The sequence below is a fragment of the Rahnella sp. RFA10(1/100) genome, from assembly GCF_004195115.1.
GTDB lineage: Bacteria > Pseudomonadota > Gammaproteobacteria > Enterobacterales > Enterobacteriaceae > Rahnella > Rahnella perminowiae.
Genome location: NZ_SEWR01000006.1, coordinates 288,357 through 332,462, shown reverse-complemented (window position 1 = coordinate 332,462; position 44,106 = coordinate 288,357). Strand labels below are relative to the sequence as shown.

The following is a 44,106-nucleotide window of genomic DNA, read 5'->3' as shown; positions in this document are numbered from 1 at the left end:
TTCGTAATAATTCAACTAAATGAATTACTGCTTGGTCACTCTAAGACTTGATATTTTTTGCCACCGAAGTGGCTGATATCGTCTTGTGAGTGCCCACACAGATTGTCTGATAAATTGTTAAAGAGCAGTGAGTTACGCGCTTTCGCTTGCTAACTCGAGGTGGCGTATATTACGCTTTCCTCATTCAGTGTCAACCGTTTATTTCATCCGGTTGCCGCTGTTTTTAATCTTTCCGACCCGGTTACTTCGTGATGTTGTTCACGTTGTTCCCTGTCGATGGAGCGGCATTATAGGGAGTTCTCAGCAGGCCGCAAGGGCTAATTTCACTTTTTTTATCAAATGTTCATAAATCCATCAAACGAATTAATAACGAACAAGAAATGTATAAAAAAGGGGCCCCGGATTGCTCCGGAGCCCGTTTAAGACCGCGACTTATCTATTTACTGTCTTGCGATGATGTGATCATTTTCCACATCGACAGTAATTGGCTTACCTGGGATCAGCTTGCCGGACAAGATTTGCTGAGCCAGCGGGTTCTCAATCTCTTGCTGGATAGCACGCTTCAATGGACGCGCACCATAAACCGGGTCAAATCCGGTATTACCCAGCAATTCAAGCGCCGCATCGGTCAGCGTTGCCGAGTAGCCATGTTCTTCCAGACGTTTATACAAACGCTCCAACTGAATCTTCGCGATATTTTTAATATGCGCATGGCCCAGCGGATGGAACACAACGACTTCATCTATACGGTTGATGAATTCCGGACGGAAGCTGTGTGTAACCACTTCCATGACCGATTCTTTCATCTGCGCATAGCTCGCCTCGCCAAAGTGCTGCTGAATAATGTCAGAGCCCAGGTTAGAGGTCATAATGACTACCGTATTACGGAAATCGACCGTTCTGCCCTGCCCGTCCGTTAAGCGACCGTCATCTAACACCTGTAATAAGATGTTGAACACATCCGGGTGCGCCTTCTCTACTTCATCTAATAAAATGACAGAGTAAGGACGGCGACGAACCGCTTCTGTCAGATAGCCACCTTCCTCATAACCGACATAACCCGGAGGCGCACCGACCAGACGTGAAACTGAGTGTTTCTCCATAAACTCCGACATATCGATGCGAACCATCGCGTCATCACTGTTAAACAGGAATGTTGCCAGCGCCTTACACAGCTCGGTTTTACCTACACCCGTCGGCCCCAGGAACAAGAATGACCCGATCGGGCGGTTTGGATCTGACAGCCCTGCGCGACTACGACGAATCGCATTTGATACCGCTTCCACCGCTTCATTCTGGCCAATCACGCGGTTATGCAGCTCTTCTTCCATACGCAACAGTTTTTCACGTTCACTTTCAAGCATCCGCGCCACCGGAATACCGGTCCAGCGCGCCAGCACATCGGCAATTTCCACATCTGTCACGCGGTTGCGCAGCAGTTTCATGGTCTTACCTTCCGCCTGGGTCGCTGCAGCCAGTTGTTTTTCAAGCTCAGGAATTTTCCCGTACTGCAATTCTGACATACGTCCCAGGTCGCCAACACGCCGGGCCTGCTCAAGCGTAATCTTCGCCTGCTCCAGCTCGGCTTTAATATTCTGGGTGCCGGTCAGTGACGCTTTCTCAGCTTTCCACTCTTCTTCCAGCTCAGAATATTCACGCTCTTTCTGGCTCAGTTCGGCTTCCAGCATTTCCAGACGTTTCACACTGGCATCATCAGACTCTTTTTTCAGCGCCTGCTGTTCCAGTTTGAGCTGGATAATACGGCGATCCAGACGGTCCAGAGATTCAGGTTTGGAATCCATTTGCATACGAATGCTGGATGCCGCTTCATCTATAAGGTCAATCGCTTTATCCGGTAACTGACGGTCGGAAATGTAACGGTGCGACAATGTCGCCGCCGCAACGATGGCCGGGTCAGTAATCTGCACATGGTGGTGCAGCTCATAGCGTTCTTTCAGACCACGCAAAATAGCAATGGTATCTTCGACAGAAGGCTCAGCAACAAACACTTTCTGGAACCGACGCTCTAACGCCGCATCTTTTTCGATAAACTGACGATACTCATTTAATGTCGTCGCGCCCACACAGTGAAGTTCACCCCGCGCCAACGCCGGTTTAAGCATATTCCCGGCATCCATTGCGCCATCGGCTTTACCGGCACCAACCATGGTGTGCAACTCATCGATAAACAGAATGACATTACCTTCCTGTTTAGCGAGATCGCTCAGAACACCTTTCAGTCGTTCTTCAAATTCCCCGCGATATTTAGCACCGGCCACCAGCGCGCCCATATCTAATGAAAGCACACGTTTATTTTTCAGACCTTCCGGCACTTCACCATTAATGATGCGTTGTGCCAGCCCTTCTGCAATCGCGGTTTTACCGACACCAGGCTCACCAATCAGTACCGGGTTATTTTTGGTACGACGTTGCAGAACCTGAATGGTCCGGCGAATTTCTTCATCACGACCAATGACCGGATCCAGTTTGCCCTGCTCGGCACGTTCGGTCAGATCGATAGTGAATTTTTTCAATGCCTGACGTTGATCTTCGGCATTCTGATCATCCACTTTCTCACCCCCACGCATTTGATCGATGGCAGCTGTCATTTTATCGGCCGTTGCACCGCAGGCTTTTAACATATCCGTTAAAGAGCCACGGTCTTTCATCACGGCCAGAACAAACAGTTCTGAAGAGATAAAGGTATCGGCACGTTGTTGTGCCAATTTGTCACAAAGATTTAAAACACGTACCAGCTCATGGGATGGTTGAACATCGCCGCCGGTACCTTCAACTTGCGGCAAACGCCCCAAAGCCTGATCAACGTCCGTGCGCAGTTTCTGGGTATCTACCCCGGCCGCCGTTAATAAAGGACGCACGGTTCCGCCCTCCTGAGTGAGTAATGCGCTCATCAGGTGAACAGGTTCGATAAATTGATTGTCGCGCCCGAGCGCGAGTGACTGGGCATCCGCGAGGGCAAGCTGGAATTTGCTGGTAAGACGATCCAGACGCATAACACCTCCAATACTGAACAAAATTGCTACTGGAGATTAAATGAGGTCAACCCTCACGTTTTCAAGGTTATCTTGGCAGTATATTCAGAGGACTGCTGTTATGCGCGATGGATCGTCTTGATTCGATAGGTTATATCAGCCAAATTAAACTTGCCAGCCGTCCGGTTACGCCGTCGCGCCGGTAAGAGTAAAATTTACGGCTGTCAGTGACTGTGCAATGTTCGCCGCCGTAGATAGCTGTGATGCCAGCCGACTGTAAGCGCAGCCGTGCGAGCAGGTAAATGTCAGCCATAAATTTCGCGCCAACGGGTCTAAAAGCCGCAGATGTCGCACCGTTCACAGCCATAAAGGCTTCGCGTACTTCTCCACCGACCTCAAAATGCGAAGGGCCGATTGCCGGTCCCATCCATGCCATGATGTCTTTGGAAGCGGCGTCAAAACAGGCTACCGTATTTTCTAATATCCCCGCACACAAACCACGCCAACCGGCATGGGCTGCTGCAACTTCATCACCGTTCATGCTGCAGAACAGCACCGGCAAGCAGTCAGCTGTCATTGCTGCGCAAACAACACCTGGTTCGCGGGTATAAGCCGCATCAGCAATTAAAGAAGGACTGCGGGGAATATGCGCCGTTAAACGAACAACGTCGGTACCATGAACCTGCTCCAGCCAATGTGGTGAAGCTGGCAGCCCGCCGAGTTCGACTATACGCTGACGGTTCAAAGCGACATGTTCAGGGCAGTCTCCGACATGATCGCCAAGATTAAGCGCCCCGTAAGGAGGCAAACTGACACCGCCCTCCCGGGTCGTCGCACATGACCGCACCGTTGCCGGTTGCGGCCACTGAGGCTTGATAAGTGCGCACATTACCAGTTCATCTGATCCTTGAACTCTTCGGTATCTGCTTTAAGCGCACTGATCAGGTCAACCATATCCTGGGGAAGTGGCGCATGCCATTCCATCTGAATACCGGTGACCGGATGATAAAGGCGCAGCATGGTAGCGTGAAGAGCCTGACGATCGAATCCGCGCAACATATTAATAAACGATTCCGAGGCACCTTTAGGCAGTCTCGGGCGGCCGCCATAAAGCTGATCGCCTAACAGAGGATGGTTAATGTGCGCCATATGCACACGGATCTGGTGGGTACGTCCGGACTCCAGACGCAAGCGCAGACGCGTATGAGCACGGAAATGCTCCATAATGCGATAGTGCGTCGTCGCCGGTTTACCTGTCGGATGGACCGCCATATGTGTACGTTTGGTGGAATGGCGCGCAATCGGCTCATTCACTGTGCCGCCTGCCGTCATTGTACCAATCGCCACGGCTTCATATTCGCGGGTAATTTCGCGAGCCTGAAGTGCAGTCACCAGATGCGTTTGTGCGGGCACAGACTTCGCGACCACCATCAGGCCGGTAGTATCTTTATCCAGGCGATGCACAATGCCGCAGCGCGGCACATCAATAATTGCCGGGTAATAATGCAGCAACGCATTCAGTACTGTGCCATCAGGATTTCCTGCGCCCGGATGAACAACCAGATCGCGAGGTTTATTGATGACTAAAATATCAGTATCTTCATACACGATATCTAAAGCGATATCTTGTGGCAGCCAACGCGCTTCTTCTTCAATTTGCGCATCGATTGCGATAGCCTCGCCACCCAACACTTTTTCTTTTGGTTTGGTCACTTTTTTGCCATTGACCGTGACCCTGTCTTCAAGGATCCAATCTTTTATACGAGATCTTGAATAATCAGGGAACAATTCGGCCAAAGCCTGATCTAACCGTTGACCGAGTTGAGATTCGGCCACCGTTGCGGTGAGTTGTACTTGTTGTGCCATATGCAGCTTCTTGGTTAACGTTGGGTTTTCACGGCGATGCCGTTTAAAATAATGTGCTATTGTAGCTGGTCTTTGTCGGGAGCTTAACGGACAGTCTCCCAGAATAACACCTGAGGATAATCAAAACGTCATGACGCGTGTGAAATATCTGGTGGCAGCAGCCACGTTGAGCCTGGCGCTGGTCGGTTGCTCCAGTTCCAAAGAAACGGTTCCCGATAACCCGCCTAACGTCCTTTATGCTACTGCCCAGCAAAAGCTGCAGGACGGTAACTTTAAAGGCGCTATTGCGCAATTAGAAGCGCTCGATAACCGCTATCCGTTTGGGCCTTACTCGCAGCAAGTTCAGTTAGATCTGATTTATGCCTATTACAAGTCTGCTGACTTGCCTATGGCTCAGGCTTCTATTGATCGCTTTATGCGTCTGAACCCAACACATCCGAATATTGACTACGTCATGTATATGCGTGGTTTAACGGATATGGCGTTGGATGACAGTGCACTGCAAGGATTTTTCGGTGTTGATCGTTCAGACCGTGATCCACAGCATGCACGTGCAGCATTCCGTGATTTCAGCCAGCTGATCCACACGTATCCAAACAGCCAGTACGCCACTGACGCGACTAAACGTTTGGTATTCCTGAAAGATCGTTTGGCGAAGTACGAGCTGTCAGTGGTGCAATACTACACTAAACGCGGTGCTTACGTCGCTGTCGTTAACCGTGTAGAGCAAATGCTGAAAGATTATCCGGATACTAAAGCAACGCATGATGCGCTGCCGTTGATGGAAAACGCCTACCGCGAACTGCAGCTGAACACTCAGGCTGATAAAGTCGCGAAAATTATTGCGGCTAACAGTGCAGCGTAATTTTACATGTCCGTAGACAAACGGTAGCTGAGGCTGCCGTTTTTTTTTGGCTTTTTTCTAGGAGGAAACGCAGAAAAACAGGAAAGAATAACGCACTGATCCTATCAATCATGCCTGCTCCTGAATGAAGTCTCAAGGTCTTTCCGGCCATTAATTACCCTGTATCACATAAACGCCAAAGTTGACAAAAAGTGACAAAAAACCGTGAGTTTGGGGACGCATTTCGTAAAAAAGGCTGGTATGTTGGATTCATCGGAGACGGAAAGAAGAGAGGTAAGTTATATGACAGTCAACATTACCAGTAAACAAATGGACATCACCACCGCGATTCGTGAACACATCGAAGGCCGTCTGAAAAAACTGGATAAATGGCAAACTCAGCTCATTAACCCGCACATAATCCTGTCTAAAGAACCTCAGGGATTTGTCGCCGATGCGACCATCAGTACCCCAAACGGGAAACTGGTTGCCAGCGCCACGCACGATGATATGTACGCTGCGATTAACGAAATGACGACCAAACTTGAGCGACAACTCAACAAAGCGCAGCATAAGGGTGAGGCTCGCCGTGCAGAATCCGGCGTCAAAGAACTCAATCTGGAACCGGTGCAGGAAGAAGAGGAATAACCGGGTTATCCGACATGTCAGTAACAACGCGCTCCGAGGAGCGCGTTTTTTGTGTCTGAAGGAAATGTTATTGACACAAGGAAAAGCCTGCGGTTACTTTAAGACTCTGCTCAAACTCATGGAAACAAGGCATACATGAATACCCGTCTGTTTTTCTTCGCATTCTTTTTTACCTTCCCCTGATTGGGAGGCGTTTCGTCGCGAAAGAATGAATGCGAAGACGAACAATAAAGCCTCCTGAAAAGGGGGCTTTTTTTATGCCTGCGTTTTACACATTTTGCTGAAAGAAAGAACATTTAAAAGGGTAACAACATGACCGAGAACTCATTACTGGCACTGCGTGAACGTATCAGCGCATTAGACCTGAAACTGCTGGCTCTGCTGGCGGAACGACGTACGATGGCAATTGAAGTCGCGCAATCCAAAATGCACTCTCACCGCCCTATCCGCGATAAAGAACGTGAAGCAGACCTGATTAACACACTGATTCAGGAAGGAAAAAAGCAGGGACTTGACGGGCATTACATCACCCGTGTTTATCAGCTGATCATTGAAGATTCCGTTCTCACGCAGCAGGCGCTCCTGCAGCAACATTTGAACAAAACCCCTTCTGACTCAGCACGCATCGCTTTCCTCGGTCCGAAAGGTTCATATTCTCATCTTGCCGCGCGTCAGTTTGCCGCCCGTCATTTCGACCAGTTCATCGAATGTGGTTGCCAGAAATTTCAGGACATCTTCTCTCAGGTAGAAACCGGTCAGGCCGATTACGCAGTATTACCGATTGAAAATACCAGTTCAGGCTCAATCAATGACGTTTACGATCTGCTGCAACACACCAGCTTGTCAATTGTAGGTGAACTGACTAATCCTATTAACCATTGTGTACTGGTCGCGACTGACACTGATTTGTCGCAGATTCAGACGGTCTATAGCCATCCGCAACCCTTCCAGCAATGCAGCCAGTTCATTAACCGCTTCCCTCACTGGAAAATTGAATACTGTGAAAGTACTGCAGCAGCGATGGAAAAAGTGGCGGCAGCCAGTTCTCCCCACGTGGCCGCACTGGGCAGCGAAGCCGGTGGTGCGTTGTATAAGTTGCAGGTACTGGAACATAATCTGGCGAATCAGCAGGAAAATATCACCCGCTTCATTATCCTGGCGCGCAAAGCCATTGAAGTGACGGATCAGGTTCCGGCTAAAACCACACTGATTATGGCAACCGGCCAGCAAGCGGGGGCGCTGGTGAACGCACTTCTGGTGTTGCGCGACCAGGGCATTATCATGACCAAACTGGAATCACGCCCGATTAACGGCAATCCGTGGGAAGAGATGTTTTATATCGATGTGCAGGCGAACCTGCGTTCAGAAGAGATGAAAAAGGCGCTGAAAGATCTGGCACCTATCACCCGCTCGCTGAAAGTTCTCGGCTGTTATCCAAGCGAAAACGTCGTCTCCGTCGATCTGTAATGGCGCAAACAAAAAGGGCGCTGCACCAAGCAACGCCCTTTTGTTCACCTGCTTATGAAATTACTTGCGATTGTCGTTTGCCTGGCGCAGTAACGCACCACTTTCTTTCAGGAAACGCGGCGCATAATCGCCAAACCAGTGCTCAACCTGTCTGAATTTATCGATAAATGCTTGTTTATCGCCGCTTTCCAGCAGAGCAAGGGCATCACCAAAACGCTGATAGTAACGTTTGATCAGCGCCAGATTGCTTTCTGACGACATAATGATGTCAGCGTAAAGCTGAGGATCCTGCGCAAATAGCCGTCCGACCATCGCCAGTTCGAGACGATAAATCGGTGAAGACAATGCCAGTAATTGTTCGATTTGCACATTCTCTTCTGATAAATGCATGCCGTACGCAAAGGTCGCGAAGTGGCGCAGCGCCTGAATAAAGGCCATGTTCTGGTCATGTTCGACGGCGCTGATTTTATGCAACCGCGCGCCCCAGACCTGCAACTGCTCCAGCAACCACTGATAGGCCTGAGGTTCGCGGCCGTCACAGTACACCACCACCTGTTTTGCCAGGCTGCTGACGTCCGGACCAAACATCGGATGCAAACCAAGAACCGGCCCTTCATGCACCGCCAGCATCGCCTGCAACGGACGGTTTTTCACCGACGCCAGATCCACCAAAATGCAATCTTCAGGTAGTTTAGGCAGTCGGGCAATGACCTCTTCGGTCAGGTGGATGGGTACACTGACAATCACCATACCGGCATCAGCCAGCAGCGTCTCTGCCTGCGGCCAGTCTTCCTGTTCCAGCACCTTTACCTGATAGCCGGAAAGCTCCAGAAGACGGGTGAATAAACGCCCCATCTGCCCGTTTCCGCCGATAATCACCACCGGGCGCAGTGCCGGATGCAGCGTTTTGAAGCCTTTGTCGTTTTCGCTTGAGTAGGACTCACGCATCACGCGGCGCAATACATCTTCAATCAGATCGGGCGGAACACCGAGGTTCTGCGCTTCCTGACGGCGTGAAGCCAGCATTGCCGCTTCCCGTTCAGGCACATAAATCGGCAAACCATAACGGCTTTTGACTTCCCCGACTTCTGCCACCAGCGCCAGACGCCGTGATAAGAGATCTAACAACGCTTTATCTACGTCATCGATCTGATCGCGCAACGCGTTAAGTTCTGCCACCATAAAAACTTACTCTCCTGCGATTCGTGTCGCCAGCGCGTCGCCCAGTTCCTGATGCATCCTGCGCAGCAGGCTTTCCGTCGTTTCCCAGTTAATGCAGGCATCCGTGACAGACACACCGTATTTCATTTCTGAACGCGGTTGTTCAGAAGACTGGCTGCCTTCATTCAGATGACTTTCCAGCATCAGCCCCGTGATAGAACGGTTGCCGGCTTTAATCTGGTCGATGACGGACTGAGCCACAACAGGCTGGCGACGATAGTCTTTGTTTGAGTTACCGTGACTGCAATCTATCATCAAGGAAGGACGGAGTCCCGCATCGGCCATCTGTTTTTCACAAGCCTGCACATCAAGTTCGCTGTAGTTTGGCGTTTTGCCGCCGCGTAAAATAACATGTCCGTCCGGGTTGCCCTGAGTCTGCAGCAAACAAACCTGACCAGCCTGATTGATCCCCACAAAGCGGTGCGCCATTTCTGCCGCACGCATCGCATTGATCGCTGTGCCCAGGCTGCCGTCAGTCCCATTCTTGAAGCCCACCGGCATTGACAAACCAGACGCCATTTCCCGGTGTGTTTGCGATTCTGTGGTACGCGCACCGATCGCTGACCAGCTGAACAGATCGCCTAAGTATTGCGGGCTGTTGGGATCCAGCGCTTCTGTCGCCAGCGGCAACCCCATGCCGACCAGTTGCAGCAGTAAATCACGGGCAATGTGCAGACCCGCTTCCACATCAAACGTCCCATCCATGTGCGGATCGTTAATCAACCCTTTCCAGCCAACAGTCGTGCGCGGTTTTTCAAAGTACACGCGCATGACGATGTACAAACGATCACTCAGTTCCGCCGCCAGGGTTTTCAGGTGACGTGCGTAATCCAGCGCTGCATCAACATCATGAATCGAACACGGGCCACATACCACCAGAAGACGAGGATCACGACCATGGACGATATCCGCGATGGTTTTACGAGCTTCGGAAATACTGTTTTCATCACTGACACTCAAAGGAAAACGGTTTTTCAGCTCTTCAGGAGTGATAAGGATTTGTTCAGCAGTGATGTGAACATTATTCAGGGCATCTTTTTGCATGATCGTGTTCCGTTATAAGGAAAAGGGGGTTGCCACGGCGGCATCTGCGGACAACATTAACACAGCGCGTAAACTTAGCAAGCCTTACTTGTAAACATAAAATTACCAATTGACGGCAATAAGACATTTTATGGAAAGTTTTATTTACATAAAGGGCGTCAGGATCGAAATGACTGTACCGTAATTGTTACATACGATTTATCCGCGGAGGCCGTAATCATTAAGAGAGGAGGAGTGAGGACGAGATTGGGAATAGCCTCAGCAACGCAGATGTTGCTGAGGAAGAGAAATCTACAGGTTACGATCCAGAGTAATAAACACCTGCCCTAAAGCAGTCACTTCATCAACACCGCATTCGAAATGACTTTCCTGACGGCTCACCTTCAGGCGGTTACCTGGAATGCGGGCCACATCGTAAACATCCAGGTCACCATCGATATCCAGCAGCCAGCGGCCATTGCCGGGATGCGTACTGCCCAGATCGATAATCCACGAATGGTTGCCCTTCACTATATACGCAGGCTGTGCCAGCGAATCGTCCAGCAGTGACGGGTCAACAGCCCAGAGGCCTTCTTCCTCAAGCGTGCCGCCACGCAATCTTAATTTTTTAAGCTGGTGGATTTCACCTGATACCCCGGCAGCTGAAGCATTGGCATCTTGCATCGTACCTTTGCCCGTTGCCAGCCAGCGCAACGAGACACCGGTATCCAGCGCACAGGCGACGACAACATCACCGGGGAAATAATCCCTTCTTACCCAAGTACTTATTGTGCCAGATGACAATCCATACAGATCCCCCAGTTCCTTCTGCATGCTAAAGCCGTAAGCCTGAAGCATACGCGTCAGAACAGCTTTTCCACCTTCAAGTTCATCTAATTGCATCTGGCGAAAACTCCTGAATCTGTAAATATCATCTTGACAACTCGCAAATGCAAGCTTAGATTGATTATGTAATGTACCGACAGACGACCATGATACCAAATTTACGGCGTCGTGGAGAAATAAGGAGATGCGATGTTTTTAGGAACGGAGCAGCAGCGCCAGGCCGGCCTGCGCCATATCGCTCATCTGAAAGAAACCTATTTCCCCCGGAATAAAAGTCGGGTTGAAGTTATTTTTGATCAGGCCCCTGAAAAATGGAAAATCACATTATGTTTTCATGCTGGCTTTAAACGACATCATACTTTTCTGACCTATTCACGATTAAGTGACGAAGAGCAATTGAAAATTACTCAGGCTTTATTATCCCTTCGCCATTTCATGACGATATTTACAGGAGAACTTTATTCATGACCGACTGGATAGATGAATCACAGGAATACCAACTGAGAGTACTTGAAGCGCAAATATCAAAGGCAACCCGCACACAGCCTGAACCGTCGGCCTTGTTCTGTGTGGATTGCGAAGCTTCCATCCCGGAACAACGCAGGAACATCATCTCAGGTGTACAGCGATGTATTGAATGTCAGGAAATTGAAGAACTCAAAAGAAAGAATTACCGGCCAGTATAAACAGCTGAATTAACACCATTCAAATTAATCAACTCACTGGGAATAATATTATTTCCGGAAGGCTTCCCATATTTCATTTTTGGAAAAGCCAGTATGACAGATAATATCACAGGCAGAACAATTGCTTTACCGCCGCCCGCGCTTAACCGGAGAGCCGGGCAAGGTTTCCCGGGCGGCTGGTGGTGGAATGCCCCCCCGCGCGGCGCTCAGCAGTCCGCTGGAAAAGCCCCTGACTCGTGATTTTTGTCAGCGCCAGCAAACAGCGCTTTCTCAGCTGGCAACGCTGCCCCGTTGCCTGCGAACACTTTTATATCAGCGATATACCTTTTTGCTGGAAACAAAAGGGGTCGCGCTGCGTTTCATTTCCTGATGACAGTTTTCACACAACGCTTGTGGCCGCGTATTAAACAGGTCAACGCGAGAAACAATCTGAATCGTCAAATCTCGCAAAAGCTACTCATGGAAGAAGAAACGTTTAACCGCCTCCCGACCTAATGATGACGGTCTGAATTGATACAAAAACCACGCCAATAAAAATTCATGCATAAATTCAATGAATTATAAAGTTTGAAATACCCTGACTGTTGACGTATTACATCAATTAAAGAATACTGTATATAAACACAGTATCTGGCGAGGGGAGAAAATGGAAAACCTGACTAAACAACAGCTAACGTTGTCCAGGATACAATTGATCGCAGACATTTCGCAGACGGCGCAATGCAATCCAAAAGAATTTCTGGTCGTGATGTCACTGATCTCAGAGCTGGCCAGCCAGGCGCTGACTGACGAAAATCAGGACGTTGTGTATTGCAACGGGAGCGCTGACGATACCCACTGATTGCCAGATCCTGCGGCGGTAGTCATCAACATTGCTGGCGCTTGCCCGACCGGTTTCCCTCCGGAGTAAGCGCCCCGCCCTCTCCCTGTCTTCACTGCCTGCTTATCTGTTGTGCCAGCCGTTTCACACCCCTCTCAGATTGTCTCCCGGCGTGCTATTACGCAGACTGAACTCACCCCCTGACGATTTCATTCACTTGCGGAGAAAACCCATGAAAATCTATGCACAACAGGGCGATACCCTCGATTCCCTATGCTGGCGCTATTACAACCGCACGGCGTCCGTCGTCGAAAAAGTGTATGCCGCCAATACTGGCATCGCGGATTTAGGCCCGTTATTACCCCCTGGCACAGCCGTCGATATGCCAGACATAGCAGAACAACCCGTACAGGAGGTTCTCAAATTATGGGACTGAATACAGAACGCATCAGTTCAGGCTGTGCCTATTTTATAGCCACCTCGCTGACCTGGCTTGCCAGTCTGACCTCGCAAGATGTTGCCTTTCTGATCGGCTCAGCAGTGGGTGTCGGCACGTTTTTGATCAACTGGTACTACCGGCGCAAAAGCTACCAGTTGCTGGCACGTAAAAGCCTGAGCAAAGACGACTATGAAAACCTCAACTCTTAAACGCTGCAGCGTTGCCGTCGTGTTAGGGCTGATGGCGGCATTGCCGGGCTACCTGTCATTGCAGGTGTCGGAAGAAGGATTGCGGCTGATCACCGACTTTGAAGGCTGTCAGCTGCAACCCTATCAGTGCAGCGCCGGGGTATGGACCAGCGGTATTGGCCATACGGCAGGCGTTAAACCGGCACGGGAAATAACTGAACATCAGGCCGCTGAAAACCTGCTGGCCGATATTCAGCAAACCGAGCGTGCCATCAAAAAATGCATGCCGGTCACGATGCCTCAACCGGTTTTTGATGCTGTGGTGTCCTTCAGTTTTAACGTCAGTACCGGTGCCGCGTGTAGATCAACACTGGCGTTTTTCATCAACAAATGGCAATGGCGACAAGCCTGTGATCAGCTGCCACGGTGGGTTTTCGTCAATGGCGAACGCAACCGGGGTCTGGAACGCAGGCGAAACGCCGAACGTGCCCTCTGCCTGAAAGGGATATGAATGCGCATATTTCTGGCCGTTCTGGCCGCAATGACTTTGCTGGTTGCCATGTTGATACTTTCCAACCGCTCATTACAGCACGACCTCGATAAGAGCCGTCAGCAACGTGACGCCCTGAGCACACAGTTACATCAACGGGAGCAGTTGATCATCCTGTTAAACCAACAAATGCGTCAGCGTGAACAGGCTGAACTGTCATTACGCAAAAACCTGAGCGCCGCTCAACAGGTGATGCAAGCCCGTGAACAACAAAGGCTGAGGAGCCTCTATGAAAATTCGCAAACCAGTCAGTGGGCTGACAACGGGTTGCCTGCTGATATTAGCCGGCTGCACCAGCGCCCCGCCTTCAGCTCCGCCAGCGATTATTTACGTTGGCTGTCCGGCAGTGAGTTCCTGCCCGATACCGGCCAGTCATCCCGCCACTAACCAGGACCTGAGTGCCGATATTCTTCAGCTGGAATCTGCGCTGATGGATTGCGGCTTACAAATTGAAGCCATCAAAACGTGTCAGGAGGCACAACATGCAAAAACCGATTCAGTTGCAACAACGGCTCATTGATTCAGCTCTGCACGAAATCAATGAGAAAGGTTTTGCTACCATGTTGACTCTGAAGCTTTATGTTGCAGATATGACTTGTTAATCTTCAATTTCATAATATTGACTTGCTTTTGCAAGTTATGAGTTTCATAATGACCTCATCACTTACCTGTCATGCCGGAGGTTTTTATGATGCATTGTCCGCTTTGTGGAAAGGTCGCCCATACACGCTCAAGCCGTTATCTGAGTGAATCAACAAAAGAACGCTATCATCAGTGCCAGAATATTGAATGCAGTTGCACGTTTGCTACGCATGAATCGGTCGCCAGGGTTATCTCAAAGCCGGGTAGCCAGCCTTCTGCTGCGTAGTCAATATGTGGTCATTGATGCAAAAAAAGGGGTTAGCCGATGGCTAACCCCTTGTTCTATATTAACTAGTAGATGTCGCGTTAGCGATACCTTAGTTAAGACGCTCTTTAATACGAGCAGACTTACCAGTACGCTCACGCAGGTAGTACAGTTTAGCTTTACGAACGGCGCCACGGCGTTTAACAGTAATGCTGTCGATTACCGGGGAGTGAGTCTGGAATACACGCTCAACACCTTCGCCGTTAGAAATTTTGCGAACAGTGAATGCAGAGTGCAGACCGCGGTTACGAATAGCGATAACCACGCCCTCGAATGCCTGCAGACGCTTTTTAGAACCTTCAACGACCCATACCTTAATCTCCAGAGAATCACCTGGACGGAATGCAGGTACGTCTTGCTTCATCTGCTCTTGTTCGATTTGTTTAATGATATTGCTCATAATATGTCTCTTACCCTAGGTAAACTGATATATCGGGACGGCCTCGCGTTATGCTTTGGCGTTCCCTTCATAGTTTTGTTGACTAAGCCGATGTTCCTTTTGGAACTCTCTTAGCAACACCTCTTGCTCGTCAGTCAGAGCTAGGTTTTCCAGAAGTTCAGGTCTTCTAAGCCAGGTTCGACCCAGCGACTGTTTCAGGCGCCAGCGACGTATATCAGCATGATTTCCCGACAGTAAAACTGGCGGTACCTCCATGCCTTCCAACACTTCAGGGCGGGTATAATGGGGACAATCCAACAATCCGTCAGCGAAAGAATCTTCTTCTGCTGAAGCCTGACGACCCAGAACACCCGGTATAAAACGGGAAACTGAATCAATCAGAGTCATTGCCGGCAACTCTCCACCGCTAAGAACATAATCGCCAATTGACCATTCTTCATCAATTTCGGTTTTGATTATGCGCTCATCGATCCCTTCATAACGGCCACAAACCAGAATAATTTTCTGATGAGCCGCCAGTTCGCAAACACCGGTTTGATCCAGCTTGCGCCCCTGAGGTGAAAGATAAATCACTTTCACACCTTCGCCTGCCGCTGCTTTTGCTGCATGAATGGCTTCCCGTAAGGGTTGCACCATCATCAGCATTCCGGGACCACCGCCGTAAGGGCGCTCATCCACGGTACGATGTCGATCGTATGCGAAATCACGTGGACTCCAGCAATTTACGCTCAACAGGCCATTCTTAACTGCCCGGCCAGTTACCCCGTAATCCGTAATTGCGCGGAACATTTCAGGAAACAGGCTAATTATACCGATCCACATAGCCTACCCCTTCCAAATGTTTGACCGCTCAACCAGACCTTGTTTACATGAGTAAACACTACGGAGGTCAAAAACCAGGATCCCAATCTACTTCAACAGTGCGAGTAGTGAGATCGACTTTCTTGATAACCTGCCCATCGAGGAACGGAATCAACCGCTCCTTGAGTCCGAAGGCATCTTTCAGGTTGGCTTTAACTACCATCACATCGTTAGAACCGGTTTCCATCATATCGATGATTTTGCCCAGTTCGTAACCGGAAGTTGTCACTACCTGGCAACCAAAAAGGTCTTTCCAGTAGTAGTCACCGTCTTCCAGTGGAGGCAGTTGCTTTGAATCGACAACAATTTCGCAATTGGTCAGAAGATTCGCCGCATCCCGATCATCAACGCCTTTGACTTTGATAATCAGGTCCTGAGTATGGCGTTTCCAGCCTTCCAGCTCGACAACTTGCCATTTACCGGCACGCTGGATAAACCAGGGCTGGTAGTCAAAGATGCTTTCAGCGTCTTCGGTGGATGAAAACACTCTGAGCCAACCACGAATGCCGTATGTTGAACCCATTTTGCCAAGGACTAACGGCTCAGCGGGTACCACTGGATTGGATTGCTTGCTCATTGCCACCACCGCGACAGATTAAGCTGCTTTCTTAGCGTCTTTGATCAGCGCAGAAACGCGATCAGAAACGGTAGCACCCAGACCAACCCAATGGGCAACACGGTCCAGATCCATACGCAGTGCTTCAGCCTGGCCAGAAGCCAATGGGTTGAAGAAACCTACGCGTTCGATGAAACGACCGTCACGAGCGTTGCGGCTGTCGGTCACTACTACTTGATAAAACGGACGCTTTTTTGCGCCGCCACGTGCTAAACGAATTGTTACCATAACATCCTCTTTAGTTAATAAAACAACCAGACCCCATCGGGGAACGGGGTCTGGTTGCAATATAAAAAGCCCGAAAATTTTACTCATTTTGGCGCAAAAAGCAATCTAAAGCGTAGAAACCTTAGCCACCATTTTGCATGAGCCGCCTATATGGCTGATATATAGGCAGTGACGTCGATTAACGGCCAGGGAAACCCGGTGGCATCATACCTTTCATGCCACGCATCATTTTCGCCATGCCGCCACTCTTCATTTTCTTCATCATGCGCTGCATATCGTCGAACTGCTTAAGTAAGCGGTTGACGTCCTGCACCTGCATGCCGGAACCCATCGCGATACGACGCTTACGGGAACCTTTAATAATCTCTGGCTTAGCGCGCTCTTTCAGCGTCATCGAATTGATGATCGCTTCCATCCGCACCAGCACTTTGTCATCCATCTGGGATTTGACGTTATCCGGCAACTGACCGACACCCGGCAGTTTGCTCATCATACTCGCCATGCCACCCATATTACGCATTTGCTTGAGCTGCTCGAGGAAATCGGTCAGGTCAAAGCCGTCGCCTTTTTTGAGTTTGCTGGCCAGTTTTTCTGCCTGCGCGCGGTCAACTTTACTCTCAATGTCTTCGATAAGAGAGAGAACGTCGCCCATGCCCAGAATACGGGAGGCAATACGATCCGGATGGAACGGCTCCAGTGCATCGGTTTTTTCACCCATACCCAGGAATTTGATCGGTTTGCCGGTGATATGACGAATCGACAGCGCAGCACCGCCACGGGCATCACCATCCACTTTCGTCAGGATCACACCGGTCAGCGGCAGCGCTTCGTTAAACGCTTTTGCGGTATTCGCAGCATCCTGACCGGTCATGGCATCGACAACAAACAAGGTTTCCACCGGATTAATCGCGGCATGTACCTGTTTGATTTCGTCCATCATCGCTTCGTCGACGTGTAAACGGCCGGCAGTATCGACAATCAACACGTCGTAGAATTTCAGTTTCGCCTGCTGCAGGGCACGGTTAACGATATCAACCGGTTTTTCCTGCGCGTCAGACGCGAAGAAATCCACTTCAACTTGTTGCGCCAGGGTTTCCAGCTGCTTGATCGCCGCAGGGCGATAAACGTCGGCGGACACGACCAGTACTTTTTTCTTTTTCTTTTCTTTCAGGAACTTCGCCAGTTTACCGACGCTGGTTGTTTTACCGGCACCTTGTAAACCTGCCATCAGCACCACAGCCGGAGGCTGTGCCGCTAAGTTGAGTTCGGTGTTAGCCTCACCCATCGCGGTTTCCAGTTCTTTCTGGACAATTTTGACGAATTCCTGACCCGGCGTCAGACTCTTATTGACCTCATGGCCAACAGCGCTTTCCTTCACCCGGTTGATGAAGTCACGTACGACCGGCAGCGCAACGTCCGCTTCCAGTAACGCCATGCGCACTTCACGTAATGTCTCTTTGATATTCTCTTCGGTCAGCCGCCCGCGGCCGCTGATATTGCGCAGTGTGCGCGACAATCGATCGCTTAAATTCTCAAACATCGTCTCTTGCTCAACGTAATGACAGGCCGCTTTTGCGACGTAATTGCGGGATTATAACACGAAGTTCGGACGATCTCTGCTTTGGCATCTCAGATAGGTTGGAGCGTGACGCGGGTAACGTTATACTGCGGTTCTCATTCACTTTTCGATGCAACCGAAACGCTATGTCAGTTTTTGCTCTCGTCGCCATGTTGGCCTATCTGTTCAGCCTTGCACTGATTATTCCGAGCATCATCCGGAAGAACAGCGCATACCGGCGCTTAGCACTGATGTCTGTTGTGGTGGCACTGGTTTGCCACGCCGTGGCGTTGCAGCAGCGTATTTTTGATGTCAGCACCGGCCAGAACCTCAGCCTGGTCAATATCGGCTCGGTAGTCAGTTTAATCATCGGAACGGTAATGACCATCGTCGCCTCGCGCAATCGCGGCTGGTTCGTTTTGCCTATTGTTTACAGTTTTTCGCTGATCAATCTGGCGTTCGTGACGTTTCTTCCGGGTGAGTTCATCACGCACCTTGAGGAAAGCAAAGGCTTACTGGTACATATCGGCCTGGCATTGTTCTCTTATGCTACGCTGATGATTGCCGCTCTTTATGCGTTGCAGCTGGCATGGCTGGATTATCAGCTGAAGAATAAACGCCTGACGTTTACGGCTGATATGCCGCCGCTGATGAGTATTGAACGCAAACTTTTTCACATCACCCAGATTGGCGTGATTTTACTGACACTGACGCTGTGCACCGGATTACTGTATCTGAACAACCTGTTCAGCCCGGAGAATATCGACAAGGCCGTCTTATCGATACTGGCATGGTTCGTTTATATCGTCCTGCTGTGGGGCCATTATCACGAAGGCTGGCGTGGCCGTCGCGTGGTATGGTTCAGCATGGCGGGCGCCATCCTATTGACCCTTGCCTATTTTGGCAGTCGCCTGATCCAGCAAATCATGGTTCATTAATTAAAAGGAATACCCGTTGGAGCACGTCTCAACAACAACCCTGATCATCACATTGATCATCATGGTGGTGGTTTCGGCTTATTTTTCAGCCTCCGAAACCGGTATGATGACACTCAACCGTTACCGGTTACGTCACCTGGCTAAACAAGGTAACCGCGCGGCGCGGCGCGTCGAAAAGCTGTTAAAACGCCCGGATCAGCTGATAAGCCTGGTACTTATCGGCAACAATCTGGTCAACATCCTTGCTTCCGCTCTGGCAACCATTGTGGGTATCCGTCTGTACGGCGATGCCGGTGTGGCAATTGCCACGGGCGTCCTGACATTTGTCGTTCTGCTGTTTGCAGAAGTGCTGCCTAAAACATTTGCCGCACTGAATCCTGAACGCATCGCCTTCCCGAGCAGCATTTTGTTGCGTCCGCTGCAGACCATTATGATGCCGCTAGTGTGGATCCTTAACAGTCTCTCGCGTTTGCTGATGAGAATGTTCGGCATCAAAACCACCACCAGCCTCAGTGATGCCGTCAGTAAAGAAGAACTGCGTACCATCGTGAACGAGTCTCGCTCCAATATCTCGCGCCGAAATCAGGACATGCTGCTTTCCGTGCTTGATCTGGAGAAAGTCTCTGTTGATGACATCATGGTGCCGCGCAATGAAATCGTTGGTATTGATATCAACGACGACTGGAAGTCGATTATTCGTCAGCTTACTCACTCGCCTCATGGCCGTATTGTGCTTTATCGGGACTCACTCGACGACGCAATTGGGATGTTGCGTTTGCGCGAAGCTTATCGCCTGATGACCGAGAAAAAAGAGTTTACCAAAGAAAATCTGCTGCGCGCCGCTGATGAGATTTACTACATTCCGGAAGGCACCCCGCTGAACATTCAGTTGGTAAAATTCCAGCGGAATAAAAAGAAAGTGGGCATCGTGGTTGATGAATACGGTGATATTCAGGGGCTGGTCACGGTTGAGGATATCCTCGAAGAAATCGTCGGCGATTTCACAACCTCAATGTCACCGACGCTGGCTGAAGAAGTCACGCCACAAAGCGATGGCTCAGTGCTGATTGAAGGCAGTGCGAACGTGCGGGAACTGAATAAAGCTTTTAACTGGCATCTTCCCGCCGAAGAAGCAAGAACGATCAACGGCATGCTGCTGGAAGTACTGGAAGAGATCCCGACAATCGGAACCAGCCTGCGCATTGAAGATTATGAAGTTGAGATCCTGGATGTACAGGACAACATGATTAAACAGGTGCAGGTCCGGCCGTTACAACCGTTGCAAAGCACTGTAAACCAGCACTAACTTTCTGAATTTCAGACATAAAAAAGACGCGAACTTCGCGTCTTTTTTGTCATCAACACGAACTAAAAACTAGATGTGCAGTTCAGACAATTTCTCTTTTGGCAGAGCCAGATCATCGTTACGGTTCACGCCAACATCATGATCGATAATGTGTTGTGCGATTTCCTGGGCTTCCTGCAGGGAATGCATTTCGTAAGTCCCGCACTGGTATTCATTCAGCTCTGGGATCTGGCGCTGTTCTTTCACTTTCAGAACGTCAGCCATTGCTGCTTTCCAGGCGTCAGCAACCCGTTGCTCTTCCGGCACACCGATCAGGCTCATGTAAAAACCGGTACGGCAACCCATCGGAGAAATATCAATGATTTCCACACCGTTACCGTTCAGATGATTACGCATGAAACCCGCAAACAGGTGCTCAAGCGTATGGATACCACGTTCCGGCATCACTTCAATGTTCGGGCGGCAGAAACGCAGATCGAACACAGTGATGGTATCCCCGTGCGGGGTATTCATGGTTTTTGCGACGCGAACAGCAGGTGCTGCCATACGGGTATGGTCTACGGTAAAGCTATCCAACAGTGGCATATCGTCACCTCTCCTAAATAAATTAATTTTTTTTGCGAACTCAGGAAACCTTTTCCCAGCATGCGGGTCTTAATTAGTGAAAGACGCGCATTTGTTATCATCATCCCTGTAAACAGAGATGTTTATTTGGCCACATTAATTGTGGCCTTTTTCTTTTCTACTTATCACTACTGCCTGCATTTGCAGCCAGGTATTCTTCAAAGCTTAGCTTATCACTGGCTTCCAGGTTGCGCTGACGCTGCCATGAACCATCCTGCTCAGCCAGCAGGGCACTTTCATCCAACACTTCCAGCGGTTCACTCACCAGCATCTGCCGATATTTTTCCGCCAAGTCCAGCCCGAGGTTACCGAGGCCCTGCTGTTTCAGATCTTTGAGGATGCGGGCAGAATAAGTCAGTTCAGGATCATCAAACGCAGCAGCTAACTCTTTACAGACATCCTGGTAAAGATGATCACCGTTTTGATTATCCATGACCTGAGCCACCCGATTCAGATCAGCAAACAATGCTTTGCCGACGCTGGCTAATGGCTGACGTTCATCGTTACACCCAATACCAATTGTCTGACCCGGTTTACGCCCTTCAAGGATGACGCGGTTCCAGTTTTTGCGCGTACAAAGCAACTCATCACTGTTCATTTCCGGCGCATCGGCTAAAGCACACCATACCAAAAACAGATCCAGGAAACGCGCCTGGGTTGCATCGATACCGACTGGCGAGAACGGATTAACGTCCAGCGAACGGACTTCAATGTATTCAATCCCGCTGCGCATCAGCGCATCCGAAGGGGTTTCACCCGATTTGGTGACGCGCTTAGGCCGGATTGGCGCATAAAGTTCGTTCTCAATCTGTAACACATTGGTGTTCAGCTGGAGATACTTGCCGTCCTTTTTCACCCCCATTTCCGCATATTCAGCAGACGGTGTGCGGATCGCTTTCTTCACACCCTGAACATAGGTGTTCAGATCATTAAAAGTGATACCCAGATTGCTCTGCGACTTATTCGTATACCCTAAATCACTCAGGCGCAACGATGTCGCATAAGGCAGATAACACAACCCACCTTCGGTATATTCAAAAGGCAGATCCGTTACACGGCCTTTCAGGAATGAGGAACAGATTGCAGGCGACGCACCAAACAGATACGGGATCACCCAACCAAAACGGTAATAGTTTCGGATGAGTTTGAAATAACCTGCAGAGATGGCCTCTTTCCCGCTTTCGGTATCGGTAACACCCAACCGCTCCTGCCAAAACGTCATTGGCAACGAAAAATTGTAATGGATGCCGGAAATTACCTGCATCAGTGCGCCATAGCGGTTTTTCAGGCCTTCGCGATAAAGCGTCTTGAAACGCCCGACATTCGAGGCGCCATATTGTGCCAGTTCAATATCCTGCCCTGATTCAATAAAGCATGGCATGCTGAACGGCCACATACGCTCGTCACCAAGCTCACGGGCTACGTGACGATGAATATCACGCAGAAACGCCATCAGATGTTCAATATTGTCATCGACGGGCGTAATGAATTCTAATAAGGCTTCAGCAAAATCGGTGGTGATCCAGCGATGCGTCAGAGCTGAACCTAAAGATTCCGGGTGTCCCGTCGTCGCTAATGAACCATCAGGATTAACCCGAAGCGTTTCACGCTCGATACCACGACGAATACCTTTTAATGCCTGAGGGTGGGCTTCCAGCCAGGAAAGCGCCTGAGATACATCCGGGATCAAATTGACCTCCCGTTCGGTGAAACCATTAATTTGCAAGCATACTGAATCTGCATAGATGTGACCATAATTGATAGCTGATGCCAATCTAACCGAACCATGAGAGCCCCTCCAGCGTTACAAAAGTCAAAAGTATGTAACGCACCGCTTTTCCGATAAACATGAAAAAGACTACAGGCCCCCACGGCATTCGCAGCCAACCTGCTAATACACACAACACATCACCCATCACCGGTAACCAACTTAGCAATAATGCCGGGGGTCCGAAGCGCTTCAGCCAGCCTTGTGCAATATTGAGTCCACGCTGAGGCTTAAGCTGTGGCAGAAAGCGTCCGATGATGACGTTGGTTATGCCGCCTAAGGTATTGCCAACAGATGCAGACAAAACCAGTGCAGCTGGCATTGCGCTGCCAGCTGACAATAAAGCCACTAATAAAACTTCTGAATTTCCAGGCAGTAATGTGGCGCTTAAAAAGCTGCTGCCGAATAAGGAAGCCAGCGCCAGGGCGCTACTCACAGCTTACGTACGTCCACAAAATCCATATTGGCGCGTTTTGCTGCCTCAATACCGAAATCTGCATCTTCAAAGACGACACATTTTTCAGGAGGCACGCCGATCAGCTCCGCACAGCGCAAAAACGTGTCCGGTGCCGGTTTGTGGTTCTTCACATCGTTGGCACCCACAATCGCATCAAAGTAATCGCGCAATCCTAAATGTCGTAACAATGCATCCGCCATCCAGTGCTCGCTGCCCGTTCCTACCGCCATTGGCCGGCGCCCATGATAGGATTTGACGACATCAATTAGCGGTAAAGGCCGCACGGTATCGAGTAACATTTCCTGCACTGCAGCCGTTTTCTCAGCTGCAAGAAGATGGGGATCCATCTCAACATTATTACTGTCTATAACAAACCTGGCGATGTGCCAGGTCGGAGAACCATTCAGAGCAACCATGGATGCGACATCAAACTGCATATTGTATTTGGTCAATACCTGATGCCATGCCTTACGGTGCGTAGGTTCGGTATCCAATATGGTGCCATCCATATCAAATATTAGCCCTTCGTATCGATCGTACATCGGGATGCTCCGTGATCACGAAAAAACTGGAAAACTACTTTATCGCAAAGTCTGTAGAAAGTCGCATTTTGTCCACGTACACAGCACATACGAACACGTCAGAAAGGCCAGAAAAATGAAAAAGAAGAAGGAGAAACAGCTGCGAAATGTAAAAAGCAAAAAACCCGCCGAAGCGGGTTTTCTAATCTGGTGCACCGAGGAAGATTACTCGGCAGGGCCTCGCTCTGCGGGCCGTTGCTAAAGCAACGTTATTTTCCTTCGTGCTACCTTCATGCCGGAGGACTCTATACGAAAGCCGTCGCTCAAACATGTTTAGAATATGGTGCACCCAGGAAGATTCGAACTTCCGACCGCTCGGTTCGTAGCCGAGTACTCTATCCAGCTGAGCTATGGGTGCACGGGGGTAATACTGATTTTTTTTCGGGAAATACTTAGAGAAAGAATGGTGCACCCAGGAAGATTACTCGGCTATCGCCTCGCCCTGCGGGCCGTTGCTTCAGCAACGTTATCTTCCTTCGTGCTATCTGCATGTTGAGGACAATGTAAAATCTTATCATCGCTTCAACACACACAAAATATGGTGCACCCAGGAAGATTCGAACTTCCGACCGCTCGGTTCGTAGCCGAGTACTCTATCCAGCTGAGCTATGGGTGCATTTTGATTCTTACTGCAGATTTACCTGACCATTTTCCTTACTGCATCCGCTTTTGCGTTTGCCCGTCACGCTCATTTGATTGCAAATCAACATACGTTCAGGAAAGTATGGTGCACCCAGGAAGATTCGAACTTCCGACCGCTCGGTTCGTAGCCGAGTACTCTATCCAGCTGAGCTATGGGTGCATTTTAAATGGCGGTGAGGCGGGGATTCGAACCCCGGATGCAGCTTTTGACCGCATACTCCCTTAGCAGGGGAGCGCCTTCAGCCTCTCGGCCACCTCACCATACGCCTCTTTCGAGTGTGCTGACTAACTTTGTTCAAGCTCATCGGCACTGCGTGGCGCACATATTACTTTCTGGCCCTTATAAGTCAAACCCTTTTTTCCTAACAATCACCCGTTTGGACATTTCACGCGCAACCTGAGCAGTTTGAATGCAAAAAATGACCGTGAACGCGAAAAAAACGCCTTCATTTTCAGGAAAAGACAAAACGGGAGATAAAACACAGGAGGAGATTAAAAAAGAAAATGCAGGGAAACGAAGGAGGGATAAGTGATAAGGCACATAAAAGAGGTTCAGCGCCTCGCCATTAGCGAGACGCCTCGTAAATCAGTAACTCGACTGTTGAGACTTTTCAGCCTGAATACGCTGATAAATCTCTTCACGGTGAACAGAGACCTCTTTCGGCGCATTCACACCAATGCGCACCTGATTACCTTTAACACCTAAAACGGTAACAGTAACCTCATCGCCAATCATGAGGGTTTCACCAACTCGGCGAGTTAGAATAAGCATTCTTTGCTCCTTGAATAATTAAAAGAGTCGGGTCTCTCAGTTTCCCGGCCATTATCGATCATAAGCGGGTAAAACGTAAGCCATGACCCCTACATAAAATGTAAGCAGCCTGCAACTTCAGCCATGTGTACTTTAAGTTTAGCCGATATCATCATTGTCGCGACTTTAATCGCGAAGCTTACAGCGCCATTAAGACTGAAAACGCCATACAGCACAATAGATTATGGCGTTTTCATGGTTAGCTATTTATTTCTTATTACAGCTTAGCTTCAACCCAGGCTTCAACCGTCGCCAGAGCGGCAGGTAATGCCTGCACATCACTGCCGCCTGCCTGAGCCATATCTGGACGACCGCCGCCCTTTCCACCGACCTGCTGTGCCACAGAAGCAATCAGCTCACCGGCTTTAACACGATCGGTCAGATCTTTCGTGACACCAGCAATCAGGCTGACTTTATCATCAGCAATGGTTGCCAGAACGATAATTACTGATCCCAGCTGATTTTTCAGGTCATCAACCATCGTACGCAGAATTTTAGGCTCTACGTTATCCAGTTGACGAACCAACAGCTTAACCCCTTTCACTTCTTTCGCCTGGCTGGACAGTGAGGCACTTTCCTGCGCGGCTTGCTGACCTTTCACCTGCTGAAGTTCTTTTTCCAGTACACGTGAACGTTCAATCAAAGAACGGATTTTATCGGTGATGCTGTTCACATCGCCTTTCACCAAATGCGCCACATCCTGGAGCAAATCGCTTTGCTGATGCAGTGCATTAATCGCGTTTTCACCGGTAATCCCTTCAATACGACGAACACCAGCTGCAGTACCGGATTCACTCTGAATACGGAACAAACCGATATCGCCAGTACGGCTGGCGTGCGTACCGCCACACAATTCGGTAGAGAAATCCCCCATGCTCAGTACACGAACGCTGTCTTCATACTTCTCACCAAACAGCGCCATTGCCCCTTTTTCTTTCGCTTCGTCCAGATCCATGATGGTGGTCTGGATAGGCAAATTGCGACGGATCTGAGCATTCACCAGATCTTCTACCTGACGGATTTCTTCTGGTTTCATTGCTTCAAAATGCGAGAAGTCGAAACGCAGATAGTTATCGTTAACCAGAGAGCCTTTCTGAGCCACATGCTTGCCCAGCACCTGACGCAGCGCAGCATGCAGCAAGTGCGTTGCAGAGTGGTTCAGACGGATACGGTCACGGCGTGCGGCATCAACTTCTGCTTCGACACTGTCGCCGACACTCAGTTTACCCGCGTTCAGTGCGCCCTGATGGCCGATCGCTTTACCATATTTCTGGGTATCAGAAACAGAGAAGATGCCAGCAGCCGTTTTCAGAACGCCTTTATCACCCACCTGGCCACCAGACTCACCGTAAAACGGCGTATCATCCAGAACCACAATAGCATTAACGCCAGCCTGAATATCATTCACGGGCTGACCATCGACAAACAACGCCACGACTTTGGAATGGCGCTGCAGATGTTCGTAACCGGAGAACTGAGTGACGCCATCAACACGCACCATGCTGTTATAGTCCGCGCTGAAACCACTGGACTCACGCGCACGGCGGCGTTGAACGTCCATCGCTTTTTCGAAACCGGCCTCATCCACTTTCAGATTACGCTCCCGGCACACGTCAGCAGTCAGATCCAGCGGGAAACCAAAGGTGTCATACAAACGGAAAGCAATTTCGCCGTCCAGAGTGTCGCCTTCCAATGCGGACAATTCTTCGTCCAGCAACGCCAGTCCACGTTCCAGGGTACGGGCAAACTGTTCTTCTTCGGTTTTCAGCAGTTGCTCAACCATCGCCTGCTGTTCTTTAAGTTCCGTCGCAGCCGGACCCATAACTTCAATCAGCGGAGCAACCAGTTTGTAGAAGAAAGTGTCCTTCGCGCCCAGCATATTGCCGTGACGGATTGCACGACGAATGATACGACGCAGCACATAGCCACGGTTTTCATTCGATGGGATCACACCGTCCGCAATCAGGAATGCACATGAACGGATATGGTCAGCAATAACGCGCAGTGATTTGTTGGTCAGATCGGTCGCGCCAGTGACGTCTGCCACTGCCGCGATCAGTTTCTGGAACAGGTCGATATCGTAGTTGGAGTTCACATGCTGCATAACCGCCGTGATACGCTCAAGCCCCATCCCGGTATCTACAGATGGTTTTGGCAGAGGCAACATCGTGCCGTCAGCCTGACGGTTGAACTGCATGAACACCAGGTTCCAGATTTCTATATAACGGTCGCCATCTTCTTCAGCAGAACCCGGAGGGCCGCCCCAGATGTGATCGCCATGATCGTAGAATATCTCAGTACAAGGGCCGCACGGACCGGTATCGCCCATCTGCCAGAAGTTATCAGAAGCGAATGCACCGCCTTTATTATCGCCAATGCGGATAATACGTTCTTTTGGAACGCCGACTTCTTTCTCCCAGATGTCGAAAGCTTCGTCATCAGTCTCATAGACGGTGACCCACAGCTTCTCTTTCGGCAGGTTGAACCACTTTTCGCCGGTCAGTAATTCCCAGGCGTAGTTGATGGCATCGTGCTTAAAGTAATCACCGAAGCTGAAGTTACCCAGCATCTCGAAGAAGGTATGATGACGTGCGGTATAGCCGACATTTTCGAGGTCATTATGCTTACCGCCCGCACGTACACAACGCTGAGACGTGGTGGCGCGGTTGTAATCGCGCTTATCCAGACCGAGGAAAACGTCTTTAAATTGGTTCATCCCGGCATTGGTAAACAACAGTGTCGGATCGTTTGTCGGGACAAGCGAACTGCTTGAAACAATGTTGTGTCCCTTACTATGGAAGAAATCGAGAAACGCTTGACGGATCTCAGCGGTGCTCTTGCTCATAAATGTCCCGGAATCATGCTGGAAGAACGGCTCTTGAGCCGGATAACGCTGTATATGACAGCAATCTGTACAGCTCACGAACGAAAAAGTGCGGATAAGATAAAATTTCTGCGCGGGGAAGTAAAATACCGTATGCGGTCAATCGTCAAAATCGCGATAAATAGACTGTATTTCTTCCTGAAAGAAGCCCCGATAGAGTAAATAACGCAGAACTTTCGATTTTTCCTTCCAGTCGGTCGGTAAATTTTCACCAAATTTCCTGACTGCCAAATCCCGTGCCAGAACACACCAGTCAACATCAGTGTTTTCCAGCGCCACGGTGATGATTTCTTTATCGACACCTTTTTGCAGTAATTCCGAACGAATGCGCACCGCACCGTAACCTTTGTGACTGCGACCAGAGATATAGCGGCTGGCAAATTTGGCATCATCGAGCCAGTGATGTTGATAGCAGTAATCAATCACCGCCTGCACATGTTCTTCCGAAATGGCTTCTGGCACAGGCCGTGGCTCAGGTTTACCTCTCACCGCTTCTTCGTCAGCAAATGCATTTTGCTCCGGCTTTTTACGCGATAACCCACTGTTTTTCTTATTCTGAGGTTTAACAAAAGGCATCGGTGGAGTGAGCAATTTACGACGCAACTCGGCTTCACCGTGATCACGCTGAGAAAGCAAACGCATAGCGCGGTTCATCAGGGTGTTGATTTTAGCCGCATCACCCTCTTTTTTTGGGGGCTCAAACAGCGTGGACTCACTGTTCTGCGCCACTTCTTCCAGCAGTTTTTTCAGGTCGATAATTTTTTCATTGGGCGCTTTTTCATCGTGCATAAGGTTTCCCCTGATATGCAAAATGCCAGTCTGGAAACCAGACTGGCATTTTAACGACTTCTGAAAGTCACGGATAACTATCCCCTGCCTTCAAATGTCTCTGTCAGACAACCGCGAAATTAAAATTCTTCGCTGGTTTCCATATTGTCGTCAGCATCTTCAGCAGTGGTCGCAGCACTCAGCTCACCGGTACCGCTCAGCAACATATCACGCAGTTTTTTGTCCAGCTCTGCAGCGACTTTCGGGTTTTCTTTAAGGTAGTTGCAAGAGTTTGCTTTACCCTGACCAATCTTCTCACCGTTGTAGCTGTACCAGGCACCGGCTTTCTCGATCAGTTTGTGCTTCACGCCCAGGTCGATCAGTTCGCCGTTGATATTGATACCTTCGCCGTACATGATCTGGAATTCAGCTTGCTTAAATGGCGCTGCGATTTTGTTCTTTACAACTTTCACACGCGTTTCGCTACCGACAACCACATCACCTTCTTTGATAGCACCAATACGACGGATATCCAGACGTACAGAGGCGTAGAATTTCAGGGCATTACCGCCGGTAGTCGTTTCCGGGTTACCGAACATTACGCCGATTTTCATACGGATCTGGTTGATGAAGATCAGCAGGGTGTTGGCGTTTTTCAGGTTACCGGCAAGCTTACGCATTGCCTGGCTCATCATACGTGCTGCAAGGCCCATATGAGAGTCACCAATTTCGCCTTCGATTTCAGCTTTTGGTGTCAATGCTGCCACGGAGTCAACGATGATAACGTCAACGGCACCTGAACGGGTCAGCGCATCACAGATTTCGAGCGCCTGCTCTCCGGTATCTGGCTGTGAACACAGCAGGTTATCAATATCTACACCCAGTTTTTTAGCGTAGATAGGGTCCAGCGCATGTTCTGCATCGATGAACGCACAGGTTTTGCCTTCACGCTGTGCAGCCGCGATAACCTGCAAGGTCAGTGTGGTTTTACCAGACGATTCAGGACCATAAATTTCAACAATACGGCCCATTGGCAAGCCGCCAGCACCTAACGCGATATCCAGAGACAAAGAGCCGGTAGAGATCGTTTCGACGTCCATGGAGCGATCTTCCCCCAGACGCATGATGGAGCCTTTACCGAATTGCTTTTCGATCTGGCCCAGTGCTGCAGCTAACGCTTTTTGCTTGTTCTCATCAATAGCCATTTTTACTCCTCGTCTGATACAGGGGAACATCCCGCCTGCATCATTGAATATAATTTATGTACAGGTAATTGGCAGTAATTATACTGTATGCTCATACAGTATCAAGACTAATTTTTAATAAACTCATCCAATGCTGTTTGTAGCGAAAAAACAGCGGCTTGCAAACGCACCGCTTCGCGATCGCCGGAAAAATGCTGTTTAACCATCAGAACATGCCCGTTTTTACCGGCAAAACCAAACCAGACAGTGCCGACAGGTTTTTCTTCGGAACCGCCATCAGGACCGGCAATACCGCTTACCGAAACGGCAACGTCCGCGCCCGCTGCGTGCAGAACACCCACTGCCATTTCATGCACCACCTGCTCACTCACCGCACCATATTGTTCAAGCGTGCTTTCGCGCACACCCAGCAATTCATGCTTGGCCGCATTGCTGTAAGTGACAAATCCGCGATCAAACCAGGCGGAACTGCCAGCAATATCCGTGATGGATTTAGCAATCAGCCCGCCAGTGCAGGATTCTGCGCATGTGATCCATAGTCCGTGTGCTTTAAGCGCAGCGCCGATTTCCACACTCAGCTCATGTAAACGTTTCTCGTCCATATTCCCTCCTGGCAGGTCATCTGAAACTGACCTGATGTTAGCATTTCTCTTCAGGTCTGTGAGTCATGTCGACGCGTTTTGCGCGATGTATTCCGAATTGGCATAAAAACAAAAAAGAAGGGCCGCGTTTTGCGGCCCCCATGAACAATTCCCGAACCGGCATTAACGTGCCGCTTTTACTGCCTCACCTAACTGCCATACCGCCATCGCATAATGAACGCTGTGGTTATAACGGGTAATAGTGTAAAAGTTCGGCAGTCCGTACCAGTACTGATAATTAGTGCCCATATCAAGGCGCAGCAGGCTGGCCTCCTGGTAGTTACCCAGTGAACCCAACGGGCTCAGCCCCGCCGCTTTCAACGTATATAACGGATACTTGGTTTTAAAGCCATTTTCAAGCAAGGGTGCCTGCCCCGCTGCCGGTACCGCAATCGGCGCGCCCTTCGTCCAGCCATGGGCCTTGAAATAATTGGCGACACTGCCGATGGCATCAATGGGATCCCACAGGTTAGCATGACCGTCGCCATTAAAATCGACGGCATAATCTTTATAAGACGAAGGCATAAACTGACCATAGCCCATCGCGCCCGCGAAAGAACCGCGCAGACTCAGGGGATCATCGCCTTCACGGCGCGACATCAACAGGAAGGTTTCCAGTTCGCCGGAAAAATACTCAGCCCGACGCGGATAGGCAAAGGATAAGGTCGCCAGCGCATCAATAATACGGGTTTTACCCATTACGCGCCCCCAGCGGGTTTCCACACCGATAATACCCACAATGATTTCCGGCGGCACGCCGTAAACCTGCTCTGCACGCTGTAACGCATCCTGATATTGATTCCAGAACACCACGCCATTTTGCACGTTATCCGGCGTAATGAATTTACTGCGGTAGCGATTCCACGCCCCGTTCGGCACGGTCGATGGCGGGCCGGAAGGTGCCTGCTGATCCATCAGTCTTAAGACAAAGGCCAGACGCTTAGTCTGCGACAGGACGTCATGCAGTTGCTGACGGTCAAATCCATGCTCGCGTACCATTTTGTCAACAAACTGGTTCATGGCCGGATCATAGGCGAAATCGCCGGTCTGGACGGCACCGGTATGCTCCGGCTGGAGCAGAAAGCCACCGTCAGGCACGGTACTCGCGCTGGCATTTCTTCCATCGGAAAAAGGATTTCGCGGACCTGCAGGCTGAGGTGCGCTTTTATGACTGCTACATGCAGAAAGTATAAGAACCAGGGGAAGAATGACTGCCAGATGGCGCATCGGATATCCGTAACCATGCAAAAAAAGAGGTGCGGATATGGTAGAGCATTATCAAGGCCGAAAAAACTGAAAATCACCGTCTTTACACCACAGCAGAAAGGTTACATTTTCAGATAAGTTGCGTGACGTTACGCAAGTTCAGAACGCAGCGTAGTTTTTTGGCTCTACTCACGTTAGGATCCGTTGTAAAGTCGTTGCCCCAGGCGGTAAGAGCCAACAGGATGATTTAAAATTGAATCAACTCAATGAAAAACAGAACAATATGACCGGACTGGATGCCCACACCCCAATGATGCAGCAATACCTGCGCCTTAAAGCAGAGAACCCGGATGTTCTGCTGTTTTACCGTATGGGTGACTTCTACGAGCTGTTTTATGACGATGCGAAACGCGCATCGCAACTGATGGATATCTCCCTGACCAAACGCGGTGCATCTGCCGGTGAGCCGATCCCGATGGCAGGTGTGCCTTATCATGCAGTAGAAGGTTACCTGGCGAAGCTGGTCCAGCTCGGTGAATCCGTTGCGATTGCTGAACAAATTGGCGACCCGGCACTGAGCAAAGGGCCGGTTGAACGCAAAGTCGTACGCATCGTCACGCCGGGCACCGTCAGTGACGAAGCATTACTGAGCGAGCGTTACGATAACCTGCTGGCGGCGATCTGGCAGGACGGACGCGGGTTTGGTTACGCCACGCTGGATATCAGTTCCGGCCGTTTCCGCGTCGCACAGCCTGATGATCCGGAAACCATGGCGGCCGAATTACAGCGCACCAATCCGGCGGAGTTACTCTACCCGGAAAGCTTTGAAGCCATGTCGCTGATTTCTTCCCGCCGTGGCCTGCGCCGCCGTCCGATGTGGGAATTCGAGCTGGAAACTGCCAAACAGCAGCTGAACCTGCAATTTGGCACACGCGATTTAAGCGGCTTCGGCGTTGAGCAGGCCACTCAGGCACTGCGCGCTGCCGGTTGTCTGCTGCAATACGTTAAGGATACCCAGCGTACTGCCCTGCCGCATATCCGGGGCGTCACGATGGAACGCCAGCAGGACGGTATCATTATGGATGCGGCTACCCGCCGTAACCTGGAACTGACGCAAAATCTGGCCGGTGGTATAGAAAACACGCTGGCGGCCGTGCTCGATCAGGCTGTCACGCCGATGGGCAGCCGCATGCTCAAACGCTGGATCCACATGCCAAGCCGCGATATCAAATTGCTGACACATCGCCAGCAGGCGATCGGTGCATTGCAGGATCTCACGGCAGATCTGCAACCGGTACTGCGACAGGTCGGCGACCTCGAACGTATACTGGCACGGCTCGCATTACGCAGCGCCCGCCCGCGTGACCTGGCTCGTATGCGTCATGCGATGCAGCAACTGCCGGAAATCCGGGAAATATTGCAGGAAACCGACGCCGCACATGTAAAAACACTGGTCGGACAAACCGGTGAGTTCACCGAACTGGTGGAACTGCTCGAGCGCGCAATCATCGAAACGCCGCCGGTTCTGGTACGTGATGGCGGTGTAATCGCACCGGGCTACAATGCCGAGCTGGATGAATGGCGAGCCCTGGCAGACGGCGCGACCGATTATCTCGACAGATTAGAGATCCGCGAACGCGAGAAACTGGGGCTGGATACGCTGAAAGTCGGTTTCAACGGCGTGCATGGTTATTACATTCAGGTCAGCCGCGGTCAGAGCCATCTGGTGCCGATCCACTATGTCCGTCGCCAGACGCTCAAAAACGCTGAGCGCTACATCATTCCTGAGTTGAAAGAGTACGAAGACAAAGTGCTGACTTCAAAAGGCAAAGCCTTGTCTCTGGAAAAAGCGCTGTACGAAGAGCTGTTCGATCTACTGATGCCACACCTTTCCGCATTACAGCAAAGCGCCAGTGCACTGGCGGAACTGGATGTTCTGAGCAACCTGGCAGAACGTGCGTACACATTGAATTACGCCTGTCCGACGATGAGTGAAAAACCGGGCATTAATATTACCGGTGGCCGCCATCCTGTGGTTGAACAGGTACTGAGCGAACCGTTTATTTCCAACCCGCTGAATATGTCTCCGGCACGGCGCATGCTGATCATCACCGGTCCGAATATGGGCGGTAAAAGTACCTATATGCGTCAGGCGGCGCTGATCGTCCTGATGGCGCATATCGGCAGCTATGTGCCCGCAGAAGCCGCTGTTATCGGGCCTGTGGATCGTATCTTTACCCGTGTCGGTGCGGCGGACGATCTGGCTTCGGGGCGTTCTACCTTTATGGTGGAAATGACCGAAACCGCCAATATCCTCCATAACGCCACCGAAAACAGTCTGGTATTGATGGATGAAATCGGGAGAGGGACGTCAACGTATGATGGTTTGTCGCTGGCATGGGCGTGTGCGGAAAATCTCGCCAGCCGTATTAAAGCCATGACGCTGTTCGCCACCCATTATTTCGAGCTGACTACCCTGCCGGAAAAAATGGAAGGCACGGTCAATGTTCATCTGGATGCTATTGAACACGGCGACACGATCGCCTTTATGCACAGCGTACAGGATGGCGCGGCCAGCAAGAGTTACGGTCTGGCCGTTGCGGCGCTGGCGGGTGTTCCGCGAGATGTGATTAAGCGTGCGCGTCAGAAACTGAAAGAGCTGGAAACGTTGTCCAACAACGCTGCAGCCAGCAAAGTCGATGGCCCGCAATTGGCATTACTGACGGAAGAAGTGTCTCCGGCGGTTGAAGCGCTGGAATCTCTCGATGCAGATTCTCTGTCGCCACGTCAGGCGCTGGAATGGATATATCGTCTGAAAGATATGGTGTAGATGTCCGCTGGTCAGAACAGGAAGCATAAAAAAACGGTGGGATTGACCCACCGTTTTTATGTGTTGTTCTTACAGGATAGAACATGATGCAACCACTGCCCGGCGAATAAGTTATTCGCGGAACAATGCTTCGATGCTCAGTCCCTGCCCCTGCAGGATTTCACGCAGGCGACGCAAACCTTCTACCTGAATCTGACGAACACGCTCACGTGTCAGGCCAATCTCGCGGCCTACATCTTCCAGCGTCGCTGCTTCATAGCCTAACAGGCCGAAACGGCGCGCCAGAACTTCACGCTGTTTTGCATTCAACTCGAATAACCACTTAACGATACTTTGTTTCATATCGTCATCTTGTGTGGTGTCTTCCGGGCCGTTGTCTTTCTCATCCGCCAGAATATCTAACAACGCTTTCTCTGAGTCCCCGCCCAACGGAGTATCCACAGAAGTAATGCGTTCATTCAGGCGCAACATACGGCTGACGTCATGTACCGGTTTGTCGAGCTGCTCAGCAATCTCTTCAGCACTCGGTTCATGGTCCAGTTTATGTGCAAGTTCACGTGCAGTACGCAGGTAAACGTTCAGTTCTTTAACGATGTGAATGGGCAAACGGATAGTACGGGTTTGATTCATGATCGCCCGTTCAATCGTCTGACGGATCCACCATGTTGCATAGGTAGAGAAACGGAAACCGCGCTCAGGATCAAATTTTTCAACCGCACGGATCAGACCCAGGTTACCTTCCTCGATCAGATCCAGCAGTGCCAGACCGCGATTACTGTAGCGGCGGGCAATTTTAACCACTAAACGCAGATTACTTTCAATCATACGGCGGCGGGAAGGAACATCTCCCCGCAACGCGCGTCGTGCAAAATAAACTTCCTCTTCTGCAGTAAGCAGAGGGGAATAACCGATTTCACCGAGGTACAGTTGAGTGGCGTCCAGCACTCGTTGGCTTACAGTCTGCGACAACAATTCTTCTTCAGCATCGTTGTCGGCAGTCTCTTCGACTATTGCTTTCTCGTCAAAGGCTTCAGCGCTGTTCTCATCGAAATCTACATCATCATGTAACTCGTTAACTTTCAGCGTATTCTGACTCATAAGCTGCTCCTACCCGTGGTCCCGAGGGCAGAATCGATGCTCTGCCCCGATTTATCGCTGCGGAAGATAACGCAGCGGGTTTACGGATTTCCCCTTGTAACGAATTTCAAAATGCAATCTTACTGAACTGGTTCCGGTGCTACCCATAGTCGCTATTTTTTGTCCCGCCTGCACTTCTTGTTGTTCCCGGACCAGCATTGTATCGTTATGTGCATAGGCGCTCAGGTAATCATCATTGTGTTTAATGATGATCAGATTACCGTAACCGCGAAGAGCATTACCCGCGTAAACCACACGCCCCGAGGCGGTTGCTACGACAGACTGTCCACGCGAACCAGCAATATCGATCCCCTTATTTCCCCCTTCAGAAGCAGAGAAATTATCGATAATTTTCCCGTCAGTCGGCCATTTCCAGGAGGAAACCGGACCGCCATTATTTGTTGAGGTGGCGACGGGAGTGCTGGCTACAGCAACAGGTGTTGTGGTGGTAGTAACTGCACCTGATGAAGGCAACATCCTGCCTACATTCTGTTTACCAGAAGAATCAGAATACGTGGTAGTTGGTTGAGATGCAACCACAGAACCTGTGAGCATGCCCCCGGTTGGAGCTTTCGGAACACCACCATTTGTGGCATCTGCGACCGCTACCGTACCCCCGGTGCTCGCCGCAGAAGAAACGTTATTGATCTGAATTGTCTGGCCAACTTCAAGGCTGTATGGCGCAGGAATATTATTGCGTGCGGCCAGGTCGCGGAAGTCATTGCCCGTGATCCAGGCAATATAGAACAGGGTGTCGCCGCGCTTCACCTGGTAGGTGCTGCCGCTATAACTTCCTTTAGGGATCGAGTTATAGCTGCGGTTGTAAACAATATGTCCGCCGGGTCCGACGGCAGGTGCCATTTGCGGAGCAGAATTCAGAGTATTCTGACTACTATTGCCGCTGTTACCGCCGCCATTGACGCTGCTGATGGGTGCGGATGTCGTTGAATTGTTCGTACATCCCGCCATCCAGGCACTGATAAAAGTACACATTGCAATGCGGCTTAGTGTTTTTATTGGGCTTCCCGTGCTCATATTTCCCCCGTTACGGCAATCTCAGAATATCTCTTTAACCGCGCACACCGCGCCAGCTGGCGCTTTTCGTGTCACCGGACACGGTGCGGGCAGGCAACATACTCATTCAGGTCTTCGCCCGAATGCCGCAGTGCCATAAAAAACTGTAGTGGATGCTATCAACATCGCCAGTACAGCACCATATATCAGTTGTATTTAAATTTTAAGGAGTTAGTCCTGAAGGTACCGGCGTATGGCCGGTGTCAGGCGAGTTCGCCTTTCACCAGCGGGACAAAACGAACAGCTTCGATAGTCTCTGCAACAAACTCACCACCACGCCGGGTGACCCGTTGCAATGTCTGATTTTCTTCGCCCACTGGCAGAATTAATACACCGCCATCATCGAGTTGTTGTAACAGATCTTGAGGTATTTCAGGAGGTGCGGCGGTGACAATAATGGCATCAAACGGGCCACGCGAAGGCCAGCCCTGCCAGCCGTCACCATGACGGGTGGAAACATTATGCAAATCGAGTTGCTTGAGGCGTCTTTTCGCCTGCCATTGCAACCCTTTGATGCGCTCAACCGAGAAAACATGCTCAACCAGATGTGCCAGAATGGCCGTCTGATAGCCTGAACCGGTGCCAATTTCCAGTACGCGGGACGAGGGCGTAAGGCGCAATAACTCGGTCATTCTCGCCACGGTATAAGGCTGAGAAATGGTCTGACCGGACCCGATAGGCAACGCCGTGTTTTCGTAAGCTTTATGCTGAAATGCCTCATCCACGAAACGCTCACGCGGCACAGACTCGATGGCATGCAACAGTTTTTCATCATGAATACCCTGCAGGCGCAGTTGTTCCAGCAGGTTGTACATCGGTTTATTCACCATTCGCGCTCACCCCGGCCTTTTCCAACCATGAGACCACGACATCCTGAGCCGCATAGGCGGTTAAATCCACCTGTAGTGGCGTCACTGAAACATAACCTTGCGCTACAGCAGCAAAATCAGTATCAGGTGCGATATCAAATTTATCTCCCGGCGGGCCTATCCAGTACAAGTCCTGACCCCGCGGATCCTGCTGACAAAATACCTGCTCGGCCGGATGACGGCTACCGCAACGCGTCACCCTGATCCCTTTGACCTGCGAAAGTGGCAGATCCGGGACGTTAATGTTCAAAATCTTGCCGGTGCGCAAAGGCTCACGTGCCAGTGCCCTGAGGAGCCGGCAGGTGATGATTGCTGCCGTGTCATAATGCTGATGTCCGTCCAGCGACACCGCCAACGCAGGAAAGCCCAGATGGCGTCCTTCCATCGCGGCGGCAACCGTGCCGGAATAGATCACATCGTCGCCCAGATTTGGCCCTGCATTGATGCCAGAAACCACAATATCCGGCTTCGGGCGCATCAGCGTATTCACACCAAGGTACACACAGTCGGTCGGCGTACCGTTAATCACGGCGGTATCACCGTTAGGGTAAGACTGAATACGCAACGGGCCATCCAGCGTCAACGCATTAGATGCACCGCTGCGGTTACGATCAGGGGCCACCAGCTTCACATCAGCAAACTCACGCAGCGCGGACGCCAGCGCCTGTATGCCGGGAGCCAGTACGCCGTCGTCGTTACTCAGTAATATCCGCATCACTTTCATCCAGATTCATCAGTTCACGCACCACGCTGGTGGCATAACTGCCGGCCGGTAACCAGAATTTGAGTTCCAGAGTGACATCATCCCAGCGCTGCCACTGCATCTGCAACGGTTGCAACATGATGGCACGTCGTGCCGGTTCGACTCGCTCGCGCTTGAGCAGCGACAGTAAATCTCCCTGATCCTTGAGACAGGCCTGTTCATAAACTTCGGCATCTTCGAGTGTGCCCAGCGGGCCATCACCCGGTAAAGGTGCCGTGATCAGTAATTCACCGCTTTCAACACGCGGTAACAGCGACACGAACTCTTCGGCTTTCGCAACAAACCAGCTGCCACGGCCGCTGAGTTGCAGGGCATCGCCCAACATCGGCTCACGCACGTAACCTTCAGCCAGACGCTGGCTGGCAACAATGTTGAACATCGCGCTACGGCTGGCGGAAAGATAGAAACTGCGCTTCGCACGTTCTTTGGGACGGGCTTCGTTGGTTGCCCACCGTTTCGCCTGCACCAGATTATTGCCGCCACGGCCAAAACGCTGGGTACCGAAATAGTTCGGTACGCCCTGCCGGGTGATTTTTTCCAGACGCGCTTCAACATCAGCAATATTGCTTAACTGTCGCAGCACCAGTGTAAATGCGTTGCCTTTCAGCGTGCCGATACGCATCTTTTTACGATGGCGCGAGACGCGGACAACTTCGCAGCCTTCGAGGTCAAACTGGCTTAAATCAGGGTCAGCCTTACCCGGCAAATGCAGGCAAAACCATTGTTCCGTGACCGCATGACGATCCTTGAGACCGGCATAACTGACGTCGCGCGGATGCACTTTGGCGAAACGCGCCAGTTGCTCCGCGACGAATTGGGTATTGCAGCCATTTTTGCGGATCCGCACCAACAGATGTTCACCTTCACCGTCCGGCTCAAAACCCAGATCCTCTTCGACGATAAAGTCTTCGGGATTGGCTTTCAGCTGACCGCTGGCGACAGGCTCACCCAGTAACCAGGTGAGACGGGACATATCTATCATGCGGTAATCTTCCACAACATCATTCCTTAACCAGCAGGGCAACGGCTTCGCAGGCAATACCCTCGCCACGGCCGGTAAAGCCCAGTTGTTCGGTGGTCGTGGCTTTTACATTGACGTCATCCATATGACATTGCAGATCTTCGGCCAGAAACACACGCATCTGCGGGATGTGCGGAGCCATTTTCGGTGCCTGTGCAATGATAGTGATATCCAGATTGCCCAGCTTGTAGCCTTTTGCTCGGATACGGCGGTACGCTTCGCGCAGCAGTTCGCGACTGTCAGCACCTTTGAATGCAGGATCCGTATCCGGGAAAAGCTTGCCGATATCTCCCAGCGCAGCCGCGCCAAGCAGCGCGTCAGTTGCCGCGTGCAAGGCAACATCGCCATCTGAATGCGCCAGTAAACCCAGCGGATAAGGGATACGCACACCACCGATCACCAGCGGGCCTTCTCCGCCAAACTTATGGACATCAAAACCGTGACCGATACGCATTATGCGTTTTCCTCCTGGGATAAGCGGGTTAAATAGAATTCAGCCAGAGCCAGATCTTCTGGTCTGGTGACTTTGATATTATCGGCCCGTGCCGGGATCAGCAAAGGATGAAAACCGCAATATTCCATTGCAGAGGCTTCATCTGTGACCACCGCACCTTCATTGAGTGCACGGCGCAGGCAGGTTTTCAATAATTCGAGCGGAAAAAACTGCGGCGTCAGCGCATGCCACAGATCCTGACGATCCACTGTATGTGCAATTGCTGCCAGACCGGGTTCACCACGCTTCATGGTGTCACGCACCGGCGCGGCGAGGATCCCGCCGATTTTGCTGGTGGTGGCAATCGCCAGCAGATTATTAAGATCATCAGGATGCAGGCACGGGCGCGCAGCGTCATGCACCAGCACCCAGCCGTTATCTCCGGCAACATCCAGCCCGGCCATAACCGATTCAGCCCGTTCAGCACCGCCTGTCACCACGCGGATACGCGGATCGCTGGCAATGGGAAGTTGGGCGAACTGCGTGTCGTGCGGACTAAGCGCCACGATAACCTGACGGACGCTGCCGCTTTGCAGCAGTGCATAAATTGAATGTTCTATCAGCGTTTTACCGCCGACAGAAAGGTATTGTTTGGGGCATTCGGCCTGCATACGGCTGCCAATACCGGCAGCCGGTAACACGGCGATGACCTCTGGAAGGGAAACTGCGGTATGGCTCATGGCTATTGATTCAGGTTGTTTTGCGAAACGGTGCTGCCCGGCGCACGTTTATTATCAGGCACCAGACGATAGAAAGTCTCGCCGGGTTTAATCATGCCCAGTTCGTTGCGTGCACGTTCTTCTATCGCTTCCTGACCGCCGTTTAAATCGTCGATTTCTGCGAAAAGTTGATCATTACGTGATTTCAGTTTGCCGTTATTAACTTGTTGCACCTGAACGTCATCATTTACACGTACATAATCGTGAATACCATTCTTACCCAGCCACAGCGAATACTGTAGCCAGCCAAGTAAAATCAGTAATAGCAGTGTTAGTTTGCCCATCCCCGCCCCCTAAAAAAGCTGGACAATCATCCCACAACTTTCCCTCTGACTCCACTGTGGCAAGGTAATTGCCAGTGAGAATCAGACTTACGCACGCAATAATGGGTGAGAATGACACAATGGGTTACATCGTGAAGGGAATTTGCCGGGAAAACCGCCAGAAAAAATCACCAGCCAGACAAGAATGAGAAGACGGTCCAAAACATGCCAATCACACAGATGCCGCTGGCGGCCGAGGTTTTGAACCAGCCACCGCGAAAGAACATGCTTAACGCAATGCCTATCAGTACGGAAACGGGCATCAGCGCCAGGAAGAACGGCCAGGTGTAAAGCAGGAAAAAAAGGGTATTAGAACCATAAACCAGAAAAGGGATCGCAAACGCCAGCCAGTAGAAGACAAAACCGATAAACCCACCCTGCATGGAATAGGACGGTTCTTCGGTATCTGCACTGTCTGTTGTCGTGATCGGCGCACGTGTCCGGAGGCTGATCTCCCCGGTACGATCGACGCGGTTCCGGCTGACAAGTCTGCTCAATAACGCCTGCATAGTTGATCCCTGTATTTCAGTGTAAACCGGCACGCTCTGTGGCGTTTGGCCGGTAACATTCAGGGATTGATAATAGCGCGCTGGCGCATCACTTCTAATAATTGAGGCACCAATTGTGTTACCAATTGTTCACCATCAAGATGCACATCCGGGGTCTCCGGCGGCTGATATTCTGCGTCGATACCGGTGAAGTTTTTCAGTTCACCCGCACGGGCCTTTTTATATAAACCTTTCGGATCACGTGCCTCACAGATAGCCAGCGGCGTATCCACAAATATCTCAACAAACTGACCGTTTTCCAGCAAATCACGCACCATGTCACGCTCGGCGCGGTGAGGTGAAATGAACGCCGTCAGCACGACCAGCCCGGCATCCACCATCAGTTTTGCCACCTCACCCACGCGACGAATATTTTCGCGCCTGTCGTCATCGGTAAAGCCCAGATCACGGCACAGCCCGTGGCGGACATTATCACCATCGAGCAGATAAGTGCTGACCCCCTGCCGGTGCAGCGCTTGCTCGAGCGCACCGGCCACGGTGGATTTCCCTGAGCCCGAAAGCCCGGTAAACCACAGCACCGCACCGCGATGACCCTGCTGCTTTTCACGATCCGCACGTGTCACCGCGTGCGGATGCCAGACAACGTTGTCATCTTTACGTAAAGCGCCATCCGGTGACACCATCTTATTTACCACCCAGTAAATCGCGTGCGCCCCAGTGCGGGAAGTGACGGCGAACCAGGCTGTTCAGTTCCAGCTCAAATGCGCTGTATTTATCCGACTCCTGATACACCTGTTCAATCGCCTCACGCACCAGACCGGCTCCGACAGTGACGTTGGTCAGACGATCGATAAAAATCATGCCGCCGGTCACCGCGTTGCTCTGATAGCTATCCAGCACCAGAGGTTCGTCGAAGGCCAGTTCCACCAGTCCGATACCATTAAGTGGCAGATTTTCAACCACACGCTGAGTCAGTGAGTTAATTTCAACCTGATATTCGATATTCTCAACACGCGCACGGGCTTTCTTACCCCCGACTTTAATGTCATAGCTTTGACCGACGCTCAGTGGCTGCTCAGCCATCCACACAACATCGACTTTGGCATGTTGTACCGGTTTAACCGTTTCTTGCGCATCAACCAGCGTGTCGCCACGGCTGATATCACGTTCATCGGCCAGCACCAGCGTAATGGCATCACCCGCCCAGGCTTCCTGTAAATCACCGTCGAAGGTCACAATGCGTGCCACGGTAGATTCCACACCCGATGGCAACACTTTCACCTTCTGGCCAACACGCACTGAACCCGATGCCAGCGTTCCCGCATAGCCGCGAAAATCGAGGTTCGGGCGGTTAACATACTGCACCGGGAAGCGCATCGGTTGCTGTTCACGGATGTTAATAACGTTGACCGTTTCCAGTACGTCGAGCAGAGTCGGGCCGGTGTACCAACTCATTTTATCTCCCGGCGTGGCGACGTTGTCGCCTTCCAGGGCAGAAAGCGGTACAAATTTGATGTCCAGATCGGTCGGCAGTTGCTGAGCGAAATCCAGATAATCCTGTTTGAATTGCTCGTAAACCGTTTCGCTGTAATCCACCAGATCCATTTTGTTGACGGCAACCACCAGATGACGGATCCCGAGCAATGTCGCAATAAAGCTGTGACGGCGGGTTTGATCCAGCACGCCTTTACGGGCGTCGATCAGCAGGATCGCCAGATCACAAGTCGATGCACCGGTCGCCATATTACGGGTGTACTGTTCGTGCCCCGGTGTATCGGCAATGATGAATTTACGTTTCTCGGTAGAGAAATAACGGTATGCCACATCAATGGTAATACCCTGCTCGCGTTCAGCCTGTAAGCCATCCACCAGCAGTGCCAGATCGAGTTTTTCACCCTGTGTTCCGTGACGTTTACTGTCGTTATGTAGTGAAGATAACTGATCTTCGTAGATCTGACGGGTGTCATGCAGCAGGCGTCCGATTAAGGTACTTTTGCCATCATCGACGCTGCCGCAGGTCAGGAAGCGCAGCAGGCTTTTGTGTTGCTGAGCGTGCAGGTAAGCTTCAACGCCGCCCTGCTCCGCGATTTGTTGTGCAATTGCGTTATTCATTAGCTGCGGCTCCTTAGAAATACCCTTGACGCTTTTTAAGTTCCATCGACCCGGCCTGATCACGGTCGATCGCGCGTCCCTGGCGTTCACTGGTGGTCGACACCAACATCTCTTCGATGATCTCCGGCAGCGTCTGAGCTTCGGATTCAACAGCCCCGGTCAGCGGCCAGCAACCCAATGTGCGGAAACGCACCATTTTCTTCTCGATCACTTCACCCGGTTGCAGATCGATACGATCGTCATCCACCATCAGTAACATACCGT

50 protein-coding genes, 4 tRNA genes and 1 other annotated feature (1 of these 55 cut by a window edge) are annotated in these 44,106 nt (G+C 50.8%); of the genes, 17 read left to right on the top strand and 37 right to left on the bottom strand.

Features of this window, described 5'->3' with window-relative positions; translation table 11 throughout:
* Positions 1-440: 440 nt before the first annotated feature.
* The 3 genes from clpB to rluD form a co-directional block, all read right to left on the bottom strand.
* Complete coding sequence (gene clpB, locus ETV65_RS18820; RefSeq protein ID WP_129954622.1) at positions 441-3,014, bottom strand: ATP-dependent chaperone ClpB; 2,574 nt, start codon at positions 3,012-3,014, stop codon at positions 441-443.
* A gap of 130 nt (positions 3,015-3,144) precedes the next feature.
* Complete coding sequence (gene yfiH, locus ETV65_RS18815) at positions 3,145-3,882, bottom strand: purine nucleoside phosphorylase YfiH (RefSeq protein WP_129954621.1); 738 nt, start codon at positions 3,880-3,882, stop codon at positions 3,145-3,147.
* A complete protein-coding gene (gene rluD / locus ETV65_RS18810; protein WP_129954620.1) occupies positions 3,882-4,859 on the bottom strand; it encodes a 23S rRNA pseudouridine(1911/1915/1917) synthase RluD in 978 nt (325 codons plus the stop codon). Before rluD ends, yfiH begins: the two co-directional genes overlap by 1 nt.
* A 130-nt stretch (positions 4,860-4,989) precedes the next feature.
* Between rluD and bamD the strand changes: the two genes are divergently transcribed.
* From bamD to pheA, 3 genes are all read left to right on the top strand, one after another.
* On the top strand, positions 4,990-5,724 hold the full coding sequence (gene bamD / locus ETV65_RS18800; RefSeq protein ID WP_013574066.1) for an outer membrane protein assembly factor BamD: 735 nt from the start codon (positions 4,990-4,992) through the stop codon (positions 5,722-5,724).
* Between the two features lie 282 nt (positions 5,725-6,006).
* Entirely contained in the window at positions 6,007-6,351 is a 345-nt protein-coding gene (gene raiA / locus ETV65_RS18795) for a ribosome-associated translation inhibitor RaiA (RefSeq protein WP_129954619.1), read from the top strand.
* A 134-nt stretch (positions 6,352-6,485) separates the two neighbouring features.
* Positions 6,486-6,610, top strand: a sequence feature (Phe leader region).
* Between the two features lie 53 nt (positions 6,611-6,663).
* On the top strand, positions 6,664-7,818 hold the full coding sequence (pheA, locus tag ETV65_RS18790) for a bifunctional chorismate mutase/prephenate dehydratase (protein WP_129954618.1): 1,155 nt from the start codon (positions 6,664-6,666) through the stop codon (positions 7,816-7,818).
* Between the two features lie 60 nt (positions 7,819-7,878).
* On the opposite strand, the gene tyrA is transcribed toward pheA, so the two are convergent.
* The 3 genes from tyrA to ETV65_RS18775 all read right to left on the bottom strand — a co-directional run bounded on the left by tyrA (position 7,879) and on the right by ETV65_RS18775 (position 10,965).
* Entirely contained in the window at positions 7,879-9,000 is a 1,122-nt protein-coding gene (gene tyrA, locus ETV65_RS18785; protein WP_129954617.1) for a bifunctional chorismate mutase/prephenate dehydrogenase, read from the bottom strand.
* A 6-nt stretch (positions 9,001-9,006) separates the two neighbouring features.
* Positions 9,007-10,083: a 3-deoxy-7-phosphoheptulonate synthase gene (locus ETV65_RS18780; RefSeq protein ID WP_129954616.1), complete on the bottom strand. Its 1,077-nt coding sequence runs from the start codon at positions 10,081-10,083 to the stop codon at positions 9,007-9,009.
* A gap of 291 nt (positions 10,084-10,374) precedes the next feature.
* On the bottom strand, positions 10,375-10,965 hold the full coding sequence (locus ETV65_RS18775) for a helix-turn-helix domain-containing protein (protein ID WP_129954615.1): 591 nt from the start codon (positions 10,963-10,965) through the stop codon (positions 10,375-10,377).
* A 132-nt stretch (positions 10,966-11,097) separates the two neighbouring features.
* Between ETV65_RS18775 and ETV65_RS18770 the strand changes: the two genes are divergently transcribed.
* The 10 genes from ETV65_RS18770 (at position 11,098) to ETV65_RS18730 (ending at position 14,459) form a co-directional block, all read left to right on the top strand.
* Positions 11,098-11,376 (top strand): hypothetical protein, encoded by a 279-nt coding sequence (locus ETV65_RS18770; RefSeq protein WP_129954614.1) that lies wholly within the window; start codon positions 11,098-11,100, stop codon positions 11,374-11,376.
* On the top strand, positions 11,373-11,594 hold the full coding sequence (locus tag ETV65_RS18765) for a TraR/DksA C4-type zinc finger protein (RefSeq protein WP_129954613.1): 222 nt from the start codon (positions 11,373-11,375) through the stop codon (positions 11,592-11,594). The genes ETV65_RS18770 and ETV65_RS18765 overlap by 4 nt, the downstream gene beginning before the upstream one ends.
* 187 nt (positions 11,595-11,781) lie before the next feature.
* Positions 11,782-11,964, top strand: a complete 183-nt coding sequence (locus tag ETV65_RS25240; protein ID WP_238483569.1) for a hypothetical protein — start codon at positions 11,782-11,784, stop codon at positions 11,962-11,964.
* 276 nt (positions 11,965-12,240) lie between these two features.
* Entirely contained in the window at positions 12,241-12,435 is a 195-nt protein-coding gene (locus ETV65_RS18755; RefSeq protein WP_015695947.1) for a hypothetical protein, read from the top strand.
* A 211-nt stretch (positions 12,436-12,646) separates the two neighbouring features.
* Complete coding sequence (locus ETV65_RS18750; RefSeq protein ID WP_129954612.1) at positions 12,647-12,850, top strand: tail protein X; 204 nt, start codon at positions 12,647-12,649, stop codon at positions 12,848-12,850.
* Positions 12,841-13,062 (top strand): HP1 family phage holin, encoded by a 222-nt coding sequence (locus tag ETV65_RS18745; RefSeq protein ID WP_015695945.1) that lies wholly within the window; start codon positions 12,841-12,843, stop codon positions 13,060-13,062. Before ETV65_RS18750 ends, ETV65_RS18745 begins: the two co-directional genes overlap by 10 nt.
* Complete coding sequence (locus tag ETV65_RS18740; RefSeq protein ID WP_129954611.1) at positions 13,043-13,552, top strand: lysozyme; 510 nt, start codon at positions 13,043-13,045, stop codon at positions 13,550-13,552. Before ETV65_RS18745 ends, ETV65_RS18740 begins: the two co-directional genes overlap by 20 nt.
* The gene (gene lysB / locus ETV65_RS18735; protein WP_129954610.1) at positions 13,553-13,978 is read left to right on the top strand and encodes an Rz-like lysis system protein LysB; all 426 of its coding nucleotides are present in this window, start codon (positions 13,553-13,555) and stop codon (positions 13,976-13,978) included.
* Positions 13,863-14,111, top strand: a complete 249-nt coding sequence (lysC, locus tag ETV65_RS25235; RefSeq protein ID WP_238483576.1) for an Rz1-like lysis system protein LysC — start codon at positions 13,863-13,865, stop codon at positions 14,109-14,111. Before lysB ends, lysC begins: the two co-directional genes overlap by 116 nt.
* A 168-nt stretch (positions 14,112-14,279) precedes the next feature.
* Positions 14,280-14,459: an ogr/Delta-like zinc finger family protein gene (locus tag ETV65_RS18730; RefSeq protein ID WP_129954609.1), complete on the top strand. Its 180-nt coding sequence runs from the start codon at positions 14,280-14,282 to the stop codon at positions 14,457-14,459.
* 91 nt (positions 14,460-14,550) lie between these two features.
* Here ETV65_RS18730 and rplS read toward each other — a convergent pair whose 3' ends face one another.
* From rplS to ffh, 5 genes are all read right to left on the bottom strand, one after another.
* A complete protein-coding gene (rplS, locus tag ETV65_RS18725; RefSeq protein ID WP_013574038.1) occupies positions 14,551-14,898 on the bottom strand; it encodes a 50S ribosomal protein L19 in 348 nt (115 codons plus the stop codon).
* A 48-nt stretch (positions 14,899-14,946) separates the two neighbouring features.
* Positions 14,947-15,720, bottom strand: a complete 774-nt coding sequence (gene trmD / locus ETV65_RS18720) for a tRNA (guanosine(37)-N1)-methyltransferase TrmD (protein WP_013574037.1) — start codon at positions 15,718-15,720, stop codon at positions 14,947-14,949.
* A 67-nt stretch (positions 15,721-15,787) separates the two neighbouring features.
* A complete protein-coding gene (rimM, locus tag ETV65_RS18715; RefSeq protein ID WP_129954608.1) occupies positions 15,788-16,336 on the bottom strand; it encodes a ribosome maturation factor RimM in 549 nt (182 codons plus the stop codon).
* An 18-nt stretch (positions 16,337-16,354) separates the two neighbouring features.
* Complete coding sequence (rpsP, locus tag ETV65_RS18710) at positions 16,355-16,603, bottom strand: 30S ribosomal protein S16 (protein WP_015689395.1); 249 nt, start codon at positions 16,601-16,603, stop codon at positions 16,355-16,357.
* A 178-nt stretch (positions 16,604-16,781) separates the two neighbouring features.
* Entirely contained in the window at positions 16,782-18,143 is a 1,362-nt protein-coding gene (ffh, locus tag ETV65_RS18705) for a signal recognition particle protein (RefSeq protein WP_129954607.1), read from the bottom strand.
* 164 nt (positions 18,144-18,307) lie between these two features.
* Between ffh and ETV65_RS18700 the strand changes: the two genes are divergently transcribed.
* Together ETV65_RS18700 and ETV65_RS18695 are read left to right on the top strand one after the other, a co-directional pair.
* Positions 18,308-19,099: an inner membrane protein YpjD gene (locus ETV65_RS18700; protein WP_129954606.1), complete on the top strand. Its 792-nt coding sequence runs from the start codon at positions 18,308-18,310 to the stop codon at positions 19,097-19,099.
* 16 nt (positions 19,100-19,115) lie between these two features.
* Positions 19,116-20,405: an HlyC/CorC family transporter gene (locus ETV65_RS18695; protein WP_129954605.1), complete on the top strand. Its 1,290-nt coding sequence runs from the start codon at positions 19,116-19,118 to the stop codon at positions 20,403-20,405.
* Between the two features lie 69 nt (positions 20,406-20,474).
* Here the strand turns inward: ETV65_RS18695 and luxS are convergent, their stop codons facing one another.
* From luxS to ETV65_RS18655, 8 genes are all read right to left on the bottom strand, one after another.
* Positions 20,475-20,990 (bottom strand): S-ribosylhomocysteine lyase, encoded by a 516-nt coding sequence (luxS, locus tag ETV65_RS18690; RefSeq protein ID WP_129954604.1) that lies wholly within the window; start codon positions 20,988-20,990, stop codon positions 20,475-20,477.
* A gap of 157 nt (positions 20,991-21,147) precedes the next feature.
* A complete protein-coding gene (gene gshA / locus ETV65_RS18685) occupies positions 21,148-22,719 on the bottom strand; it encodes a glutamate--cysteine ligase (protein WP_129954603.1) in 1,572 nt (523 codons plus the stop codon).
* A gap of 85 nt (positions 22,720-22,804) precedes the next feature.
* Entirely contained in the window at positions 22,805-23,233 is a 429-nt protein-coding gene (locus ETV65_RS18680) for a YqaA family protein (protein ID WP_129954602.1), read from the bottom strand.
* Positions 23,230-23,796, bottom strand: coding sequence for a fructose-1-phosphate/6-phosphogluconate phosphatase (yqaB, locus tag ETV65_RS18675; protein ID WP_129954601.1), 567 nt, complete (start codon positions 23,794-23,796; stop codon positions 23,230-23,232). The genes ETV65_RS18680 and yqaB overlap by 4 nt, the downstream gene beginning before the upstream one ends.
* A gap of 320 nt (positions 23,797-24,116) precedes the next feature.
* Positions 24,117-24,193: transfer RNA gene (locus tag ETV65_RS18670), tRNA-Arg, on the bottom strand.
* Positions 24,194-24,374: 181 nt separating this feature from the next.
* A tRNA-Arg gene (locus ETV65_RS18665) sits at positions 24,375-24,451 on the bottom strand.
* 109 nt (positions 24,452-24,560) lie between these two features.
* Positions 24,561-24,637: transfer RNA gene (locus tag ETV65_RS18660), tRNA-Arg, on the bottom strand.
* An 8-nt stretch (positions 24,638-24,645) separates the two neighbouring features.
* Positions 24,646-24,738, bottom strand: a tRNA-Ser gene (locus tag ETV65_RS18655).
* A gap of 149 nt (positions 24,739-24,887) precedes the next feature.
* Here ETV65_RS18655 and ETV65_RS25340 point away from each other — a divergent pair.
* The gene (locus ETV65_RS25340; RefSeq protein WP_276320341.1) at positions 24,888-25,010 is read left to right on the top strand and encodes a hypothetical protein; all 123 of its coding nucleotides are present in this window, start codon (positions 24,888-24,890) and stop codon (positions 25,008-25,010) included.
* Positions 25,011-25,063: 53 nt separating this feature from the next.
* Here ETV65_RS25340 and csrA read toward each other — a convergent pair whose 3' ends face one another.
* The 6 genes from csrA to mltB all read right to left on the bottom strand — a co-directional run bounded on the left by csrA (position 25,064) and on the right by mltB (position 32,013).
* Positions 25,064-25,249, bottom strand: a complete 186-nt coding sequence (gene csrA, locus ETV65_RS18650; protein WP_000906486.1) for a carbon storage regulator CsrA — start codon at positions 25,247-25,249, stop codon at positions 25,064-25,066.
* A 256-nt stretch (positions 25,250-25,505) separates the two neighbouring features.
* The gene (alaS, locus tag ETV65_RS18645; RefSeq protein ID WP_129954600.1) at positions 25,506-28,133 is read right to left on the bottom strand and encodes an alanine--tRNA ligase; all 2,628 of its coding nucleotides are present in this window, start codon (positions 28,131-28,133) and stop codon (positions 25,506-25,508) included.
* A gap of 138 nt (positions 28,134-28,271) precedes the next feature.
* Positions 28,272-28,838, bottom strand: a complete 567-nt coding sequence (recX, locus tag ETV65_RS18640; RefSeq protein WP_205951612.1) for a recombination regulator RecX — start codon at positions 28,836-28,838, stop codon at positions 28,272-28,274.
* Between the two features lie 242 nt (positions 28,839-29,080).
* On the bottom strand, positions 29,081-30,145 hold the full coding sequence (recA, locus tag ETV65_RS18635) for a recombinase RecA (protein WP_095923507.1): 1,065 nt from the start codon (positions 30,143-30,145) through the stop codon (positions 29,081-29,083).
* Positions 30,146-30,252: 107 nt separating this feature from the next.
* On the bottom strand, positions 30,253-30,747 hold the full coding sequence (gene pncC, locus ETV65_RS18630) for a nicotinamide-nucleotide amidase (protein WP_129954598.1): 495 nt from the start codon (positions 30,745-30,747) through the stop codon (positions 30,253-30,255).
* A gap of 162 nt (positions 30,748-30,909) precedes the next feature.
* Positions 30,910-32,013, bottom strand: a complete 1,104-nt coding sequence (gene mltB, locus ETV65_RS18625) for a lytic murein transglycosylase B (RefSeq protein WP_129954597.1) — start codon at positions 32,011-32,013, stop codon at positions 30,910-30,912.
* A 262-nt stretch (positions 32,014-32,275) separates the two neighbouring features.
* Here mltB and mutS point away from each other — a divergent pair, with 262 nt between their 5' ends.
* Positions 32,276-34,822, top strand: coding sequence for a DNA mismatch repair protein MutS (mutS, locus tag ETV65_RS18620; protein ID WP_129954637.1), 2,547 nt, complete (start codon positions 32,276-32,278; stop codon positions 34,820-34,822).
* Between the two features lie 111 nt (positions 34,823-34,933).
* On the opposite strand, the gene rpoS is transcribed toward mutS, so the two are convergent.
* The 12 genes from rpoS to cysD form a co-directional block, all read right to left on the bottom strand.
* A complete protein-coding gene (gene rpoS / locus ETV65_RS18615) occupies positions 34,934-35,920 on the bottom strand; it encodes an RNA polymerase sigma factor RpoS (protein WP_013574019.1) in 987 nt (328 codons plus the stop codon).
* A 51-nt stretch (positions 35,921-35,971) separates the two neighbouring features.
* Positions 35,972-36,994, bottom strand: a complete 1,023-nt coding sequence (nlpD, locus tag ETV65_RS18610; RefSeq protein WP_129954596.1) for a murein hydrolase activator NlpD — start codon at positions 36,992-36,994, stop codon at positions 35,972-35,974.
* Between the two features lie 242 nt (positions 36,995-37,236).
* On the bottom strand, positions 37,237-37,863 hold the full coding sequence (locus ETV65_RS18605) for a protein-L-isoaspartate(D-aspartate) O-methyltransferase (protein WP_129954595.1): 627 nt from the start codon (positions 37,861-37,863) through the stop codon (positions 37,237-37,239).
* Positions 37,853-38,617, bottom strand: coding sequence for a 5'/3'-nucleotidase SurE (gene surE / locus ETV65_RS18600; protein WP_165383757.1), 765 nt, complete (start codon positions 38,615-38,617; stop codon positions 37,853-37,855). The genes ETV65_RS18605 and surE overlap by 11 nt, the downstream gene beginning before the upstream one ends.
* Positions 38,598-39,644 (bottom strand): tRNA pseudouridine(13) synthase TruD, encoded by a 1,047-nt coding sequence (gene truD / locus ETV65_RS18595; RefSeq protein WP_165383759.1) that lies wholly within the window; start codon positions 39,642-39,644, stop codon positions 38,598-38,600. Before truD ends, surE begins: the two co-directional genes overlap by 20 nt.
* 22 nt (positions 39,645-39,666) lie before the next feature.
* Positions 39,667-40,140: a 2-C-methyl-D-erythritol 2,4-cyclodiphosphate synthase gene (ispF, locus tag ETV65_RS18590; RefSeq protein WP_129954593.1), complete on the bottom strand. Its 474-nt coding sequence runs from the start codon at positions 40,138-40,140 to the stop codon at positions 39,667-39,669.
* Positions 40,140-40,859: a 2-C-methyl-D-erythritol 4-phosphate cytidylyltransferase gene (gene ispD / locus ETV65_RS18585; protein ID WP_129954591.1), complete on the bottom strand. Its 720-nt coding sequence runs from the start codon at positions 40,857-40,859 to the stop codon at positions 40,140-40,142. Before ispD ends, ispF begins: the two co-directional genes overlap by 1 nt.
* Positions 40,860-40,861: 2 nt before the next feature.
* Entirely contained in the window at positions 40,862-41,182 is a 321-nt protein-coding gene (ftsB, locus tag ETV65_RS18580) for a cell division protein FtsB (RefSeq protein ID WP_013574012.1), read from the bottom strand.
* A gap of 167 nt (positions 41,183-41,349) precedes the next feature.
* Entirely contained in the window at positions 41,350-41,730 is a 381-nt protein-coding gene (locus tag ETV65_RS18575; RefSeq protein ID WP_129954589.1) for a DUF3561 family protein, read from the bottom strand.
* Positions 41,731-41,789: 59 nt separating this feature from the next.
* Positions 41,790-42,413, bottom strand: coding sequence for an adenylyl-sulfate kinase (gene cysC, locus ETV65_RS18570; protein WP_129954587.1), 624 nt, complete (start codon positions 42,411-42,413; stop codon positions 41,790-41,792).
* A gap of 1 nt (position 42,414) precedes the next feature.
* Positions 42,415-43,842 (bottom strand): sulfate adenylyltransferase subunit CysN, encoded by a 1,428-nt coding sequence (cysN, locus tag ETV65_RS18565; RefSeq protein ID WP_129954585.1) that lies wholly within the window; start codon positions 43,840-43,842, stop codon positions 42,415-42,417.
* Between the two features lie 13 nt (positions 43,843-43,855).
* Positions 43,856-44,106, bottom strand: partial view of a sulfate adenylyltransferase subunit CysD gene (gene cysD / locus ETV65_RS18560; RefSeq protein ID WP_101078459.1) — the end only. It continues 658 nt past the right edge of the window; the window shows 251 of its 909 coding nt (coding positions 659-909); its start codon lies off the right edge, out of view; the stop codon is at positions 43,856-43,858.

Excerpts from the sequence above, each read along its gene's own strand:
- ETV65_RS18745 (WP_015695945.1), top strand. The coding sequence starts at position 12,841 with ATGGGACTGAATACAGAACGCATCAGTTCAGGCTGTGCCTATTTTATA.
- tyrA (WP_129954617.1), bottom strand. The coding sequence starts at position 9,000 with ATGGTGGCAGAACTTAACGCGTTGCGCGATCAGATCGATGACGTAGAT.
- rpsP (WP_015689395.1), bottom strand. The coding sequence starts at position 16,603 with ATGGTAACAATTCGTTTAGCACGTGGCGGCGCAAAAAAGCGTCCGTTT.
- ETV65_RS18605 (WP_129954595.1), bottom strand. The coding sequence starts at position 37,863 with ATGGTGAATAAACCGATGTACAACCTGCTGGAACAACTGCGCCTGCAG.
- ETV65_RS18755 (WP_015695947.1), top strand. The coding sequence starts at position 12,241 with ATGGAAAACCTGACTAAACAACAGCTAACGTTGTCCAGGATACAATTG.
- lysB (WP_129954610.1), top strand. The coding sequence starts at position 13,553 with ATGCGCATATTTCTGGCCGTTCTGGCCGCAATGACTTTGCTGGTTGCC.
- csrA (WP_000906486.1), bottom strand. The coding sequence starts at position 25,249 with ATGCTTATTCTAACTCGCCGAGTTGGTGAAACCCTCATGATTGGCGAT.
- yfiH (WP_129954621.1), bottom strand. The coding sequence starts at position 3,882 with ATGTGCGCACTTATCAAGCCTCAGTGGCCGCAACCGGCAACGGTGCGG.
- ETV65_RS18780 (WP_129954616.1), bottom strand. The coding sequence starts at position 10,083 with ATGCAAAAAGATGCCCTGAATAATGTTCACATCACTGCTGAACAAATC.
- ETV65_RS18700 (WP_129954606.1), top strand. The coding sequence starts at position 18,308 with ATGTCAGTTTTTGCTCTCGTCGCCATGTTGGCCTATCTGTTCAGCCTT.
- ETV65_RS18770 (WP_129954614.1), top strand. The coding sequence starts at position 11,098 with ATGTTTTTAGGAACGGAGCAGCAGCGCCAGGCCGGCCTGCGCCATATC.
- luxS (WP_129954604.1), bottom strand. The coding sequence starts at position 20,990 with ATGCCACTGTTGGATAGCTTTACCGTAGACCATACCCGTATGGCAGCA.
- alaS (WP_129954600.1), bottom strand. The coding sequence starts at position 28,133 with ATGAGCAAGAGCACCGCTGAGATCCGTCAAGCGTTTCTCGATTTCTTC.
- ETV65_RS18765 (WP_129954613.1), top strand. The coding sequence starts at position 11,373 with ATGACCGACTGGATAGATGAATCACAGGAATACCAACTGAGAGTACTT.
- rplS (WP_013574038.1), bottom strand. The coding sequence starts at position 14,898 with ATGAGCAATATCATTAAACAAATCGAACAAGAGCAGATGAAGCAAGAC.
- ETV65_RS18575 (WP_129954589.1), bottom strand. The coding sequence starts at position 41,730 with ATGCAGGCGTTATTGAGCAGACTTGTCAGCCGGAACCGCGTCGATCGT.
- mutS (WP_129954637.1), top strand. The coding sequence starts at position 32,276 with ATGACCGGACTGGATGCCCACACCCCAATGATGCAGCAATACCTGCGC.
- ETV65_RS25340 (WP_276320341.1), top strand. The coding sequence starts at position 24,888 with ATGCAAAAAATGACCGTGAACGCGAAAAAAACGCCTTCATTTTCAGGA.
- ispD (WP_129954591.1), bottom strand. The coding sequence starts at position 40,859 with ATGAGCCATACCGCAGTTTCCCTTCCAGAGGTCATCGCCGTGTTACCG.
- mltB (WP_129954597.1), bottom strand. The coding sequence starts at position 32,013 with ATGCGCCATCTGGCAGTCATTCTTCCCCTGGTTCTTATACTTTCTGCA.
- trmD (WP_013574037.1), bottom strand. The coding sequence starts at position 15,720 with ATGTGGATCGGTATAATTAGCCTGTTTCCTGAAATGTTCCGCGCAATT.
- pheA (WP_129954618.1), top strand. The coding sequence starts at position 6,664 with ATGACCGAGAACTCATTACTGGCACTGCGTGAACGTATCAGCGCATTA.
- ETV65_RS25240 (WP_238483569.1), top strand. The coding sequence starts at position 11,782 with ATGCCCCCCCGCGCGGCGCTCAGCAGTCCGCTGGAAAAGCCCCTGACT.
- cysN (WP_129954585.1), bottom strand. The coding sequence starts at position 43,842 with ATGAATAACGCAATTGCACAACAAATCGCGGAGCAGGGCGGCGTTGAA.
- ffh (WP_129954607.1), bottom strand. The coding sequence starts at position 18,143 with ATGTTTGAGAATTTAAGCGATCGATTGTCGCGCACACTGCGCAATATC.
- rluD (WP_129954620.1), bottom strand. The coding sequence starts at position 4,859 with ATGGCACAACAAGTACAACTCACCGCAACGGTGGCCGAATCTCAACTC.
- raiA (WP_129954619.1), top strand. The coding sequence starts at position 6,007 with ATGACAGTCAACATTACCAGTAAACAAATGGACATCACCACCGCGATT.
- ETV65_RS18775 (WP_129954615.1), bottom strand. The coding sequence starts at position 10,965 with ATGCAATTAGATGAACTTGAAGGTGGAAAAGCTGTTCTGACGCGTATG.
- surE (WP_165383757.1), bottom strand. The coding sequence starts at position 38,617 with ATGCGGATATTACTGAGTAACGACGACGGCGTACTGGCTCCCGGCATA.
- pncC (WP_129954598.1), bottom strand. The coding sequence starts at position 30,747 with ATGGACGAGAAACGTTTACATGAGCTGAGTGTGGAAATCGGCGCTGCG.
- recA (WP_095923507.1), bottom strand. The coding sequence starts at position 30,145 with ATGGCTATTGATGAGAACAAGCAAAAAGCGTTAGCTGCAGCACTGGGC.
- rpoS (WP_013574019.1), bottom strand. The coding sequence starts at position 35,920 with ATGAGTCAGAATACGCTGAAAGTTAACGAGTTACATGATGATGTAGAT.
- nlpD (WP_129954596.1), bottom strand. The coding sequence starts at position 36,994 with ATGAGCACGGGAAGCCCAATAAAAACACTAAGCCGCATTGCAATGTGT.
- ispF (WP_129954593.1), bottom strand. The coding sequence starts at position 40,140 with ATGCGTATCGGTCACGGTTTTGATGTCCATAAGTTTGGCGGAGAAGGC.
- ftsB (WP_013574012.1), bottom strand. The coding sequence starts at position 41,182 with ATGGGCAAACTAACACTGCTATTACTGATTTTACTTGGCTGGCTACAG.
- yqaB (WP_129954601.1), bottom strand. The coding sequence starts at position 23,796 with ATGTACGATCGATACGAAGGGCTAATATTTGATATGGATGGCACCATA.
- cysC (WP_129954587.1), bottom strand. The coding sequence starts at position 42,413 with ATGGTGTCACCGGATGGCGCTTTACGTAAAGATGACAACGTTGTCTGG.
- rimM (WP_129954608.1), bottom strand. The coding sequence starts at position 16,336 with ATGAGCAAGCAATCCAATCCAGTGGTACCCGCTGAGCCGTTAGTCCTT.
- ETV65_RS18730 (WP_129954609.1), top strand. The coding sequence starts at position 14,280 with ATGATGCATTGTCCGCTTTGTGGAAAGGTCGCCCATACACGCTCAAGC.
- ETV65_RS18740 (WP_129954611.1), top strand. The coding sequence starts at position 13,043 with ATGAAAACCTCAACTCTTAAACGCTGCAGCGTTGCCGTCGTGTTAGGG.
- clpB (WP_129954622.1), bottom strand. The coding sequence starts at position 3,014 with ATGCGTCTGGATCGTCTTACCAGCAAATTCCAGCTTGCCCTCGCGGAT.
- ETV65_RS18750 (WP_129954612.1), top strand. The coding sequence starts at position 12,647 with ATGAAAATCTATGCACAACAGGGCGATACCCTCGATTCCCTATGCTGG.
- bamD (WP_013574066.1), top strand. The coding sequence starts at position 4,990 with ATGACGCGTGTGAAATATCTGGTGGCAGCAGCCACGTTGAGCCTGGCG.